The sequence below is a fragment of the Lelliottia jeotgali genome (genome assembly GCF_977070485.1).
Genome location: NZ_CDRVFO010000018.1, coordinates 56,987 through 107,045 on the forward strand (window position 1 = coordinate 56,987; position 50,059 = coordinate 107,045).

40 protein-coding genes, 1 tRNA gene and 1 pseudogene (1 of these 42 only partly in view) are annotated in these 50,059 nt (G+C 62.0%); 20 read left to right on the forward strand and 22 right to left on the reverse strand.

From position 1 onward, the window contains the following. From ACW4TB_RS22530 to ACW4TB_RS22545, 4 genes are all read right to left on the reverse strand, one after another. A protein-coding gene (locus tag ACW4TB_RS22530; RefSeq protein ID WP_012313517.1) for a bifunctional protein-serine/threonine kinase/phosphatase crosses the window boundary here: on the reverse strand, positions 1 to 1,376 show its 5' portion. 292 nt of this gene lie to the left of the window's left edge; only the first 1,376 of its 1,668 coding nucleotides appear in the window; its start codon is at positions 1,374 to 1,376; its stop codon lies off the left edge, out of view. A 9-nt stretch (positions 1,377 to 1,385) separates the two neighbouring features. Beyond that, positions 1,386 to 2,597, reverse strand: a complete 1,212-nt coding sequence (locus ACW4TB_RS22535; RefSeq protein WP_279930454.1) for a nitrate/nitrite transporter — start codon at positions 2,595 to 2,597, stop codon at positions 1,386 to 1,388. A gap of 165 nt (positions 2,598 to 2,762) precedes the next feature. Continuing rightward, positions 2,763 to 3,338 carry an ANTAR domain-containing response regulator gene (locus ACW4TB_RS22540; protein ID WP_012313519.1) on the reverse strand — a complete coding sequence of 192 codons (576 nt, stop codon included), beginning with the start codon at positions 3,336 to 3,338 and terminating at the stop codon, positions 2,763 to 2,765. Positions 3,339 to 3,349: 11 nt separating this feature from the next. Continuing rightward, positions 3,350 to 4,552, reverse strand: a complete 1,203-nt coding sequence (locus ACW4TB_RS22545) for a CmpA/NrtA family ABC transporter substrate-binding protein (RefSeq protein WP_012313520.1) — start codon at positions 4,550 to 4,552, stop codon at positions 3,350 to 3,352. 127 nt (positions 4,553 to 4,679) lie between these two features. Between ACW4TB_RS22545 and ACW4TB_RS22550 the strand changes: the two genes are divergently transcribed. After that, complete coding sequence (locus ACW4TB_RS22550; protein WP_254467402.1) at positions 4,680 to 5,705, forward strand: quinone-dependent dihydroorotate dehydrogenase; 1,026 nt, start codon at positions 4,680 to 4,682, stop codon at positions 5,703 to 5,705. A 162-nt stretch (positions 5,706 to 5,867) separates the two neighbouring features. On the opposite strand, the pseudogene rmf reads toward ACW4TB_RS22550, so the two are convergent. Beyond that, positions 5,868 to 6,017, reverse strand: a pseudogene (gene rmf, locus ACW4TB_RS22555) (ribosome modulation factor); the annotation flags it as partial. 562 nt (positions 6,018 to 6,579) lie between these two features. On the opposite strand from rmf, the gene rlmKL reads away from it, so the two are divergent. Together rlmKL and ACW4TB_RS22565 are read left to right on the forward strand one after the other, a co-directional pair. Continuing rightward, positions 6,580 to 8,772, forward strand: coding sequence for a bifunctional 23S rRNA (guanine(2069)-N(7))-methyltransferase RlmK/23S rRNA (guanine(2445)-N(2))-methyltransferase RlmL (gene rlmKL, locus ACW4TB_RS22560; RefSeq protein WP_279930458.1), 2,193 nt, complete (start codon positions 6,580 to 6,582; stop codon positions 8,770 to 8,772). A gap of 94 nt (positions 8,773 to 8,866) precedes the next feature. Then, positions 8,867 to 11,257 carry a sensor domain-containing diguanylate cyclase gene (locus ACW4TB_RS22565; RefSeq protein ID WP_279930460.1) on the forward strand — a complete coding sequence of 797 codons (2,391 nt, stop codon included), beginning with the start codon at positions 8,867 to 8,869 and terminating at the stop codon, positions 11,255 to 11,257. 107 nt (positions 11,258 to 11,364) lie between these two features. Here ACW4TB_RS22565 and dacB read toward each other — a convergent pair whose 3' ends face one another. Next, a complete protein-coding gene (gene dacB, locus ACW4TB_RS22570) occupies positions 11,365 to 12,828 on the reverse strand; it encodes a D-alanyl-D-alanine carboxypeptidase/D-alanyl-D-alanine endopeptidase (RefSeq protein ID WP_254467404.1) in 1,464 nt (487 codons plus the stop codon). Positions 12,829 to 13,015: 187 nt separating this feature from the next. Here dacB and ACW4TB_RS22575 point away from each other — a divergent pair, with 187 nt between their 5' ends. Continuing rightward, positions 13,016 to 13,360: a YggL family protein gene (locus tag ACW4TB_RS22575; protein ID WP_012313525.1), complete on the forward strand. Its 345-nt coding sequence runs from the start codon at positions 13,016 to 13,018 to the stop codon at positions 13,358 to 13,360. Positions 13,361 to 13,396: 36 nt separating this feature from the next. Here the strand turns inward: ACW4TB_RS22575 and ACW4TB_RS22580 are convergent, their stop codons facing one another. The 6 genes from ACW4TB_RS22580 to ACW4TB_RS22605 all read right to left on the reverse strand — a co-directional run bounded on the left by ACW4TB_RS22580 (position 13,397) and on the right by ACW4TB_RS22605 (position 20,429). Further along, positions 13,397 to 17,002, reverse strand: a complete 3,606-nt coding sequence (locus tag ACW4TB_RS22580; protein ID WP_455828427.1) for a transporter substrate-binding domain-containing protein — start codon at positions 17,000 to 17,002, stop codon at positions 13,397 to 13,399. Positions 17,003 to 17,010: 8 nt separating this feature from the next. Next, positions 17,011 to 17,631: a response regulator transcription factor gene (locus tag ACW4TB_RS22585; protein WP_012313527.1), complete on the reverse strand. Its 621-nt coding sequence runs from the start codon at positions 17,629 to 17,631 to the stop codon at positions 17,011 to 17,013. A gap of 278 nt (positions 17,632 to 17,909) precedes the next feature. Next, on the reverse strand, positions 17,910 to 19,241 hold the full coding sequence (locus ACW4TB_RS22590) for a deoxyguanosinetriphosphate triphosphohydrolase (RefSeq protein WP_279930466.1): 1,332 nt from the start codon (positions 19,239 to 19,241) through the stop codon (positions 17,910 to 17,912). Positions 19,242 to 19,404: 163 nt separating this feature from the next. Next, the gene (locus ACW4TB_RS22595) at positions 19,405 to 19,734 is read right to left on the reverse strand and encodes a hypothetical protein (protein WP_012313529.1); all 330 of its coding nucleotides are present in this window, start codon (positions 19,732 to 19,734) and stop codon (positions 19,405 to 19,407) included. After that, on the reverse strand, positions 19,731 to 20,105 hold the full coding sequence (locus ACW4TB_RS22600) for a phage holin family protein (protein WP_012313530.1): 375 nt from the start codon (positions 20,103 to 20,105) through the stop codon (positions 19,731 to 19,733). The genes ACW4TB_RS22595 and ACW4TB_RS22600 overlap by 4 nt, the downstream gene beginning before the upstream one ends. Positions 20,106 to 20,114: 9 nt before the next feature. Next, the gene (locus tag ACW4TB_RS22605; protein WP_012313531.1) at positions 20,115 to 20,429 is read right to left on the reverse strand and encodes a DUF883 family protein; all 315 of its coding nucleotides are present in this window, start codon (positions 20,427 to 20,429) and stop codon (positions 20,115 to 20,117) included. Between the two features lie 312 nt (positions 20,430 to 20,741). On the opposite strand from ACW4TB_RS22605, the gene ACW4TB_RS22610 reads away from it, so the two are divergent. The 5 genes from ACW4TB_RS22610 to ACW4TB_RS22630 all read left to right on the forward strand — a co-directional run bounded on the left by ACW4TB_RS22610 (position 20,742) and on the right by ACW4TB_RS22630 (position 24,117). Further along, on the forward strand, positions 20,742 to 21,950 hold the full coding sequence (locus tag ACW4TB_RS22610) for an ammonium transporter (RefSeq protein WP_279930470.1): 1,209 nt from the start codon (positions 20,742 to 20,744) through the stop codon (positions 21,948 to 21,950). A 75-nt stretch (positions 21,951 to 22,025) separates the two neighbouring features. After that, positions 22,026 to 22,265, forward strand: coding sequence for a glutaredoxin family protein (locus tag ACW4TB_RS22615; RefSeq protein ID WP_279930472.1), 240 nt, complete (start codon positions 22,026 to 22,028; stop codon positions 22,263 to 22,265). Between the two features lie 104 nt (positions 22,266 to 22,369). After that, complete coding sequence (locus tag ACW4TB_RS22620; protein ID WP_012313534.1) at positions 22,370 to 22,801, forward strand: D-Ala-D-Ala carboxypeptidase family metallohydrolase; 432 nt, start codon at positions 22,370 to 22,372, stop codon at positions 22,799 to 22,801. Positions 22,802 to 22,872: 71 nt separating this feature from the next. After that, positions 22,873 to 23,181 (forward strand): hypothetical protein, encoded by a 309-nt coding sequence (locus tag ACW4TB_RS22625; RefSeq protein WP_012313535.1) that lies wholly within the window; start codon positions 22,873 to 22,875, stop codon positions 23,179 to 23,181. Between the two features lie 51 nt (positions 23,182 to 23,232). Then, positions 23,233 to 24,117, forward strand: a complete 885-nt coding sequence (locus tag ACW4TB_RS22630) for a pseudouridine synthase (protein ID WP_012313536.1) — start codon at positions 23,233 to 23,235, stop codon at positions 24,115 to 24,117. Positions 24,118 to 24,157: 40 nt separating this feature from the next. Here ACW4TB_RS22630 and ACW4TB_RS22635 read toward each other — a convergent pair whose 3' ends face one another. Both ACW4TB_RS22635 and acnA read right to left on the reverse strand, forming a co-directional pair. Next, positions 24,158 to 25,723: a methyl-accepting chemotaxis protein gene (locus ACW4TB_RS22635; RefSeq protein WP_012313537.1), complete on the reverse strand. Its 1,566-nt coding sequence runs from the start codon at positions 25,721 to 25,723 to the stop codon at positions 24,158 to 24,160. Positions 25,724 to 25,983: 260 nt separating this feature from the next. After that, on the reverse strand, positions 25,984 to 28,725 hold the full coding sequence (acnA, locus tag ACW4TB_RS22640) for an aconitate hydratase AcnA (RefSeq protein ID WP_279930477.1): 2,742 nt from the start codon (positions 28,723 to 28,725) through the stop codon (positions 25,984 to 25,986). A gap of 223 nt (positions 28,726 to 28,948) precedes the next feature. On the opposite strand from acnA, the gene rlmM reads away from it, so the two are divergent. From rlmM to pdxB, 3 genes are all read left to right on the forward strand, one after another. After that, complete coding sequence (gene rlmM, locus ACW4TB_RS22645) at positions 28,949 to 30,016, forward strand: 23S rRNA (cytidine(2498)-2'-O)-methyltransferase RlmM (RefSeq protein WP_279930479.1); 1,068 nt, start codon at positions 28,949 to 28,951, stop codon at positions 30,014 to 30,016. A gap of 876 nt (positions 30,017 to 30,892) precedes the next feature. Further along, a complete protein-coding gene (tusA, locus tag ACW4TB_RS22650) occupies positions 30,893 to 31,135 on the forward strand; it encodes a sulfurtransferase TusA (RefSeq protein WP_012313540.1) in 243 nt (80 codons plus the stop codon). 60 nt (positions 31,136 to 31,195) lie between these two features. Beyond that, positions 31,196 to 32,338 (forward strand): 4-phosphoerythronate dehydrogenase PdxB, encoded by a 1,143-nt coding sequence (pdxB, locus tag ACW4TB_RS22655; protein WP_012313541.1) that lies wholly within the window; start codon positions 31,196 to 31,198, stop codon positions 32,336 to 32,338. 69 nt (positions 32,339 to 32,407) lie between these two features. On the opposite strand, the gene ACW4TB_RS22660 is transcribed toward pdxB, so the two are convergent. After that, entirely contained in the window at positions 32,408 to 32,581 is a 174-nt protein-coding gene (locus ACW4TB_RS22660) for a PA1571 family protein (protein WP_012313542.1), read from the reverse strand. A 203-nt stretch (positions 32,582 to 32,784) separates the two neighbouring features. Between ACW4TB_RS22660 and ACW4TB_RS22665 the strand changes: the two genes are divergently transcribed. Both ACW4TB_RS22665 and ACW4TB_RS22670 read left to right on the forward strand, forming a co-directional pair. After that, positions 32,785 to 34,548: an ABC transporter transmembrane domain-containing protein gene (locus ACW4TB_RS22665; RefSeq protein WP_279930483.1), complete on the forward strand. Its 1,764-nt coding sequence runs from the start codon at positions 32,785 to 32,787 to the stop codon at positions 34,546 to 34,548. Between the two features lie 190 nt (positions 34,549 to 34,738). Next, positions 34,739 to 36,355: a methyl-accepting chemotaxis protein gene (locus ACW4TB_RS22670; RefSeq protein ID WP_012313544.1), complete on the forward strand. Its 1,617-nt coding sequence runs from the start codon at positions 34,739 to 34,741 to the stop codon at positions 36,353 to 36,355. A 53-nt stretch (positions 36,356 to 36,408) separates the two neighbouring features. Here the strand turns inward: ACW4TB_RS22670 and ACW4TB_RS22675 are convergent. Next, a tRNA-Pro gene (locus tag ACW4TB_RS22675) sits at positions 36,409 to 36,485 on the reverse strand. An 82-nt stretch (positions 36,486 to 36,567) separates the two neighbouring features. Further along, positions 36,568 to 36,789 (reverse strand): YgdI/YgdR family lipoprotein, encoded by a 222-nt coding sequence (locus ACW4TB_RS22680; RefSeq protein ID WP_012313545.1) that lies wholly within the window; start codon positions 36,787 to 36,789, stop codon positions 36,568 to 36,570. 177 nt (positions 36,790 to 36,966) lie between these two features. Here ACW4TB_RS22680 and moaB point away from each other — a divergent pair, with 177 nt between their 5' ends. Further along, the gene (gene moaB, locus ACW4TB_RS22685; RefSeq protein ID WP_012313546.1) at positions 36,967 to 37,506 is read left to right on the forward strand and encodes a molybdenum cofactor biosynthesis protein B; all 540 of its coding nucleotides are present in this window, start codon (positions 36,967 to 36,969) and stop codon (positions 37,504 to 37,506) included. Beyond that, positions 37,490 to 38,716 (forward strand): molybdopterin molybdotransferase MoeA, encoded by a 1,227-nt coding sequence (locus ACW4TB_RS22690; RefSeq protein ID WP_042111284.1) that lies wholly within the window; start codon positions 37,490 to 37,492, stop codon positions 38,714 to 38,716. The genes moaB and ACW4TB_RS22690 overlap by 17 nt, the downstream gene beginning before the upstream one ends. On the opposite strand, the gene ACW4TB_RS22695 is transcribed toward ACW4TB_RS22690, so the two are convergent. Then, entirely contained in the window at positions 38,705 to 39,952 is a 1,248-nt protein-coding gene (locus tag ACW4TB_RS22695) for a glycosyltransferase family 4 protein (RefSeq protein WP_279930487.1), read from the reverse strand. The genes ACW4TB_RS22690 and ACW4TB_RS22695 overlap by 12 nt on opposite strands. Before the next feature lie 458 nt (positions 39,953 to 40,410). On the opposite strand from ACW4TB_RS22695, the gene yegS reads away from it, so the two are divergent. Then, positions 40,411 to 41,292, forward strand: coding sequence for a lipid kinase YegS (gene yegS, locus ACW4TB_RS22700; RefSeq protein WP_012313549.1), 882 nt, complete (start codon positions 40,411 to 40,413; stop codon positions 41,290 to 41,292). Here the strand turns inward: yegS and ACW4TB_RS22705 are convergent. The 3 genes from ACW4TB_RS22705 to ACW4TB_RS22715 form a co-directional block, all read right to left on the reverse strand. After that, positions 41,276 to 41,935, reverse strand: a complete 660-nt coding sequence (locus ACW4TB_RS22705) for a response regulator (RefSeq protein WP_012313550.1) — start codon at positions 41,933 to 41,935, stop codon at positions 41,276 to 41,278. The two genes, yegS and ACW4TB_RS22705, sit on opposite strands and share 17 nt — an antisense overlap. Further along, complete coding sequence (locus tag ACW4TB_RS22710) at positions 41,932 to 42,822, reverse strand: sensor histidine kinase (protein ID WP_012313551.1); 891 nt, start codon at positions 42,820 to 42,822, stop codon at positions 41,932 to 41,934. Before ACW4TB_RS22710 ends, ACW4TB_RS22705 begins: the two co-directional genes overlap by 4 nt. Positions 42,823 to 43,199: 377 nt before the next feature. Beyond that, on the reverse strand, positions 43,200 to 43,718 hold the full coding sequence (locus ACW4TB_RS22715; RefSeq protein WP_042111287.1) for a hypothetical protein: 519 nt from the start codon (positions 43,716 to 43,718) through the stop codon (positions 43,200 to 43,202). Between the two features lie 349 nt (positions 43,719 to 44,067). Between ACW4TB_RS22715 and ACW4TB_RS22720 the strand changes: the two genes are divergently transcribed. Both ACW4TB_RS22720 and ACW4TB_RS22725 read left to right on the forward strand, forming a co-directional pair. After that, on the forward strand, positions 44,068 to 45,003 hold the full coding sequence (locus ACW4TB_RS22720; RefSeq protein WP_279930493.1) for a chemotaxis protein CheV: 936 nt from the start codon (positions 44,068 to 44,070) through the stop codon (positions 45,001 to 45,003). Positions 45,004 to 45,058: 55 nt separating this feature from the next. Then, positions 45,059 to 45,862 carry an MOSC domain-containing protein gene (locus ACW4TB_RS22725; RefSeq protein ID WP_279930495.1) on the forward strand — a complete coding sequence of 268 codons (804 nt, stop codon included), beginning with the start codon at positions 45,059 to 45,061 and terminating at the stop codon, positions 45,860 to 45,862. A gap of 53 nt (positions 45,863 to 45,915) precedes the next feature. Here the strand turns inward: ACW4TB_RS22725 and ACW4TB_RS22730 are convergent, their stop codons facing one another. Continuing rightward, positions 45,916 to 47,844, reverse strand: a complete 1,929-nt coding sequence (locus ACW4TB_RS22730; protein ID WP_279930497.1) for a transglycosylase SLT domain-containing protein — start codon at positions 47,842 to 47,844, stop codon at positions 45,916 to 45,918. 221 nt (positions 47,845 to 48,065) lie between these two features. Here ACW4TB_RS22730 and ACW4TB_RS22735 point away from each other — a divergent pair, with 221 nt between their 5' ends. Then, positions 48,066 to 49,994 (forward strand): ATP-binding cassette domain-containing protein, encoded by a 1,929-nt coding sequence (locus ACW4TB_RS22735; RefSeq protein ID WP_039603388.1) that lies wholly within the window; start codon positions 48,066 to 48,068, stop codon positions 49,992 to 49,994. The last annotated feature ends 65 nt before the right edge of the window (positions 49,995 to 50,059 follow it).

A 50,059-nucleotide genomic window follows, 5' to 3' on the forward strand; every position in this document is an offset into this window, starting at 1 on the left:
ACCTCGCCATAGGGGTAATGCCCGGTCAACAGGTGGTAGAGCGTCACACCCACTGCGTAGAGGTCTTGGCGCGGGCTCGGTGGCTGGCCTTCGAAGGCTTCCGGGGCGATGTACGAAGGCGTGCCTGGCAGCTCGTGGCGCGGGTCCTCGGACAGCCCTGGGCAGTACGCCAGGCCGAAGTCCAGCAGGCGCAGTTGGCCGTCTTCGCCCAGGTGCAGATTGTCGGGCTTGATGTCACGGTGCAGCAGGTTGCGTCGGTGCAGCACACCAACGGCCTGCAGTAACTGGCGGGCCACTTCCAGCCATTGGGCCAGCGGCAACGGGCCCTGCTCGGCTAGCTGCGCGGCCAGGGTTCGGCCGCTGTGCTCGCGCATCACGTAATACAGGTGCTGGCGCTGACTGGCGGCGTGCAGTTCGGGGAAATGGCGGCCGGCTACGCGGCGCAGGAACCATTCCTCAAGCAACAGCGCCTGGGCAGCACCCGGCTCTTGTTCGCGTTCCGCGGGCAAGGTTTTCAGTAGCCACGGCTGGCCCTGGCTGTCGCGAACGCGGTACAACAGCGATTGGCGGCTTTGTGCCAGGCGCGCCTCGATCTGCCAGCCATCAATTGCCTGGCCTTCGCGCAGTTCGCGGGGTAAGGGCCATTGCTGCAGTTGAACCAGGGTATCGCCAAGGTTGGCCGTGCCCACGCGCTCGACCCGTACCAGCAGGGCGCTGGCATTGTCCTGGCTGCCATTGTGGTGGGCGCTGGCGACCAGTGTATCGGCGGCCAGTTGCAGATCGGGCTGCTCGCGCAGCACGGCCTGGATGTGCTGGTCACCCAGGCTGGCCCAGACTCCGTCACTGAGCAACAGATAGCACTCGCCGGGCTGCAGCTCACCGTCCAGGTAGTCCACCAGCAGGTGTTGGTCCAGGCCCAGTGCGCGTTTGAGCACGTGCTGCATGCCGGGTTGGTCCCACACATGGTCTTCACTCAGGCACTGCAGGCGGCCGTCATGCCAGCGATAGGCGCGGCAGTCGCCGACGTGTGCCAAGGTGAAGCGGCGCCCGCGCAGCACCAGCGCGCTGAGCGTGGTCAGGAGCGGCTGGCTGCCCTGAGCGCGCAGCCAGCGGTTCTGTGCCGACAGCAGGCGGTCCAGTGCCTGCGCCACGCCCCAGGTGGCGGGGGTGGCGTAGTAATCCATGGCCAAGGCCTGCAAGCTGGCACGTGCTGCAAGGCCGCCGTCAGCACATTGGCTGACGCCGTCGGCAAGGGCGAACAGGTAACCCTTGCTGGCGGCAAGCTCCGGCGCCGGGGTGACCAGGCGCAAGGCGTCCTGGTTCTCCTCGCGCGGCCCCGTGGCGCTGGCCTGGGCGAAACTAAGTTGCAGGCTCATCGGTTCGCCTCAGACCCGCGCCGCGGTGACCGCTGCAGAACCCCAGGTGGTGCGCCAGCGCTGCTTGACCCCGTGCAGTCCGAACCAGGCCAGCAGGCCCAGGCTGGCAAACAGCCACAGGCCCATCTGGTAGTCACCGGTGTGCTGCTTGATGGTGCCGAGCCCGGCTGCCAGCAGGAAGCCGCCGATGCCGCCGGCCATGCCGATCAGTCCGGTCATCACGCCGATCTCCTGGCGGAAGCGTTGGGGGACCAGCTGGAACACCGCGCCGTTACCCGCGCCCAGGCCGAGCATGGCGCTGACGAACAACGCCAGGGCCGCTGTGGCGCTGGGCAGGTTGAAGCCGACGGCAGCAATGCAGATGGCGGCCACGCTGTACATGCCAAGCAGGGTGCGGATGCCGCCGAAACGGTCGGCCAGGGCGCCGCCCAGCGGGCGCATCAGGCTGCCGGCGAACACGCAGGCGGCGGTGTAGTAGCCTGCCGTGATCGGGCTGAGGCCGTACTGGTCGCTGAAATAGCCGGGCAGGGCGCTCGCCAGGCCGATGAAGCCGCCGAAGGTGACGCTGTAGAAGAACATGAACCACCAGCTGTCGCGATCACCCAGCGCCTTGAGGTAGTCGGCCATGGCCTTTGGCTTGGGCCGTTGTGGTGCATTGCGCGCGAGCAGGGCGAACACCACGACCGTCACCAGCAGCGGGATCACGGCGAAACCGAACACATTGTTCCAGCCAAAGCCTGCGGCCAGCAGCGGGGCCAGCAACGCTGCGAAGACGGTGCCGGAGTTGCCCGCGCCAGCGATGCCCATCGCCTTGCCCTGGTGTTGCGGCGGGTACCACTGCGAGGCCAGCGGCAGCGACACGGCGAACGAGGCGCCGGCCACGCCGAGGAACACACCGAGCAGCAGGGCTTGCTCGTAGGTGTGCACGCCCAGGTACCAGGCACAGGCCAGGGCGACAATGACGATGACCTGGCCGATCAACCCGGCGGTTTTCGGTGAAAGGCGGTCGACCAGCAGGCCCATGGCAAAACGCAGCACGGCACCGGCGAGGATGGGTGTTGCGACCATCAGGCCCCGTTGCTGTGCACTCAATTGCAGGTCGGCGGCGATCTGTACGGCCAGCGGGCCGAGCAGGTACCACACCATGAAGCTCAGGTCGAAATACAGGAACGCAGCGAACAGCGTGGGCACATGCCCGGATTTCCAGAAGCTGGTACTCATCGAACACCTCACTGGGCAATGCAACGGAAACGAAAAGACGCCGCTACCCGGTCCACTGGCATGGAGGGGTGAGCGACGTCTTTGTCGGGGTTTGTGGGCAACCGCCGTTGGCTACCGGTGCGATATCTTCAGCAAGAGCTGGGCCAACATTGTACGGCCGCCTGCTTACCCCAGCATCTCGTGCATGGCGATGATCTGCTCTGCCACCTGGATCAGCTTCTGCTGGCGGCTCATGGCCTGCCGGCGCATCAGGGTGTAAGCCTGTTCTTCGTTGCAGTCTTTCATTTTCATCAGCAGGCCCTTGGCCTGCTCGATGCGCTTGCGTTCGGCCAGTTGCTGGTCGCGGGCCAGCAGCTGGGCCCTGAGCGCCTGATCGCTCTCGAAGCGGGCCATGGCCACGTCCAGGATTGGCTGCAAGCGGGCGGCGTGGATGCCCTCGACGATGTACGCGCTGACCCCGGCCTGGATCGCCTGGCGCATCACCCCCGGGTCATGCTCGTCGGTGAACAGCACAATCGGCCGCGGCTGGTCGCGGCTCACCATTACTACCTGTTCCATCACGTCGCGGTCGGGTGAATCGGTATCGATCAACACCACGTCCGGGCGCACCATTTCGACGCAGGCGGGCAGGTCGATGGTCAGGTCTGGCGCCTCGATCACCTCGAAGCCGGCTTCGCGCAGTGCAGCCTTGAGGCGGCCGAGCTTGTTCTGGGTATCGTCGATCAGCAGGATGCGCAGCATGTTGGTGACCCTCACAGACCGATACGGGCATCGGGCGTATCGCCCAAGGCGTGCAGGCTGAAGCTGCGGGCATAGCCGTATGGGTCGCTGCCATCCCAGCGGATACCGTCGATCAGCAGGCTGCTGCGCATGGGCGTGCCAGGGCAAGCCACGCCCAGGGCATCGGCGGCTTGCTGGTAAAGCGCCAACTGCTGGACCTGGCGCGCCACGCCGAGGTAGTCGGGATCATCGCGCAGCAGCCCCCAGCGACGGAACTGGGTCATGAACCACATGCCGTCGGACAGGTAAGGCACATTGGCCCGCCCCTGATCGAACAGGCGCAGGGCATGATGGTCCTGCCAGTGGTTGCCAAGGCCGTCGTGATACACCCCGAGCAGCCGCGGTTCGACGTTTTCAATGGGCGTGTCCAGGTAGGCGCTGCCGCTGAGCAGTTGCGCGGTGCCGTGGCGATTTTCCCGGCTTTGTTCGATGAAGCGGCTGGCGGCGAGGATCGCTTTGATCAGCGCCCGGGCGCTGTTTGGGTACTGCTCGGCAAAGGTGCGGGCGCAGGCCAGGACTTTTTCCGGGTGGTCGGGCCAGATCGACTGGCTGGTGGCCAAGGTAAAGCCCTGGCCCTGGGCCACGGCGGCGCCAGCCCAGGGTTCGCCGACGCAGAAGCCATCGATCCGGCCTGCCTGGATGTGCGCCATCATCTGCGCCGGTGGCACTACCACGCTATTGACGTCGTGAAGGGGGTGAATGCCTTGGCTCGCCAGCCAGTAATACAGCCACATGGCATGGGTGCCAGTGGGGAATGTCTGGGCGAAGGTCAGTTTTGCACCCTGCTGGTGCACTTGGCGCGCTAGTGCTTCAGGTGTGGTCACGCCCTTGCGCTGAAGTGCGGGGGAGAGGTTGATGGCCTGGGCATTCTGGTTCAGCCCCATGAGCACCGCCATGTCGCTGGCCGGCACCCCGCCGATGCCCAGGTGCACGGCATAGACCAGGCCATAGAGGCAATGAGCGGCATCCAGTTCACCGCTGGCCAGTTTGTCGCGTAGGCCGGCCCATGAGCCCTGGCGTTTGAGGTTGAGGGTAAGGCCGTGTTGCTGGGCGAAGCCCTGGGTGGCCGCTACCACAACCGAAGCACAATCGGTCAGGGCCATGAAACCGATATCGAGGCTGGGCTTTTCTGGCGCATCGCTGCCGTTGACCCATGCCAGGGGTGATGTATTCACGTAGATCCTCGCCTGCACTGAATAGGCTGTGTGCAGGCGATGTAGCAACGCATGTGCCAAGGCGCTGTCATGCCGGCCGTACGCTGGCTATAATCGCAACCTCACTCACCCCGAGCCTTGCCCGCCCATGTATACCCTGGCCCGCCAGCTGCTGTTCAAGCTTTCCCCGGAAACCTCCCATGACCTGTCCCTGGACCTGATCGGCGCCGGTGGCCGCCTCGGGCTCAACGGCGTGCTGTGCAAGCAGCCGGCGGCATTGCCGGTGTCGGTGATGGGCTTGAACTTCGCCAACCCGGTCGGCCTGGCGGCAGGCCTGGACAAGAATGGCGCGGCCATCGATGGCTTTGCCCAGCTGGGTTTCGGTTTTGTCGAGATCGGCACCGTGACCCCGCGAGCGCAGCCGGGCAACCCGAAGCCGCGCTTGTTCCGCCTGCCAGAGGCCACTGCAATCATCAACCGCATGGGCTTCAACAACCTGGGCGTCGATCACCTGCTCGAGCGGGTACGCGCCGCGCGTTATGACGGTGTGCTGGGTATCAACATTGGCAAGAACTTCGACACCCCGGTAGAGCGCGCGGTCGACGATTACCTGATCTGCCTGAACAAGGTCTATGGCCACGCCAGCTACATCACCGTGAACATCAGCTCGCCCAATACCCCAGGCCTTCGCAGCCTGCAGTTCGGCGATTCGCTCAAGCAGCTGCTCGATGCCCTGGCCGAGCGCCGCGAGCAGCTGGCCGGCGAGCATGGCAAGCGTGTGCCGCTGGCGATCAAGATCGCGCCGGACATGAGTGACGAAGAAACTGCGCTGGTGGCGGCAACGCTGATGGAATCGGGCATGGATGCGGTGATCGCCACCAACACCACCATGGGCCGTGAAGGTGTGGAAAACCTGCCGTATGGGGGGGAGGCGGGCGGCCTTTCCGGTGCACCGGTACTGGAAAAGAGCACCCATATCGTCAAGGTGTTGTCGGCCGAGTTGGGGGGCAAGATGCCGATTATTGCTGCCGGTGGTATCACCGAAGGCCGGCATGCCGCAGAGAAGATTGCCGCTGGCGCGAGCCTGGTGCAGATTTACTCAGGCTTCATCTATAAAGGGCCGGCGCTGATCCGTGAAGCAGTGGATGCGATCGCCGCAATGCCGCGGGCATGATCACGCAGGCATAAAAAAGGGCCCCGAAGGGGCCCCTGGGCCTTAGCCCGCCGCCCGGATGGGGCGTGCATGGTGACTCGAATTCAGTGTCCTCGTTCAGCCAACGGCGTGATTTTCGTTGAGTCTATGGATGCCAGCGGTGCCAGTCATTCCGTCCCAGTTATCACCGCGACCTTCACGCCAGCCGTTAATCCAGGCTTGGCGAACAGAAGGAAGATTGAAGGGGCAAAGTTCGCGGGATTTGCCGGTGACCCCATATTGGTAGCCACGTGAATATGCTCTTTCCAACGGATCACGCTTAAGTCTTCTCATAGGGTGTTGCCCTCACTTGTTGACTGTAATGTCCCGTCGGCCTCTCCGAGGCCGGGCAGAGTCTTTCTGCCGGTTTGCGCCCGCTGCCGGCGTGGCGGGCTGAAAGTGCCACTTCGTTGCGAAGCGGCCTGAGACCAGTTCTAACGAATGCGAGTCACCGAGGGAATGATCGATTTGTCATAAGCACGTAACGTTTCCAAGGGTGAAGGGATAAGTAAATAAATGCGACTCAACCTTGTTTGGCGTTGAGCCCGCTATGATCGGGGTTCGCTGAACCTTGACGTCATTTCGCCAGCGTTACGCTGCGATGAAAGAAATATTTGGTAATGCGACGAAGGGTCGCATCGACCCTGAAGACGACAGAAATTTTTTGTACTGCCTGATGATCTAAGCTGTCTCTGCCACTGGCGAGAGCGGATCGATCAGGCGGCCCGGCCCATAAGCTGCAGCATATAGCGCAGACGAAGGCCACTCGGACGCTTGCTGGAAGGGCGTTCGGGCAAACATCGGCGGGGCGATGCGTCGCTTCGTCACTCAAATAGCCCAAGGCTCTGGAATACACATGTCGGACCGTTTCGAACTTTATCTCACCTGCCCCAAAGGCCTGGAAGGCCTGCTTGCCGAAGAGGCCAAGGGCCTCGGCCTGGACGATGTGCGCGAGCACACCTCGGCCATCCGCGGCGCGGCCGACATGGAAACCGCCTACCGCCTGTGCCTCTGGTCGCGTCTGGCCAACCGCGTGCTGCTGGTGCTCAAGCGCTTCAACATGAAAAATGCCGACGACCTTTACGATGGCGTGAACGCTGTCGACTGGGCTGATCACCTGGCGGCCGACGGTACCCTGGCGGTCGAGTTCAGCGGCCATGGCTCGGGCATCGACAACACCCACTTTGGCGCGCTGAAGGTCAAGGATGCCATCGTCGACAAACTGCGCAATCGTGAAGGTCTGCGCCCATCGGTAGAAAAAGTCGACCCGGACGTGCGTGTTCACCTGCGTCTGGACCGGGGCGAGGCGATTCTTTCACTCGACCTCTCCGGCCACAGCCTGCACCAGCGCGGCTATCGCCTGCAGCAAGGTGCTGCACCGCTCAAGGAAAACCTGGCGGCGGCGGTGTTGATCCGTGCCGGCTGGCCACGTATCGCCGCCGAGGGTGGCGCCCTGGCCGACCCGATGTGCGGTGTAGGCACCTTCCTGGTCGAAGCGGCGATGATCGCCGCCGATATGGCACCTAACCTCAAGCGCGAGCGCTGGGGCTTCAGCGCCTGGCTTGGCCATGTGCCGGCCACCTGGCGCAAGGTTCACGAAGAGGCTCAGGCCCGTGCACAGGCCGGCCTGGCCAAGCCGCCGCTGTGGATTCGCGGCTACGAGGCAGACCCGCGGCTGATCCAGCCGGGGCGCAACAACGTCGAACGCGCGGGCTTGAGTGAATGGGTCAAGATCTACCAGGGAGAAGTCGCCAGCTTCGAACCGCGCCCTGACCAGAACCAGAAGGGTCTGGTCATCAGTAACCCGCCCTACGGCGAGCGCCTGGGTGACGAAGCCAGCTTGCTGTACCTCTACCAGAACCTCGGCGAGCGCCTGCGCCAGGCGTGCATGGGCTGGGAAGCCGCAGTGTTCACCGGTGCGCCGGAGCTGGGCAAGCGCATGGGCATCCGTAGCCACAAGCAATATGCGTTCTGGAACGGCGCGCTGCCGTGCAAGCTGCTGCTGTTCAAGATTCAGCCTGACCAGTTCGTCACCGGCGAACGTCGCGAGGCCCAGGCCGATAGCGGCGATACCCACCGACCGCTGCCGGTAGCCAGTGAGCCTGCACGCCTGTCTGAAGGCGCTCAGATGTTCGCCAACCGCCTGCAGAAGAACCTCAAGCAACTGGGCAAGTGGGCCCGCAAGGAGCAGATCGACTGCTACCGCGTATACGATGCCGACATGCCTGAATATGCCTTGGCGGTCGACCTCTATCAGGATTGGGTACACGTACAGGAATACGCCGCACCGCGCTCGATCGACCCGGAAAAGGCCCAGGCGCGCCTGATCGATGCCTTGTCGGCGATCCCCCAGGCGCTGGGCGTCGACACGCAGCGCGTGGTGCTCAAGCGCCGCGAGCGGCAGAGCGGCACCCGCCAGTACGAGCGCCAAGCCACCGAAGGGCGCTTCCAGGAGGTCAGCGAAGGTGGCGTCAGGCTGCTGGTGAACCTCACCGACTACCTCGACACCGGCCTGTTCCTCGACCACCGTCCGATGCGCATGCGCATCCAGCGCGAGGCCGCTGGCAAACGCTTCCTCAACCTGTTCTGCTACACCGCCACGGCCAGCGTGCATGCCGCCAAGGGCGGTGCGCGCAGCACCACCAGCGTCGACCTGTCCAAGACCTACCTGGACTGGGCGCGGCGTAACCTGTCGCTGAACGGCTTCTCCGAGCGCAATCGCCTGGAGCAGGGTGATGTCATGGCCTGGCTGGAAGCCAATCGCGACACTTACGACCTGATCTTCATCGACCCTCCAACCTTCTCCAACTCCAAACGTATGGAAGGTGTGTTCGACGTGCAGCGTGACCATGTGCAACTGCTCGACCTGGCCATGGCGCGTCTTGCGCCCGGTGGTGTGCTGTACTTCTCCAACAACTTCCGCAAGTTCCAGCTCGACGAGCATCTGGCTGCACGCTACGTGGTTGAGGAAATCACTGCGCAGACACTGGACCCGGACTTCGCCCGCAATAACCGCATCCACCGTGCCTGGCGCCTGCAACTGCGCTAATGCGACAGGCGACATTGCATCGCTAATGGCCAATAGCTATAACACAGCACAGGGGCATGATTTTCGCAGGACGCTGACGTGACGAGACCGATCTATGTCGAAGTATGGCGTGCGTGCGAAGGTGGTGGGCCTGTGCAGCGAGGCGATGGCTGCTTGGGCAGTGGCGTTGGTGGCGTTGGTGGCCGGCAGCTTGCTGTCGATTGCCCTGGCGCTGGCCACGCATGCGTTTTACAAGCAGCAACTGCGCCAGCGCTTCGAGCTGCTGGCCAGCGAGCGCTATAGCCGTATCGCCGAGCGCTTCGATGACCAGGAGCAGCGCCTGGACAGCTTGCGGCGCTTTTTCAACTTTTCCAATGACATCACCCCACGCGAATTCGACGGCTACGCCCGCCCCCTGCTGCGTCGCACCCAGGCTTACTCCTGGGCACCGCGGGTCGAAGGCGCTCAGCGGCGTGACTTCGAGCGCCAGGCCAGTGCCGCCTTGGGGCAGGCCTACCTGATCCGTGACCTGGACGAGCGGGGTAATTGGCATCCGGCGCCGCCGCGTGATCACTACTTTCCCGTGCTTTACACCCAGGCCACCCAGATGCAGGGGCAACCCTACGGGCTGGACCTGCGCGGCCAGGCGGTACGTGACCAGACCCTGATGCGTGCCTTGGAGCCCGGCAGCATGGCAGTGTCGGCGCCGATTGACATGATCAGTGTGGCGCCCGGCTACGCCCGCGGGTTGTTGATGGTGGCGCCGGTGTTCTACACCGCGCAGGCTGATAGCCCCGCAGGGTATGTCATGGCGCTGCTGAACCTGCGGCAACTGATCACCGACGGCCTGCCGGCAATTGCCGAGGACAACCTGGTGGTACGGATCGTCGACCCAAGTGGGCGCGATGGCCATGAACTGTTGTTCGACTCGCAGAACCCGGCCGCGCCGTTGGCGTTGGTCAGCACGCAGCTGTTACATCTGGCCGACCATCATTTCCAGCTTGATATCCGCCCAAGCCAGGTGTTCATGCAGGGCAACCGCTCCTCAGCGGCGCTGGCGGTGGGCTTGCTCGGTGGCCTGCTGAGCCTGTTGCTCAGTGCCTTGCTGTACAGCCTGTTCGGCCAGCGGCAACGTGCGCTCAAGTTGGTAGAGCAGCGCACCGCTGAGTTGCGCGTCAGTGAGCAGTCGTTGCGCGAGACGCATAATCAGCTGCGCAGTGTGCTCGATGCCGCTACCCAGGTCGCTATCATCGCGACCAGCCTGAAGGGTGTGGTCAGCACCTTCAATGCCGGTGCCGAACGCATGCTTGGCTACGCGGCCAGCGACGCGGTCGGGAAACTGCAACTGGAACACCTGGTCCTGCCCGAGGAGCTCAGCCTGCGCGCCCATGCCCTGAGCCTGCGCTACGGGCGTCACATTGACGGTGGCCAGGCGATGTTCGCCGAGACCCTGCAGGAGGGCAGCGCGCAGCCAGGCGAGTGGACCTTGGTGCGCAAGGACGGCAGCCAGCTGTTGGCCAACATGCTGGTGACCGCAGTGCTCGACGAACAGGGGCTATGGGTGGGTTACCTGGCAATTTGCATTGATGTCACCGAGCAGCGTCGCGTGCATGAGGCGCTGGCAATGCGTGATCGGCTGCTGGAGAAGCTCAGTGCCGAGGTGCCGGGCGGCATTTATCAGTATCGCCTCGACGCCAACGGCCATTCCTGTTTCCCCTATGCCAGCCAGGGGCTGTTCGATATCTACGAGATCGACTTGCAGTTGCTGCATGAGGACGCCACGGTGGTGTTCGAGCGTATTCATCCCGATGACCTGGAGCGTGTGCGACGCTCCGTGCACCACTCGGCCGAACACTTGTCTCCTTGGCGTGAAGAGTACCGTGTGTGCCTGCCCAAATCCGGGCTGCGCTGGGTGCGCGGGGAGGCGACGCCAGAGGTTGGTGAAGACGGTTGCACGCTCTGGCATGGTTACCTGACCGACATTTCCGACCTCAAGGGCGTGGAGGAGGATTTGCGTACGCTGTCGGTGACCGATGCCCTGACCGGTATCCACAACCGCCGCTACTTCCAGGAGCGGTTGAAGGCCGAATTGGACCGCGCCCAGCGTGATGATCAGGAACTGGCAGTGATCATGCTCGACATCGATCACTTCAAGAGGATCAACGACCAGTACGGCCATGCCGTAGGGGATCATGTATTGCGCAGCCTCTGCCAGCGTATCGGCCAGCGTCTGCGGCGTACGGACGTATTCTGCCGGCTTGGTGGGGAGGAGTTCATGGTGCTTTGCCCTGGGAGCAATGCTGAACAGGCGCGGCTCCTGGCGATGGAACTATGGCAAGGGGTGCGCAATTTGCCTGTCGACGGGGTTGGCAAAGTGACTGCAAGTTTTGGCGTGGCCGGATGGCGGCCGGGGGAGGGGGCCGATGCCTTGCTGCTGCGGGCTGATGCCGGCGTCTATGCGGCCAAGCAGGCAGGCAGGGACCGTGTCGAGGCAGAGTTGAGCTGAGCGGGCAGTACGGGTCTCATCGCCGGCAAGCCTTCTCCCACTGGGGTTCAGTGGGACCTTGTGGGGCCGGCTTGCCGGCGATGAAGTCGGTATTTGCCCAAGTCAGATCATGGGTTGACGCCTACCGTCCGGTTAGCGGCTTTGGGCTGGCGATACAGGTCCAGCAGTACCTGGTCGAGTACCTGCGATGCCCCCCAGGGTTTCGGGTCGTTGAGAATCGCCGCCACTGCCCAGGTATTGCCGTTGCTGTCACGGCTGAAGCCGGCAATGGCGCGTACGGTATTCAGGGTGCCGGTCTTGATGTGGCCTTCACCGGCCAAGGCGGTACGCTTGAGGCGCTTGCGCATGGTGCCGTCCATGCCCACCAACGGCATTGAACTGATGAATTCGGCGGAGTAGGGGCTATTCCACGCCGCCTGCAGCAGTGCGGCCATTTCGCGCGTGCTTACCCGTTCAGCGCGCGACAGGCCAGAGCCGTTTTCCATCACCAGGTGGGGCGCGGTGATACCTTTCTTGGCCATCCACTGGCGAACCACGCGCTGGGCTGCGCGGGCATCGTCGCCATCGGCGTCGGTACGGAACTGTGCGCCAAGGCTCAGGAACAGCTGTTGGGCCATCGTGTTGTTGCTGTATTTATTGATGTCACGGATCACCTCCACCAGGTCGGGCGAGAAGGCCCGTGCCAGCAGCCGAGCGCCCTTGGGCACGTTCTCGATGCGGTCACGGCCCTGGATGCTGCCCCCCAGTTCGTTCCAGATCGCGCGCACGGCACCGGCGGCGTAGGTTGGGTGATCGAGCAGCGCGAGGTAGGTTTGCGAGTTGCAGCCATCGCCCAGCTGGCCGCTGACCACAACATTCATACCATCGGCTTGAGGCACCGGGTTGTAGCGTACATCGCCAGTGCATTTTCTGGAGGCAACTGCCTTGACCTGATTGTCGATGCGAATGCTCGCAATGGGTGGCTCGACGGCGACGGTCACCTTGCCGCCGTCGTTGCGGGCGACGAAGCGCAGAGCCTTGAGGTTGACCAGCAAGGAGTCGGGCTTGACCAGGAAGGGCTTGTTCACGTCACCGCCGTCATCATTGAAATGAGGCAGATTGGGCTGTACGAAGTGGCTGCGGTCCAGCACCAGGTCGCCGGTAATGGTGCGAACGCCGTTGGCGCGCAGGTCACGCATCAATAGCCACAGCTTCTCCATGTTCAGCTTAGGGTCACCGCCGCCCTTGAGGTACAGGTTGCCGTTGAGCACTCCGTTGCTCAGCGTGCCATCAGTGTAGAACTCGGTCTTCCACTGGAAAGTCGGGCCGAGCAGCTCGAGGGCTGCATAGGTGGTGACCAGCTTCATGGTCGAGGCCGGATTGACCGACACATCGGCGTTGAACACGGTCGGCGTGCCAGGGCCATTGAGCGGCAGCATCACCAGCGACAGTGCTGTGTCCTGCAGTTTGTTGGCTTTGAGCGCCTGCTGAACCTTGGGTGGCAGCGTGGTGTTGACAGCTGCGGCATGGCCGGGCATGGCGAACGGCAGGAGCATGCCGGCGAGAACGAGGGGGCGGAGCGATTTGATCATATGAGATTCATACCCTGCGGACGAGGGAAAAAGACATAGGGGCTGTATGAGATGATCGCCCCTCTACGAAATATAGTGCGCATTATGCCCCAAGCGCATCGCTCATGCGCCACGTTCGACGGAAAAGCGCCGTTGTACTGCGGAAACTGTTAAAGTGCCGCGCGTTATTACTCAAGAGGATTGTTTCATGGCTACCAACCGTTCCCGTCGTCTGCGCAAGAAACTGTGCGTTGATGAATTCCAGGAGCTGGGTTTCGAATTGAACCTGGGTTTCAAGGAAGACCTGTCCGACGAAGCCATCGATGCCTTCCTCGACGCCTTCCTGGCAGAAGCCATGGACGCCAACGGCCTGGACTACGTCGGTGGTGATGATTTCGGCCTGGTTTGCCTGGCAGAGCGTGGCTCGGTCAGCGAAGAGCAACGTGCCACTGTCGAAGCCTGGCTCAAAGGCCGTAGCGAACTGACCTCCATCGAAGTCAGCCCGCTGCTGGACGCCTGGTATCCGGAAAAGCCGATCAACCCGGCTTCCTGATGCATGGCTGAAGCGGCGCCCGCTCGGGCGCCCGCTTCATCGAGGCTTGGTCAGTTCTCTGGCCAAGGCTTTCTCTACGCGGCGCATGTGCCGTGCCAAAGCCTGTCGCCGCTGTTTCAGCTGTGATGCGGGCAACCCGCTTTGTTCCAGGGCCTCACAGGCCGCCATTAAGTGCTGCGCCTCCAGCATCCGCGCCGCGCTGAGGATCTTGTGTGCCTGCTCGCCGACGGCCTCGGGTTCGACTTCAGGGTCCAGGCCCATGAGCGTTGCCAGGTCCTGCTGCAGGCTCAACAGCAAGGCCTCGAGAAACAGTTCACGGTCATTGGGGTTATCGCCAACGATACTGTGCAGGCCTTTGAGATCGAACGGTCTCTCTGTTGCGGCCGGCTCCCGCTGGGGAGCGATATTCGCCAAGCGTTGGCTCAGTGTGCGCAGGCTGATGGGTTTGAGCAGGCAGTCGTCCATACCGACACTGAGGCATTTTTGCCTGACTTCGGGCTGGGCGTTGGCGGTATAGCCCAGGATCACGCAGGGAGCACGCCCGTTCTGGCGTTCTTCGGCGCGCACGGCGGCGGCGAGTTGATAGCCGTTCATATGCGGCATGTTGCAATCGAGGACGATCACGTCGAATTGCCCTTCACGCCATTTTTCCAGGCCTTCGCGGCCATCGCTGGCAGTGGCCTGGCTCAGGCCCAGGTACCCCAGCTGTTGGGCCATCAGCATCAGGTTGGCCGGGTGGTCGTCGATCACCAGCACCTTCAGCCGGGCATCGGGTGCATCCATGTCATCTGCTTCCAGCACCTGCGGCGGCAGTGCGTCGACACGTTGCAGCGGTACGCTGAAGCGAACCTGCGTGCCGAAATCCGGCACGCTCTTGATGCTCAGGCTTGCGCCCATCATTTCGCACAGGCTACGGCAGATGGCCAGGCCCAGGCCCGTGCCGGCGCGAGCGCCCTGGCTATGTGGGTTGGCCTGAACGAATGGGTTGAAAAGGCGTTGCAAGTCATCGTCATGAATGCCAATGCCGGTGTCACGCACCTCCAGCTCCAGGCTCGGGGGTGCTGACGGGGCTTCTTCACGCAGGCTGAGGCTGATGCGCACTTGGCCCTGCCCGGTGAACTTGATGGCATTGCTGATCAGGTTGGACAGGATCTGCTTGAAGCGTAGTGGGTCGAGCAGGACGTGGCAGCGGGCACTGGGGGCGATGACGACGTCGAAGGCCAGGCCTTTTTGCCGTGCCTGGCCATCGAACACGCGACTCACCGATTCGACCAGCGCCGCAAGGTCGACGGGCTCGGGTGCAAGGGACAGGTGGCCTGACTCGATACGCACGATATCCAGGATGTCACCGATCAGGCCCAGCAGGTCCTTGGCCGAATGGTGGGCGACCTCCAGGGAGGTGCGATCGATCTGCCCTTGATGGGCACGCTTGACCGCCAGTTCGAGCATGTCGATGACCGCGTTCATTGGGGTGCGAATCTCGTGGCTGATGGTAGCCAGGAAGGTACTCTTGGCGCGGTTGGCATCATCAGCCAGTTGCTTGGCCTCGCGCAGCTCCTGCACCAGCTTGCGCCGCTCGCTGATGTCGATCCAGCCACCGATGATGCCCTGGACTTCACCGAGTGAATCCCGGTACGGCAGTATCCAGTGGTAGATCGTGATTTCGCGATCCTTGAGCCGCAAGGGGCGGTCGATGATCAGCGGGACTCCGGCGGCCATCACCTGCAGATAGTCGGCATGGATCTGGCGGGTACTTTCCGAACCAGCGAACAGACTGTCTTCCAGGCGCCTGCCTATGACCTCGTCGAGGGTCGCCTGCACCGCTTCCAGATAACTGGCATTGCAGCTTTGCAGGCAGCCCGCCCTGTCCCGCACATACATCGGGTGCGGGGTGCCGTTGAGCAGTGCGCCCATGAACTCCAGCTGATCGTTCAGGGCGCGTTCGGCGTGCTGGCGCTGTTTGATCTGGCGGCGCAACCGGGCGTTCCACAGCAGCGCCCCCAGCAGGAGCAAAGCGGTCCCCAGCAACACTTTCATGGCAAGGCGCCTGAAACCCAGCCAATTGCTGTCATCATGCTGGCTGTAGCCACTCCAGCGGTTGTTGATCACCCCCAGTTCTTCCGGCGAAATGCTCAGCAACGCCTTGTCCAGAATCGATGCCAACTCTGTTGCCGGCGCGGAGGAGGCCATGGCGAAGCTCGCAGGATCGGTACCGACCGTGCTGCGGATGACCAGTTTGGCGTTACCTGCCACGGCATGATTGGCATCGATCAAGGTCGTGATGACGGCATCGACTGCGCCACTGCTCAACAGTGCCATGGAATAGTAGGGGCTCTCGGTCTCGATCCAGCCGGTCTGCGGGTACCGGGTTGCCAGCAGTTCGGACATCTCGCTGTAGCGGGTAATGGCGATGCGGCGGCCCTGCAATTGTTCCAGTGAGGTGTACTGGGGCGTTTCGGTGCGCGTCACCAGCACATAGGTGCTTTCCAGGTAAGGTCGGCTGAGGTGCAAGTGCTCCTCGTTCATGTCATCCACGGCAAGTGCTGCGATCATGTTCACGCGCCCGTCCTCAAGTCGGGCGATCATCTCGGCGATGCCGTTGGTACGCTGCACTTCGAAGCGCAGCCCTGTACGCAGGCGGATCAGGTCCAGCAGGTCGGCGGTGATCCCGCGGAAATGGCCATTGCCGTCGAAATAGGACAGCGGTGCGGCCGTCTCGTCGATGGCCACCTGCATCACAGGATGGCGGCGCAACCACTGCTCCTCTTCGGTCGTGAGCTGTAGCTTACGGTCGCTCAGCAGCAGGTCGCTGCCGGCACTCCAGCGTTTGAAGATGCTCGCGCGCACGGCGGCTGGCTGGCGGTCCAGGGCCAGGTTCACCAGATCCTTGAGATGGGTATCTTGCGCGCGCATTGCAAAACTGAAACCGACGCTTTCATGTTTGCCGAAGCTCGCCATGCGCAGGCGCGGCAGATGACCGCGATTGAGCTGATAGTGAGTGGAGATGGTATCGCCGATGAACACGTCAGCCTGCCCGAACGCTACGGCATTGAGGGCTTGGGAAGACGAACCGAAGGCCAGCAGTTCGGCTTGGGGATATACAGTGCTGACTTCTTCTCGTGGCAGATAGTGATACAACATGCCCAGGCGCATGCCGTCCATGCCGCGGTTGAGCGTGCGGCTTTCGTCTTCGCGGGTCACCAGCACCGGCTGGTCGACGGCATAAGGGTGCGAAAGCGCCAGGCCATCGCTCGCTGCTTCGTAGCCATTGGCGCTGCCAAGCAAGTCGATATCCCCTTTCTTGAGCGCCTCTACTGCGTCTTGCCGGCTGGGATAGCGCAACACTCGAATCGGCACTTGCAGTACCTTGCCGATCAGGCTGGCATATTCGGCGGTGAGGCCCTGATAGTCGCGCCCGCCACTGGTTATGTCGAAGGGCGGATAGTCCGGTGCTGACGTGCCCAGCTTCAGGTATTGGCGGCCCATCAGCCATTCCCTCTGTTGCGCGTTCAGTTGCGGGGTTACCGGTGAGGCAGAGGAGCGGGCAAGAAGGGAATACGGTACCGCCTCAAGCTGAGAAGCCTGCGCTGCGCAGCAGGCCAATGGCAGTGCAAGGGCCAGCCAGGCAATGAGTCGCGCCATTTGACACCTCAGACCAGCGCGTTACGTTTGGCCATTTCAATAAGGTCGACCAAGGTGTCGACCTGGAGCTTCTGCATCAGGCGCTTCTTGTAAGTGCTGACGGTCTTGTTGCTGAGAAACATGCCTTTGGCAATTTCCTTGTTGCTGCGCCCTTGGGCGAAAAGTTGCAGCACCATCAGTTCGCGATCATTGACCTGGCGGAAAAGCGTGAGATCAGTGCCTGCTGTTTCGTGGCCGGTGTGGATGGCCTGGCTGGGAAAGTAGTTGTATCCGGCAAGTACCGCCTTGATAGCGCTGAGCAGTTCGCTCAGGTCTTCCTGTTTGCATACATAGCCTGCTGCACCTGAGTGCATGCAGCGTACGGCGAACAGCGCGGGCGATTGCGCAGTCAGGATCAGCACCTTCAGCGGCAAGGCCATGGTTTGAAAGCGCGAGAGTACCTCGAGGCCATCAAGCTTGGGGATGCTGATATCGAGAATCACTAGGTCGGGCAGCGTTTCGCGGATCATCTGCATGGCGTCCACGCCATTGTCCGATTCGCCTACGACTTTGTAGTTCTGGTTTTCAAGCAGCATACGGACAGCCAGGCGGATGACGGGATGGTCATCGACAATAAATACGGAGTGCATGTTCAACTTCCCTGCGGCGGATGACGAGGCAGGGGGCACCTTAACCCAGTTGCATCTGACATGGGGTGTGAAGTGTGGCGATTAAACGTATATGGGAAATGGCTTACAGCAGAAGACAATTAGAGCTACGAAGTGTAAGGATTTGATTCGGTGTCAAAGGTCTGTTGGTAACTTTTTATTTGTAGATGCTCTTTCTGTTTCACAGTTGACAGCAGTTGTAGGAAATATCCCTCAACATAATGGGCCGCATGCGCAAATGCATGCGGCAGTACCCAGGTTCAGGTCGGGCCGGACCGCCCGGTCATCTCGCGGGCCATTTCGCTGGCATAGCTGTCGGTCATGCCGGCGATGAAATCGATCATGCGTAGGTAGGCTTTGTGCAGAGAATCTTGCGGGTGTGGGGCGTTGTTACCAATCAGATCGAGTACGCGGCGGCTCTTGAAGGAGGGGGTACGCCCGCCATGCTGCTCGAGGGCCGCAGCACAGAACGTGTTAAGCAGGATTTCGAGGGTAGTGTAGGCACCGATTTCGTGCAGCGTCTTGCGCTTGTCCTGGAATATCTTGTTGCGTGCCATGTCCTTGGCCTGGAGCACGCAGCGCTTGGCCGGGCCGTGCATGTGCTCGACCAGGTCGCCACTCAAATGCCCGGCAAGCAATGCCTGCTGTTGCTCGACGAAGGCGCTCGCAGCGGCGTTGGTCAGGTGCTCGATGGCTTTGCCACGCAAGATGGCCAGCTTGCGTCGCCGCGAATCTGCAGGGCCAAGCTGGCGATACGTTTCTGGCAAGTCATCACCCACCAGGTCGAGCAGCAGCGCCTCCACTTCGGCGTACTGCAGCAACTCCATCTCCAGGCCATCTTCCAGGTCGATCAGGCCGTAGCAAATGTCATCGGCTGCCTCCATCAGGTAGACCAGAGGATGACGCGCCCAGCGCTGCGCCTCCAGTAGCGGCAGGCCGAGCTTCTGGGCGATCTGTTCAAGCAGCGGCAATTCGCTCTGGTAGCAGCCGAACTTATGCTTCTTGTACCCCAGGGCATCGGCATGCCGGGCGGTCCAAGGGTATTTGAGATAAGTACCCAGGGTGGCGTAGGTCAGTCGGGTACCGCCATCGAACTGGTGATACTCAAGCTGGGTGAGTACGCGAAACCCTTGAGCATTGCCTTCGAAGTTGAGGAAGTCGCCGCGCTCGTCATCCGTCATGTCATCCAGCCAGCCGCGCCCTGCAGCCTGCTGGAACCAGTGGCGGATGGCATCTTCACCTGAGTGGCCGAACGGTGGGTTGCCGATGTCGTGGGCCAGGCAGGCGGACTGCACGATCATGCCCAGATCACTGGGCTCGCACCAGTCTGGCAGGCTGTCGCGCAGCGTTTCGCCGACGCGCATGCCCAATGAGCGCCCTACGCAACTTACTTCAAGGGAATGTGTCAGGCGCGTGTGAATATGATCGTTGCTGGAGACGGGATGCACTTGGGTCTTGCGCCCCAGGCGGCGGAACGCGCCTGAGAAGATGATCCGGTCGTGGTCTTTGTGGAAGGGGCTGCGCCCCAGTTCCTCGGGGCTGTACAGGGCTTTGCCCAGGCGCTCGCGGGTGAGCAGTGTATGCCAGTCCAAGGCGCGCTCTCCTGTAGGTCGAATGGCGTAGCTTCCGGTGTCGCGCAGGGCTATGCAAGCGGAAAATCAATATCGGCCTTATCGTCGGCAAGCCGCCTCTCACAGATGCTTGTCACGCTTGAAACGCGTGGGGTCACCTGTGAGTGCCGGCTCTGGAGATGGCTCAGGAGCGCCGCGAGCCTTGCAGATACAGCTTCAGCAGCGGCAGCAGGGTAGTGCCCAGGCGCACCAGCCGAGACAGGTTGCCGCTGCGCACCCCTTTGCCGGTCAGAAAGCCCAGCGCAACCACCGCACCAATGCCCCACAGAGGTGCGTGCTTGATGCCCAGGCCATCTTGCAATGAGCCGCCCATGCCCCGCAGGCGGTGCAGTGGTTGCAGCATTTGCCCGGACTCCTGGCGGATCTGCTGGCGATGCATCTCCATGCGCAGGCGCAGCAGCGCTTTTCGCAGCTCCCGTGGATTACGCGTATTGGGTAGTTCAGGCAAGCTCATGGCAGCAGGCGCTCCCGGTCCTTGGCAAGTTCTTCGAGGGTGGCGCCAAACGGCGAGGACTCGTCGAATACCGCAGCCTTCAGGCGAAGGCCGCAATACAGTGCAGCCACACCATAAAACACACACAGGCCGATGATCCCTGCCAGGCGGTAGCTGTCCCACAGCAACACCAGCAGCAGGCCCGACAAGGCCGTCAGCAGCAGCAGAGCGAACACCAGCGCCAGGCCAGCGAACAGCAGCAGGCTCAGAGTACGTCCTTTCTGCTCCTGCAGTTCGATACCGAACAGTTCGATATGGCTGTGCAGCAGCCCCAGTATCGCGGCGCCCAGGCGCCTGCCTGAAGCGCCGGTACCAATGGCGTCATTCTCCATGGAAGCTCCTTAACGCCGATTGGCCAGCAGCCCGATCAGCAGGCCGACACCTGCGGCAATGCCGATGGCCTGCCAAGGGTTTTCCTGAACGTAATGCTCGGCACTACCCAAGGCCGCCTGGCCACGCTCACGCACCGATTCCTGAGTCAGTTGCAAGGTTTCCCGGGCCTGAGTAAGGCGCTCGTGGATCTGCTCACGCAGCTCATCGGCCTGGTCGCCCGCCAGGTTGGCGGTGTCGGCCAGGAGTTTCTCGGTGTCACGGACCAAAGCCTGGAAGTCCGCCATCAATATTTCTTGTGCAGTCTTTGCCGATTTGCTGGCCATGGTGCTTTCCCTGTGTAGGTGTGTAGGTAATTCGAGTTTCGTTGTGCGCTGAAGGTTCACTTGGTCGCTGGTATGGGCCTTGCTAATGAAGATTGCCACAACGCGGGGCGTAGACCGGAGCGATGCGCCGATACAGGGCGTCGACCCCGGCAGATACCGATAAACCTTAACCCAATCCACGACAAACCCAAGAAAAAACCACGCAGGCTTCGCTCGGTTCACCGTACCCGGGCAGTGGGCTGGCACCGATCCGGTGCATGGATGCAGGTTCTTGAACTGTCCTGGTGCCTTTTTCAGCAGGTCTGCCTTTTCATGGACAACATGCACAGCGCCATGGACTCCCTGGTCCACGGTTCCAATACTCTCTTCATCCTCATGGGCGCCATTCTGGTGCTTGCCATGCACGCGGGCTTCGCGTTTCTCGAAGTGGGCACCGTGCGCCACAAGAACCAGGTCAATGCCTTATCGAAGATACTCAGCGATTTCGCCATCTCGGCGCTGGTGTATTTCTTCATCGGTTACTGGGTTGCCTATGGCGTGAGCTTTCTGCACCCGGCATCCCAGCTGGCCGCCGACCACGGCTATGCTCTGGTCAAATGCTTTTTCCTGCTGACGTTTGCAGCAGCGATACCGGCAATCATCTCCGGGGGCATCGCCGAGCGTGCGCGGTTCGTGCCTCAGCTGTGTGCCACAGCGTTGATCGTAGCCTTCATTTATCCGTTCTTCGAGGGCGTGGTATGGAATGGCAACTTCGGCGCACAGGCATGGCTGCAGGCGCGCTTTGGTGCGCCGTTCCATGACTTTGCAGGGTCTGTGGTGGTGCATGCGATGGGCGGCTGGCTGGCACTGGTGGCAGTGCTGCTGCTGGGTGCACGGCGGGGGCGGTACCGTGATGGTCGGCTGGTGGCCTTCGCTCCGTCGAGCATTCCGTTCCTGGCACTGGGCTCCTGGATCCTTATCATCGGCTGGTTCGGCTTCAACGTCATGAGCGCACAGACCTTGCAAGGCGTCAGTGGCCTGGTGGCGATCAATTCGCTGATGGCCATGGTAGGTGGCACCCTGGCAGCTTTGTTGGCCGGGCGTAACGACCCTGGTTTCCTGCACAACGGGCCGCTGGCTGGTCTGGTGGCGATCTGTGCAGGTTCGGACTTGATGCATCCGATCGGTGCGCTGGCTACTGGCCTTGTGGCCGGTGTGTTGTTCGTGTGGAGCTTCACTGCCGCGCAAAACCGCTGGAAGATCGACGATGTGCTAGGCGTGTGGCCATTGCACGGGCTGTGCGGCGCATGGGGCGGGATAGCCTGTGGCATCTTCGGCCAGGCAGGCCTTGGCGGTATGGGGGGCGTCAGCCTGATCAGCCAGTTGATCGGAAGCCTGGCCGGGGTACTGATTGCGCTGCTTGGGGGCTTTGTTGTGTACGGCTTGATACGCGCAGTACTAGGCCTGCGCCTGAGCCATGAGCAGGAGTTCCAGGGCGCCGACTTGTCGCTGCACCGCATCGGTGCCACCAGCCAGGATTGAGCGAGGTCAGGTGCACATGGGGCGGTAGCGACCTAGAATAGGCTTCTCATCCATGCCAAACCGGGTCCTGCCCCCATGCTGCCTGAATGCCAACTCTTCGGCACCGTCGGGTGCCACTTGTGCGAAGTGGCCGAAGCCGTTCTCATGCCTTTGGTCGATCATGGTCTGCTGGTCGAGCTGGTCGATATCGCCGAGAGCGAGGCGCTGTTCGAGCGCTACGGGCTTATCATTCCCGTGCTGCGTCGTTGCGATACCTCGGCGGAACTGCACTGGCCGTTCGATTCTGAACAGGTTGTTGCCTTTGTCGCGCAATGAGAGCGGCAGGGGAAGCATCGCCTGCCTGCATGAGTTGAGCTGTTGCTCGAAGATGCCGTGCCGGCGACAGACGCCGGTACCTCATCATCGTCGAGAATGCAGTCATGTTCATCACACCAAATTTTACCCTTGAAGAGATGATTGTCTCGCAAGTCGCCTCTCGGGAAGGGCTGGACAATACGCCATCGCAGCAAGTCATCAGCAACCTGCATCTGCTCTGTGACGCCCTTGAGCAGGTGCGGGCTTTGTTTGGTCTGCCGGTGATCATCAGCAGTGGCTACCGGTCCCCCGCGTTGAACAAGCGTATAGGCGGCTCCCCGCGTAGCCAGCACCTGCGCGGGTTGGCCGCTGACTTCGAGATATTCGGCATCAGTAATCGAGAAGTGGTCCGCCAAGTGAGTGCAAGCGCGGTGAGTTTCGACCAGATAATCCTCGAGTTCGACAGTTGGGTCCACCTGTCGGTAACGCCGGGCGTGCCGCGTCGTGAAGTGCTGACCATCCGCAGGGGCACAGGCTACCTGCCAGGTTTGCAGTGAGGAGGGGATGAATTGACGGCGGGGTATGCAAGTTCGTATGCTGTATATAAATACAGTGTCGAGGTAAGCCCATGCTCAATGTCGAGCAACTCAAGTACAGCGTTAACCGCATGCCGGTGGAGCGGGTATGTGACGCCGTGCTGGAACTGCGCCTCGAAGGCCTGGTCACCGATGACCGTACGCCGTTCGGCAAGGTTCATTTCAATACCTGCTTCGCTGAGATCGAGGCTCTGTTTCAGCGGGCCGGCTACCATCGAGGGTTGGATGTGGTGGGTTACCAGGGCTTGCTGTATGCGCTCTATGATCCCGGTCGCTGGGAGCCCGTGCAGGTTCTGCGCTGGCTGAAAGCGCGCAGCGAGGCCACAGTCCAGGCTGGTTGAGCTGGCGGGGTTGGGGGATAATGCCCGACCCTGCCCGTTCCGAGTCTCGCCATGACCACGCCTTTCGACCCCGCCCGCCAGCAAGCCAGCACGGTTTGCCTGCCACCTGGCAACTGGGCGACGGTACTTGATTGCCTGTGCGATCATTTCAAGGCAATCGAGCGTGCGCAATGGCTTGACCGCTTTGCTCGTGGCCGGGTGCTCAACGCCGAAGGCCAGGCGATTGCTGCCGACCTGCCTTACCGCCGCGGCATGCGTTTGCACTACTTTCGTGAGGTGCCCAACGAGCGGCCGATCCCGGTAGAGGAAGCCATCCTGCATGTGGATGAGCATCTGGTGGTGGCCGACAAACCGCATTTTCTGCCGGTTACGCCCACTGGCGAGTATGTCGAACAGACTCTGCTGCGCCGTTTGATCCGGCGCCTGGATAACCCTCACCTGGTGCCGTTGCACCGCATCGACCGGCATACCGCAGGGCTGGTGTTGTTCTCGGCCAACCCGCAAACCCGCAGCGCATACCAAAGGCTGTTCCCCGAGCGTCGCATCGACAAACGCTACCACGCCATCGCCCCGGCCTTGCCCCAGCGTGATTTTCCGCTGGTGCATAAAAGCCGTCTGGTACATGGCGAGCCGTTTTTCCGCATGCATGAGGTACAGGGCGACGATAACAGCGAAACCCTGGCCGAGGTGCTGGAGAAGCAGGGTGAGTTATGGCGCTACGGCCTTTCGCCGGTGACCGGCAAAACGCATCAACTGCGGGTGCACATGGCGGCACTGGGGGCAGCGATCTGTAACGACCCGTTCTATCCTGAGTTGCTCAAGGTAGAAGACGATTACCAGCGGCCATTGAAGCTGTTGGCACACAGCTTGCGCTTTGCCGACCCGTTGACGGGGGAGGAGCGCTATTTCGAGAGTCGTCTGACCCTCGGTTGGTAGTACCCCTTCGCGGGTAAGGTCGCGAAGGGGCGCTGTGTTGTCAGCGGTTGAACCGCTCCACCAGTGAGTACTGGCCACCGGCGGTGGTGGTCAATGCTTCGCTGAGCAGCGCCGAATGCTGCGCTTGCTCGGCTGTCTGGTCGGCCAGTTCGGCGATCGTGCTGATGTTGCGGCTGATCTCGTCAGCCACGGCAGTCTGCTCTTCAGTGGCGGCAGCGATCTGTGTCGCCATATCGGTAATGTTGGCCACCGCATCGCTGATCCCCGCCAAAGCCTGGTCAGCCTGCATCACTCGCTCTACACCTTCCTGAGCCTGGCGATGGCCAGATTCCATGGTGAGCACGGCGTTGTTGGCTGTCTGTTGCAGCTTGGCAATCAGGCCATGGATCTGCCCTGTGGACTCAGCGGTGCGCTGGGCCAGCTGGCGCACTTCGTCGGCCACCACGGCAAAGCCACGGCCCATCTCGCCAGCGCGGGCCGCTTCGATGGCTGCGTTCAGTGCCAGCAGGTTGGTTTGGTCGGCAATGCCCTTGATCACATCGACCACGCCACCGATTTCGTCGCTGTCCTTGGCCAGTTGCGTCACGGTCTCGCCGGTTTCACCCACGGCCGCCGACAGACGCTCGATGGCGTCGCGGGTTTCGCCGGCGATCTGCCGGCCCTGGCTGGTCAGGCGATTGGCTTCCTGTGTGGCATCGGCGGTGCGCTGTACATGGTTGGCCACTTCCTGGGTCGTGGCGGCCATCTGGTTGACGGCGGCGGCAACCTGCTCGGTCTCGACCCGTTGGCGCTCCAGCCCCGAAGAGCTCTTGTGGGCCAGAACGTCTGACTGGCGCGCCTGATCGCTGAGGTGTTCGGCGCTGTCCTGCAGGCGGGTCAGGCAGGTTTTCATGCGCGCATCCTGGCTGAGCAGGGCCATTTCCAGGCGCGCTTGGACGCCACGGCTGTCGGTGTACATCTGCGCGATCAGCGGGTCGGAAGTGGTCTGTTCGGCCAGGCGCAGCAGGCGTTTGAGGCCGCGTTGTTGCCAGCCCAGGCCGAGCAGGCCGAGCGGCACCGACAGGCCGGCGGCCAGGGCGAAGCCCCAGGAATGCCCGAGCCAGTTGCCGATCAAAAAGCCAATCTGGCTGACCAGGATGAAGGGTAGCCAGTCTTGAAGTACTGGCAGCCATTTGTCACGGCGCGGAACGGCGGGCTTGCCCTGGTTGAGACGCTGGTAAAGTGCTTCGGCGCGGCGGATCTGCTCGGCGGTGGGCTTGACCCGCACCGACTCGAAACCGGTCACCTGGTTGTTGTCGAAGATCGGCGTGACGTAGGCGTTGACCCAGTAATGGTCACCCGACTTGCAGCGGTTCTTGACGATGCCCATCCAGGGCTGGCCTTGCTTGAGGGTCTGCCACATGTGGGCGAACACTGCAGGGGGCACATCCGGGTGGCGTACCAGGTTGTGCGGTGCGCCGATCAGCTCCTCGCGCGTGAAGCCGCTGATCTCGACGAACGCATCGTTGCAATAGGTGATCACACCCTTGGCATTGGTGGTCGAGATCAAGCGTTGTTGGGCAGGGAAAGTCCTTTCCCGTTGAGTGATCGGCTGGTTGTTACGCATGGGCTGAGTAATCCGCAAGGCTTTCGACAGATATCGGCAAGCCGGTACTTTTATTGAATGGATATTTAACTTCGTTGATCTGGCGCAGGAGCAGGCGGCTGTGAATGCGCTAGCAGCCCGACACGTTCGCGAAAGATGGCGTCACTATTGCGGGTTTATTGCAGGGAATGACGTGCAGGTCAAATCATGACTCATTGGCTGGCCAAGAGCCAGCCTCCGACGCAAAAAAGGGGGCGCATTTGCGCCCCGGTCACTTGGCTTCAGCTGGCGATCAACTGCCTCAACACATAGTGCAAAATCCCGCCGGCTTTGAAGTACTCCACTTCGTTGACCGTATCGATCCGGCACAGTACCTCTAGGTCTTGCTGCTGCCCGTCTTCACGGGTGATGCGCAGTTGCAGACTCATGCCGGGCTTCAACTGAATTCCGGCCAACCCCAGGATGTCGATTCGCTCTTTGCCGGTGAGCCCCAGTTGCTTGCGATCGTGCCCGGCTTTGAACTGCAACGGCAGTACGCCCATGCCGACCAGGTTGGAGCGGTGGATGCGCTCGAAACTCTCCGCCAGTACCGCCTTGACCCCCAGCAGGTTGGTGCCTTTGGCTGCCCAGTCGCGGCTGGAGCCGGTGCCATATTCCTGGCCGGCGATCACCACCAGCGGCGTGCCTTCAGCCTGGTAGCGCATGGCCGCGTCGTAGATCGAGAGCTTTTCTCCGGTGGGTACGTACAACGTATTGCCGCCTTCTTCACCGGCGAGCATCTCGTTGCGGATGCGGATGTTGGCGAAGGTGCCACGCATCATCACCTCATGGTTGCCCCGCCGTGAACCGTATGAGTTGAAGTCGTGAGGTTCGACGCCTTTTTCGCGCAGGTAGCGCCCGGCCGGGCTGTCGGCCTTGATGTTGCCGGCCGGGGAAATGTGGTCGGTAGTCACCGAATCGCCAAGCAGGGCGAGAATGCGCGCACCCTGGATGTTCTCGATCACGGGCAGTGGTCCGCTGATGCCGTCGAAGAACGGAGGGTGCTGAATGTAGGTGGAGTCGTCCTGCCATACGTATGTGGCCGCTTGCGGTACTTCGATGGCTTGCCACTGGGCGTCACCGGCGAATACCTCGGCGTACTCCTTATGAAACATCGCCGTGTCGACCTTGGCCACGGCGTCGGCGATTTCCTGCTGGGTGGGCCAGATGTCGCGCAGGTACACCGGTTGCCCGTCCTTGCCGGTGCCCAGCGGATCACGGGTAAGGTCCAGTCGAACGCTGCCGGCCAAGGCGTATGCCACTACCAGTGGTGGCGAGGCCAGCCAGTTGGTCTTGACCAGCGGGTGCACGCGGCCTTCGAAGTTGCGGTTGCCTGACAGCACCGAGGCTACGGTCAGGTCGGCGCTGCCGATGGCGTTCTCGATGGCCTCGTCCAGTGGACCGGAGTTGCCGATACAGGTGGTACAGCCGTAGCCGACCAGGTCGAAACCGAGTTGATCGAGGTAGGGCGTGAGCCCGGCGGCATTGTAATAATCGGTAACCACCTTGGAGCCGGGCGCCAGCGAGCTCTTGACCCACGGCTTGCGTTGCAGACCCTTTTCCAGGGCTTTCTTCGCGACAAGGCCGGCCGCCATCATTACGCTGGGGTTTGACGTGTTGGTGCAGGAGGTGATCGCGGCGATGACAACGGCGCCGTCACGTAGGGTGTAGGTCTGGCCTTGGTGGCTGTAGTCGATCTCCCCGGCCTGATCGGCATTGCCTACCGCCACACCGCCACCGCCTTCGCTTTCCAGGCGGCCGACCTCCTTGGCCAGTGGTTTGGGCTGCAGTTCGATGAAGTGGTCGAATGCCTGACTGACCTGGCCGAGCGCCACGCGGTCCTGAGGGCGTTTGGGCCCTGCCAGGCTGGCCTCGACCTCTCCCATGTCCAGGGCCAAGGTATCGCTGAACAGCGGTTCCTGCCCCGGCAGGCGCCACAGGCCCTGTGCCTTGCAGTACTGTTCGACCAGTTGCACCGTCTGCTGCGGTCTGCCCGAAAGGCGCAAGTAGTTCAAGGTGACCTCATCGACAGGGAAGAAGCCACAGGTCGCGCCGTATTCCGGGGCCATGTTGGCGATGGTGGCGCGGTCGGCCAAGGGCAGGTCGGCCAGGCCGTCACCGTAGAACTCGACGAACTTGCCGACCACGCCTTTCTTGCGCAGCATCTGTGTCACGGTGAGTACGAGGTCGGTGGCGGTGATGCCTTCGCGCAGCTTGCCGGTAAGCTTGAAACCGATCACTTCCGGGATCAGCATCGACACCGGCTGGCCGAGCATGGCAGCTTCCGCTTCGATCCCGCCAACGCCCCAGCCGAGCACGCCCAGGCCGTTGATCATGGTGGTGTGCGAATCGGTGCCGACCAAGGTGTCGGGGAACGCATAGGTGCGCCCATCGGCCTCGCGGGTCCATACCGTACGGCCCAGATATTCCAGGTTCACCTGGTGGCAGATGCCGGTGCCCGGCGGCACCACGCGGAAGTTGTCGAACGCGCTCTGGCCCCAGCGCAGGAAGGCGTACCGTTCACCGTTGCGCTGCATCTCGATGTCGACGTTTTCACCGAACGCCTGGGGGGTGGCATAGCGGTCGACCATCACCGAGTGGTCGATCACAAGGTCCACTGGCGACAACGGGTTGATCCGCTGCGGGTCGCCCCCGGCCTTGGCCATGGCGGCGCGCATGGCCGCCAGGTCAACCACCGCTGGAACGCCGGTGAAGTCCTGCATCAGTACCCGCGCCGGGCGGTATTGGATTTCGCGATCGGAGCGGCGTTCCTGCAACCAGCCGGCGAGGGCGCGCAGGTCGTCGCTGCTGACTGTCTCGCCGTCTTCACAGCGCAGCAGGTTTTCCAGCAGTACCTTGAGCGACATGGGCAGGCGCTGCAGGTCTCCGAGCTGCTGTGCCGCTTGGGCAAGGCTGTAGTAGTGGTAGGTCTGATCGGCCACTTTGAGGGTCTTTAGGGTTTTCAGGCTATCGAGCGAGGGCATTGCCAACTCCTTATGCACCGGTGCCCGGCATTGGCTGGATGATGCCGGTGTCACCGCGGTGTTTCGGCCCGCACGGTACGGACCTGGCTGAAGAGTCAGGTTAGACCGGTTTGTCTGCCCTGACCCTATTCTGGACCGGCGGGGCATGTCGCAGGTTCCGATCTTCCTTTATCATCGCCGCCCTGCCGGCGCCTGTGGTGCGCCAGCCGTAGTGGAGTGAGAGATGAATACCCTGTTCATGCATTGCCGGCCCGGGTTCGAGGGCGAGGTTTGCGCCGAGATCAGCGAGCACGCTGCCCGCCTGGGGGTTGCCGGTTATGCCAAAGGCAAGCCGCAGAGCGCCTGCGCCGAGTTTGTCTGCGCCGAAGCCGAAGGTGCCGAACGGTTGATGGCGCAGCTGCGCTTTGCCCAACTGATCTTCCCGCGCCAGTGGGCGCGTGGCAGCTACATCGAACTGCCTGAGACCGACCGGATCAGCGTGTTGCTCGAGCATCTGGCGGCATTGCCGGTGTTTGGCAGCCTGTGGCTGGAGGTGCTCGACAGCAACGACGGCAAGGAGCTGTCGACGTTCTGTCGCAAGTTTGAGGTGCCGCTGCGCAAGGCTTTGGAAAAAGCCGGTCGCTTGGTCGACAACGCCAGCCTGCCTCGCCTGTTGCTGACCTTCATCAGTGGTCGCCGGGTATTCGTTGGCGTTGCCGAGGCGAACAACAGTGCGCTGTGGCCGATGGGAATTCCTCGCTTGAAATTCCCGCGGGAGGCGCCGAGCCGCTCGACGTTGAAGCTTGAAGAGGCGTGGCACCAGTTCATTCCGCGCGAGCAGTGGGAGCAGCGGCTTGGCGATGACATGACCGGGGTAGATCTTGGGGCATCGCCGGGTGGCTGGACTTACCAACTGGTACGCCGGGGCATGCTGGTCACTGCGATCGACAACGGGCCCATGGCCGAGAGTTTGATGGACACTGGCCTGGTCCAGCACCTGATGGCCGACGGCTTCACCTGGCAGCCCAAGCAACCGGTGGACTGGATGGTCTGCGATATCGTCGAGAAGCCTGCGCGCACCACCTCGTTGATCGAGACGTGGTTGGGGGAGGGCTTGTGCCGGGAGGCGGTGGTCAATCTGAAATTGCCAATGAAGCAGCGATATGCCGAGGTGCGTCGCTTGCTGGACCGCATGGAGGCGACCTTCAAGGCCCGCAAGATCAAGGTGTCGATTGCCTGCAAGCAGCTGTATCACGACCGTGAGGAAGTGACGTGCCATCTGCGCAGGCTGGACCTGAAACCGCGAAAGTAAGCCGTTGCCTTGCTTTTGCCTTGCTTTTGCTTTTGCTTTTGCTTTTAAGCGCGCGATAGTTCAGACGCCGCAGATTGCGACTTCAGGAGGCCGAACGCAGGTCTTGCGGAGGGAGGTGACGGGCATGGATGCCCGTCAAGCGCTTCGGCCCATGGATGGGCCGTGAGCGCGGTCCTCCCGGGAGCAAGGCCGGAGTGAGGGAACCCCGGAGCGTAGCGTAGGGGCCGGATGATGGGAGCGGGCGGTTTTTGGTTCCTTTTTGCCAAGACAAAAAGGGACCCGCCGTAAGGGCGGAAAGGTGATTCAGCGCCGCCACGGCCAATGGATATTCACGCTAGCCCCTAGCCGCAAGCCGCAAGCCGCAAGCCGCAAGCCAAAGCTCATGCGGGTGTTTTCATTCATACGGGCATATCCATTTGCTGTAGCGACGCTCACTCACCTTTCCGCCCTTACGGCGGGTCACTTTTTGGCAAACGCCCCAAAAAGTAACCAAAAAAGGCTGGCTCCCATCATCCGGCCCCTACGCTACGCTTCGGGGTTCCCTCGCTCCGGCCTTGCTCCCGGGAGGACCGCGCTCACGGCCCATCCATGGGCCGAAGCGCTTGACGGGCATCCATGCCCGTCACCTCCCTCCGCAAGACCTGCGCTCGGCCTCCTGAAGTCGCAATCTGTGGTGATTGAGCTACCGCGCGCTGAAAAGCGAAAAGCGAAAAGTGAAAAGTGAAAAGCAAAGGCAAAGGCAAAGGCAAAGGCAAAGGCAAAGGCAAAGGCAAAGGCAAAGGCAGAGCAAGCTGTGCTTGCGGCGCAGGGCGTGCAGGTGACTATTGGTCCGCGCCACGCTATGCGCCACAATAGCGATCATTTGCGGAGCACCCCATGACTGACTTCACCCCCGACGCCATTCTTGATGCCACCGGCCTGAACTGCCCAGAACCGGTGATGATGCTGCACACCCACGTGCGCAATCTGGCCGCCGGCGGCCTGCTCAAGGTCATCGCCACGGATCCCTCGACCCGGCGCGACATTCCCAAGTTCTGCAACTTCCTCGGCCATGAACTGCTGCAGCAGCAGGAAGAGGCCGGTACCTACCTGTACTGGATTCGCAAGAAAGCCGACTGATCCACGCTGGATCGTGCCGGGCATAGCACCTACACTGCGTTCCCCAGACAGGAGAGCGCCATGCTGATAGTTGCCGACGAGAATATCCCGCTGCTCGATGCCTTCTTCGAAGGTTTCGGCGAGATCCGCCGTTACCCTGGCCGGAGCATGGACGCCGCCAGCGTCAAAGAGGCCGATGTGCTGCTGGTGCGCTCGGTGACCAAGGTCGACCGGCAACTGCTAGAAGGCAGCAGAGTGCGCTTTGTCGGCACCTGCACAATCGGCACCGATCACCTGGACCTGGATTACTTTGCCGAAGCGGGCATCCACTGGAGCAGCGCGCCGGGCTGCAACGCCCGTGGTGTTGTCGACTATGTGCTGGGCAGCCTGCTGACCCTGGCCGACCTGGACGGTGCAGCGCTGCCCCAGCGCACCTATGGCGTGGTTGGCGCGGGGGAGGTTGGTGGCCGGCTGGTGCGGGTGTTGCACGGCATGGGCTGGAAGGTGCTGGTCTGCGATCCGTTGCGCCAGGCGGCTGAGGGGGGCGATTTCGTCAGCCTGCAAACTGTGCTTGAACAATGCGATGTGATCAGCCTGCATACCCCGTTGCAGCAGGGCGGCGAGCACCCGACCTGGCACCTGCTGGGCCAAGCGCAGCTCGCGCAGCTGCGCCCTGGCGCATGGCTGATCAACGCCAGCCGTGGACCGGTGGTGGATAACCTTGCACTGCGAGAGTTGCTGTTGGATCGCGAAGACGTGCACGCTGTGCTCGATGTATGGGAGGGCGAACCGCAGGTCGACCTGCAACTGGCCGACCTCTGCACCCTGGCTACGCCGCACATCGCCGGCTACAGCCTGGATGGCCGCCAGCGCGGTACGGCGCAGATCTATCAAGCATTGTGCCGCTTTCTGGGTGAGGCCGAGCGCGTGCAGCTGCAGGATCTGCTGCCCAAACCGCCACTGGCGCAGATCGAGTTCGATGGCGAAGCGGACCTTGGCTGGGCCTTGGCGACGTTATGCCGGGCGGTGTACGACCCGCGCCGCGACGATGCCGATTTCCGTCGCAGCCTGAGCGACGATGCGGCCGAGCAACGCGCGGCGTTCGACCTGTTGCGCAAACAGTATCCGCCACGCCGTGAAATCGAAGGGTTAGCGGTGCGGTTGCGGGGCGAGGCGCCGCAGCTGGTGCAGATGGTCAATGCCTTGGGTGCAGTGGTCGTTTGACGGGCAGGCAGAACATCCTGGGCAAATAAAAAACCCGGCGACAGCGCCGGGTTTCAATCAATTCTTCTCTCAGCCCTTGCGCACCTTCTTCACCCGGCTGTCCTCGAGGTCCTTGCAGGCCTGCTGGATCATTTGCTCGGTGATGGGTACTTCACGGCCTTGGGCATCGATGATCGAGCCGCAGACCTTCGGTTGCGGGGTGTTCTGGGGCTTCTGGGCGTCGCTGCCGTTTTGCAAACTCATCTGCTCTCTCCTCGTCAGGTCCAATATCAAGGTAAACCTGTGCCGTGACTGGCCTGTGACAGCGGCTCTTGGAGGTCACGACAGTTACAGTGCACCAGAAAGTGCGATAAACCTCCAGAGATGTTTTAGAACGATGGGCTATAGCCACTGCCAGGCGGGATGAATGGTAGGCTGCTGTTTCACTGTCATTGTGGTCCATCGCCATGCTCGAACCGGTTTCTTCACGTCAGCGTCGCGCCTTGTTTCTCTGCTGGCATTTCATGCGCCCATACCGTCGCCAAGCGCTGTTGGCGTTGCTGGCTCTGGTAGTGACCGCCGGCATTACCCTGTCCATGGGTCAAGGCATCCGCCTGTTGGTGGACCAGGGGTTCATGACCCGTTCGGCGCAACAGCTCAATCAGACCATCGGCCTGTTCCTGCTGTTGGTGCTGGCGTTGGCGGCAGGGACATTCAGCCGCTTCTATCTGGTTTCCTGGATCGGTGAGCGGTGCGTGGCCGATATTCGCCGCGCCGTGTTCGATCACCTTGTAGGCCTGCACCCTGGCTTTTTCGAAGACAACCGCAGCTCGGAAATCCAGTCCCGACTGACCGCCGATACCACATTGCTGCAGGCGGTCATCGGCTCGTCACTGTCGATGTTCCTGCGCAACGCCCTGATGGTGATCGGCGGCGTTGTGCTGCTTTTCATCACCAACCCCAAACTCACCAGTATCGTCGTGGTGGCCCTGCCGCTGGTGCTCGCGCCGATCCTGCTGTTTGGCCGGCGCGTGCGCAGCCTGTCGCGGCAGAGCCAGGACCGTGTGGCGGATGTGGGCAGCTATGTGGCCGAGACGCTGGGGCAGATCAAGACCGTGCAGGCCTACAACCACCAGGCACTCGACCGCCAGTTGTTCGCTGGAACGGTCGAGGCGGCCTTCGCCGTGGCGCGCCAGCGGATCGCACAACGGGCCTGGTTGATCACCCTGGTCATCGTGCTGGTGCTGGGCGCGGTGGGGGTGATGTTGTGGGTCGGCGGCATGGATGTAATCGCCGGGCGCATCTCCGCAGGCGAATTGGCAGCCTTCGTGTTCTACAGCCTGATCGTCGGTAGTGCCTTCGGTACTCTGAGCGAAGTCATCGGCGAACTGCAGCGCGCCGCCGGTGCAGCCGAGCGTATCGCCGAACTGCTGGCAGCGCGCAGCAGCATTCTAGAGACCGAGCAGCCGTTTGTGCTGGATCGGCAGCGCGCTGGTGGGCGTATCGAGCTGAAGAACCTGGTATTTGCTTACCCTTCCAGGCCATCGGTTGCCGCCATCGACAACCTGAACCTGGTCATCGAGCCAAGCCAGACCGTGGCGCTGGTGGGGCCATCCGGCGCGGGCAAATCGACATTGTTCGACTTGCTGTTGCGCTTCTACGACCCCCAGCAGGGGGGCATCCTTCTGGATAATCAGCCAATCACCAGCCTGGCGTTGGGCGAACTACGCCGCCAGTTCGCCCTGGTGGCGCAGAACCCCTCGCTGTTTCGCGGTACCGTCGAGGCCAACATCCGCTATGGGCGCCCCGAGGCCAGCTTGGCCGAGGTTGAGGCGGCCGCGCGTGGCGCACATGCCGATGAGTTCATCCGGCAACTGCCGCAGGGATACCAGACACCGCTGGGCGAGGGTGGTATTGGCCTGTCGGGCGGGCAGCGGCAGCGTCTGGCGATTGCGCGGGCGTTGCTGGTGGATGCGCCGATCCTGCTGCTCGACGAAGCTACCAGCGCCCTCGATGCGCAGAGCGAGCACTTGATCCAGCAGGCGCTTGCGAGCCTGATGGCGGGCCGCACTACGCTGGTCATCGCCCATCGCTTGGCCACAGTGCAGCATGCTGATCGCATCGCGGTCATCGACAAGGGGCGTCTGGTGGCAGTGGGGACCCACCGTGAACTGATCGAAAAGAGCCCGCTGTACGCCAGGCTGGCCTCGCTGCAGTTCAACGCAGGTTGACGCATCGAAGGCTTGTAACATTTTTGTAGCAATTGCTTGAGACTATCCCTTCAACTGTTGCGTAAGTGCTCGACCTGGCTGCTATCGATTGATGGCAGCTTTTTTTTGGCCTGCGAACGAGGACATGGATGTCTGTGGCGGCGCTGCCAGCGGCACGCTGTTTCCTCATTCCTTGTTCCCGAGATCTGCGATGTTGCGTAAATCCCTCAGAGTACAAATTCTTACCCTGCTTGGCGGTAGCCTGGCGGCGATGCTGCTGATTGCTTTGGTGTGCTTCCAGTTTCTGTCCTCCAGTGTGCGCAGCTATGCCACGTTGGTCGATGGACCGCTGCAGGCCTCGCAATCGATCGATGAAGCCAACCTGCAGTTCAAGATCCAGGTGCAGGAGTGGAAGAACGTGCTGCTGCGCGGCCGTCAGCCGGCCGAGCTGGAGAAATACTGGCAGCAGTTCCAGGCCCGTGAGCAGCAGGTTCAGCAGTTGCTTGGGCAACTGATCGACAGCAGTGATCAGAAGCTCAAGGAGCCTTTGCAGCAACTGCGTGACAGCCATCGGCAATTGGGTGTGGCCTACGCGCAGGGGCGCCAGGCGTTTCTGGCCGCAGGTGGTGACCCGGTCGCTGGCGATCTGGCGGTCAAAGGTGTCGACCGTGCTGCCAGCGAGCAAATGAGCGCGTTGGTCGAGCAATTGCGCGCCGACGCCCGTGAGCGCGCCGCCAGCATCAATGTCAGTGCCGAGCGCACGGTATGGCTGGGTATGCTGGTGATGCTCGGTTCGGCACTGCTGGTCGGTTTGCTCAGCCTGTGGCGGGTCAACCGCAGCCTGATCGAGCCGATCAGCCAGTTGATCGAGTACGTAGCGCAATTGAGCCAGGGCCGCTTTGGCGCCCGGGTCGACAGCCGTCGCGAGGATGAACTGGGCCGCCTTGCGCGTGCGGCCAATACCTTGCGTGATTTCCTTGCCGAAACCGTTGGCCGCCTTAAGGACAATGCCCAAGAGTTGGAAGGCGCCAGTGGCCAACTGCGCAGCATCGCCGGTGACATGGCGCGCGGTACCCATGACCAGTTCCAGCGTACCGATCAGGTGGCCACGGCGATGCACGAGATGTCCGCCACTGCCCAGGAGGTTGCCCGTCACGCCGCCGAAGCCGCACGTGCGGCCGATGAAGCCGACCACAGTGCCCAGGCTGGCGAGCAGGTCATGCAGCGGACCATCGACATCATCGGCGTGGTCAACCGGGAGATCGCAGGTACTGCGGCGGTAATCCGCGATCTTGAGAATGACAGTTCGCGCATCGGCAAGGTGCTGGAAGTGATCCGCGGTATCGCCGAGCAGACTAACCTGCTGGCGCTCAATGCGGCCATCGAGGCGGCACGTGCGGGTGAGGCCGGGCGCGGCTTTGCGGTGGTCGCCGACGAGGTGCGTAGCCTGGCTCAGCGCACGGCGGCGTCGATCGCCGAAATCCATCAGATCATCGAGGCCGTACAGTCTGGCGCGGTTGAGGCGGTCAAGGCCATCGAAAGCGGGCAGCAGCGCAGCGAGGAGGGGGCCGAGCAGGTGCAGCAGGCTGGGCAGATGCTGCAGCGCATCACCACGGCAGTTGAGGCCATCCGTGACATGAACCGGCAGATCGCCACGGCAGCTGAAGAGCAGACCAGCGTGGCCGAGGATATTTCGCGCAACCTGATCGAGATTACCCGCATCGCCACGGCCAACCAGCAGGCGGTGCAGCACACCGAGCAGGCGGGCCAGCGCCTGCATGGGCTGTCGGGGCAGTTGGGTGAGGTCACTTCGCGGCTTACCGCGTAGTGCTTATCACGAATGACAAAAAGCCCGCACAATGGCGGGCTTTTTGAAGGATTTGGTCGGAGAGACAGGATTCGAACCTGCGGCCTTCTCGTCCCGAACGAGACGCGCTACCTGGCTGCGCTACACTCCGATGAACGAAATCCTACTGCATGGTTTTTTTGAACGCAAGCCCTTGTTGTTAAAAGGGCTTAGGCTCAAAACAGGGCGCTCGATCAGAGCTCCTTGACGGTACGAACCTGGTCTTTGTTCAGGCGCGTACGCTTGCCGTCAAGTTGCTCGAACTCGTAGAAGCCAGAGTCCTCATCAAAGGACGGAGTGTCCACAGCCTGGATCTCACGGCCGTCGTTCAGGGTGATCACGGTCGGCGAGGCACAGCCAGCGAGGGCGCCCAGGCCCAGGGCGAGCATAAAGGCGGGAAGGGTCCGTTTAATCATCGTGTTTCTCCAGTGCGATGGTGCTAGATGACGTTAAGACGCAAGGCGTCTGCGCAAGTTCCTTCTACAGTGCAGCATAGCGCCAATCCCTGGGTATTGACCTGGGTCTGTCAAGGTTGCCGCAGGGCAGCCTGTGATATAAATGCGGCCATCCCTTCCCCCCTGCGATGGACACTCATGAAAGCCAAGGCAGATACCCCCTTCGTGGCCCTGAATATTGCCGTGCTGACGGTAAGCGATACCCGAACCTTTGAAACCGATACCTCCGGGCAGATGTTCGTCGACCGCCTGACTGCGGCGGGCCACCAGCTGGCTGAGCGTAAGCTGCTCAAGGACGATCTCTACAAGATCCGCGCCCAGGTGGCCACCTGGATCGCCGATGACCGCGTGCAGGTCGTGCTGATCACCGGTGGCACCGGCTTCACGGGGCGCGACAGCACGCCTGAGGCTGTGGCCTGCCTGCTGGACAAGCAGGTGGAAGGCTTCGGCGAGCTGTTCCGGCAGATCTCCGTTGCCGACATCGGCACGTCCACCGTTCAGTCGCGCGCTTTGGCCGGCCTGGCCAACGGCACGCTGGTATGCTGCCTGCCGGGCTCCACCAATGCCGTACGCACTGGCTGGGACGGCATCCTTGCCGAGCAGCTCGATGCCCGCCATCGCCCGTGCAATTTCGTTGCACACCTGAAGCAGGCAGGGGCCTGTGAAAGCCGTGGCTGAGGCGCCGCAGGCCCGGCCATTGATGCCGGTGGAAGAAGCGCTGGAGCGCCTGCTGGCCTTGGCCGAAGCCGCGCCGATCAAGGACACCGAAACCGTCTTGCTGGCGGAGGCCGAGGGCCGGGTGCTGGCGACCGACCTGGTTGCCTCGCTCGACCTGCCGCCCTGGCCCAACAGTGCCATGGATGGCTACGCACTGCGCCTGGCCGATTACCAAGGCCAGCCGTTGTACGTCAGCCAGCGCATTTTTGCTGGGCACGCGCCCGAGCCGTTGCAGGCCGGCACATGCGCGCGGATCTTCACCGGTGCCCCGCTGCCGGCCGGTGCCGACTGCGTCGAGATGCAGGAAAACACCGAGGTGCTGGAGGATGGGCGGGTGCGTTTCCTCGAGCTGATGAGGCCTGAGCAGAATGTCCGCCCCCAAGGCCAGGAAACACGTCAGGGCGAACAGGTGATGGTCGCAGGAACGCGCCTGGGCCCAATCGAGCTGGGGTTGGCCGCAACCCTGGGCCATGCTCAACTGCAGGTGGTGCGTCGGGTACGGGTGGCAGTGTTGTCTACCGGCGACGAGCTGGTCGAGCCAGGTTTGCCACTGGGCCCAGGGCAGATCTACAACAGCAACCGCCGCCTGCTGGTCAGCTGGTTGCAACGCCTGGGCTGTGAAGTGCGCGACATGGGCATCCTGCCTGATGACCTGGTGCGGACTCGCCAGTGCCTGGCCAGCCTGGGTGATGTCGACCTGATCCTGTCCACCGGCGGTGTTTCCGTGGGCGAGGCCGATTACCTGGGCGCGGCGCTGCGTGAGGCGGGCGAGTTGGCCCTGTGGAAGCTGGCGATCAAACCGGGCAAGCCGCTGACGTTCGGTCATTTTCAAGGTGTGCCGGTGATCGGGCTGCCAGGCAATCCGGCGTCGACCCTGGTCACTTTCAGCCTGCTCACGCGCCCGTACTTGCTTCGCCGTCAAGGGGTGGCCGATGTCACTCCGCTACGTTTCGATGTGCCTGCCGGTTTCGATTGGCCCAAGGCCGGAACCCGGCGCGAATACCTGCGGGCGCGTATCGACAACGGCCGGGTGCGCATCTACAAGAACCAGAGCTCTGGCGTGCTGCGCAGCGCCGCCTGGGCTGAGGGCTTGGTGGAGGTTCGCGAAGGCAGTACGCTGCAGCAGGGTGACAGTGTACAGTTCATACCGTTGAGCGAACTACTTGGTTGATCGCCCTAGCCAGGGATCTATAGGTTGCGGGGCGGTGGCAGGCGCTGACTGCGTCAGGCGCATGTGTACGTTCTCCAGTTGCTGCGCCGCCACGCTCCAGTCATGACGGTGCCGGGCAAACTGGCGGCCGGCTTCGCTCAGTTGGCGCATGCGCCAGGGTTGGTTGAGCAATTGGGTAATCAGCAGTGCCAACTGGTCACCGTCATCGCTGCCCAGGTAATGCTCGCCGTTGTCCACGGCAAGGCCTGAAACGCCCTTGCTGGTGGTGATCACCGGCAGCCCGGCAGCCATGGCTTCGAGAATCTTGACTTTGGAGCCGCCGGCGTAGCGCAGGGGGGCGAAGAACAACGCCGAGCGCCGCTGCAGTTCGCGAAGGTCAGGGCGATAACCTAGCCATTCGATACGTGGATCATTCCAGTGCAGCTTCCATGAGGCCGGCATGGCATGCCCGGCTATGGCCAGGCGCACCGCAGGGTTGCTCATCCACACCTGCGGCAGTATTTCTTCCAGCGCCCATTCGATGGCCTCAAGGTTCGCACCGTATTCGAAGTTGCCAACGAACAGAAGTCGCTGACTGTGCAGTGCGGGACATACCTGTTTGTAATACTCGCAATCCACACCGTTGACCACTACGTTCACTGGGCGCCCGCTGATCTGGCTGATCAGTTCGGCATCATGGGCGCTCACTGCCACCACTTCGGTGGGCTGGCAAAGTACGCGTTGCTCCCAGCGACGATAGCGCCAGCGGTCGAACGCGTTGAGCGGGCGTAGCCAAAGCGGCAAGCGGTCATGGCAGGCAGCGCCCATCACCGATTCGAGTGTGTGTTCGCTGAGCATGTAGGGTAGTGCGCGGGCCTGCAGGGCTTTTTCAAAAGGTTGGAAGCCGTAACTGTGCTCTATCTGGATGACGTCCCAGGGCTCGTCCAGCAACTGCTCGAAACGGTGGCGCAGGCAGGGCGCCAAGCCATTGATGATTGCCCGCATGGGGTAGTCGATGATCGGTGAGGCCAGCAGGTTGAGCGGGCTGTGCAGTGCTCGGCGTGGAAGTACGATCAGCCGTTCGACCAGTGGCTCCAGCGCTTCGCGGGTGGCATCGTTGAGCGGGATTTTTGACTGCACCAGCAAGGTGATCCGGTGCCCGTGCTGCGCAAGGGCGCGCAGCAGATGGTATTGCCGGGTCTTGCTGCCGCTGGTGGTTGGCCAGGGCAGGTAGGGCAGCGTCCAGAGTATGCGCATGAACCACAATCCTCGCTAAAGGCTGCAGACAAAAAACGCGCCCGTTGGCAGTCAGCCGATGGCTGCAACCGGGACGCGTCCATACATTTCAGTAAAGCCCACGCTATCGTCTTCGCTCAGGTATTCGTTTCTGTCGATCATGCAGGGGATCAGTACGCTCATTTCACAATCTCAACTCGGCGCTGCACGTAGCGCTAAGGGGGCAACTTGTGAGCTGCCAGCGTTCCGGCGGCAAAAAAGTCAAAAAACCGACTTTTTTATTATTTCATGCCAGTGTTGGCCAAATATTTGTCGATCATGCGCCTGATGGCCGAAGCTTTCAATCCTGTTGATGTGGGCCTGACTGGTTTTTGTTCAAATACTTGTCTGGCGTTGGCGCCTGGTCAGCTAGTGCATGCAGCAATCTGCCGACGCCTGTGGTCGAGATCTGCAATGAGCGGTCCCTTGGGAGAAGCGTGATGGGTAAGGCAATGGTGATCCTGCACGGCAAGCAGGCGATGAACGAAGATGTGCGCGAGGCCGTACTCGCCCAGCGTGAGCGGGGCTGGACGCTGGACGTGCGGGTGACCTGGGAAGCGGGTGATGCCCAGCGGCTGGTTGCCGAGGCGCTGGCGGCTGGCTACACCCATGTGGTCGCAGGAGGCGGCGACGGTACTTTGCGCGATGTGGCCGAAGCCATGGGGCAGGCACAAACGCAGGCCAGCCTGGCATTGCTGCCTTTGGGCACCGCCAATGATTTCGCCAAGGCTGCTGGCGTGTCATTGCAGCCGGCTGAGGCACTGGCGCTGCTGGATATGCCGGCCCGGCCAATCGACCTGGGCAAGGTTGGCGACCAGATGTTTCTGAACATGGCCACGGGCGGGTTCGGCAGTCAGGTCACGGCCAACACCTCCGAGGACCTGAAGAAGGTGCTGGGCGCAGCGGCTTACCTGTTCACCGGGCTGTCGCGCTTCAGTGAGTTGCAGGCCGCGTCGGTGGAGCTGACAGGCCCGGACTTTCACTGGCAGGGTGACTTGCTGGCGCTAGGCATCGGCAACGGCCGCCAGGCAGGTGGCGGTCAGGTTCTGTGCGCCGATGCCCTGGTGGATGACGGCCTGCTCGACATCGCTATCCTGCCGGCACCGCAAGAAGTGGTGGGGGCGCTGCGTGAGCTGCTGGCCGGCGAAGGGCTGTTCGTTCGGGCGCGCTTGCCCTGGGTCGAGATCAAGAGCTCCCAAGGCCTGGACATCAACCTCGATGGTGAGCCGTTACAGGCTGACAGCCTGCGCTTCGAGGCCCTGCCTGCGGCGCTGCGCCTGCACCTGCCGCCAAATTCGCCGCTGCTCAGTCATCCAGGCTGATGATTTTCTCGCGTACGGCGAACAGTACCAGGCCGGCGACATCGTAGATCTGCAGGCGTTTCATGATCTGCGAGCGATGGGTTTCCACCGTTTTGATCGAAAGGGCAAGCCCGGCAGCGATTTCGCGAGTGGATTTGCCCCGTACGATCAGGCGCAGAATTTCCAGTTGCCGTGCAGTTAGGTTATGGCGGTCGATGTTTGCCTGCTTGCCATGCTGCGCACGCATGAGTGCCTGGTTGATCACCGTGTGGGCTATGGCTGGGCTGAGGTAGCGCTCGCCACTGCGTAGCGCGGCCAGTGCCTGCTCCAGCTCCTTTGCGGTTGCATCTTTGAGCAGGTAGCCGTGGGCGCCGCTTTCCAGGGCGCGCATGATCAGGTCCGGGTCGGTGTGCATGGACAGGATCAGTACTTTGCAGGTACTGCCAGAGGCGCGCAGCAGGGTGAGGGCATCAAGGCCGCTGGTCGAGCGCATGGAAATGTCGAGCAGTATGATGTCCGGCGCCAGCTGCTGGGCTTGCTCTAGCAGTTGGCCGCCATCGTCGGCTTCCCCGACCACGGTGTAGCCTGGTATGTCAGACACCAGAGCACGTACCCCGGCTCGAATCAGCGAGTGGTCATCGACCAGCAGCAGTCTACAGGTCATCGGATAGCAGGTGTCCTGGCGCGTTCATGGGTACGTGGTGTCCATGGGAACAAGACCTCGATCCGGGTACCGAGGCCCAGCTGGCTGGTAATTTTCAGTGTGCCCTGGAGCGCTGTGGCACGCTCCTGCATGCCGGCCATCCCGCGCTGGCCTGCCTCAGCCGGATTGGCGGCGGGGATGAAGCCCTGGCCATCGTCCTCTATCGACAAGGTCAGGCCGGCGGGGCTGCGCTGCAGGCGGATGGTCAGGTTGCGCGCCTTGGCATGGCGCAATATGTTGGTGACCGCTTCTTGCGCGATGCGAAAAGCAGCCATGGTCACCTCCTCGCAAATGCCACCCAGCCTTTGATGACACTCCAGGCTCCAATGCATGTCGGTGCTTCCTAGCGTGCGCACCAGATGTGCACGCAAGCTGGCTTCCAAGCCAAGACTTGCCAACTGCCGTGGATTGAGGAGTGCAGAGACATCACGCACCTTGCTCAGAGTGTCATCGAGTGTGCTGCACAGGGTGCCGCATTGGGCCTGCACATCGCTTGGCAGCCGCCGCTGCAACCACTCCAGCTGCAATTTGGCAGCGGTCAGCAGTTGGCCTATGTCGTCATGCAGTTCGCGGCTCAGGTGCTGGCGTTCGCTTTCCTGGACTTTGAGCATGCGATCGGCCAGTTCTGCCGGGCGCAAGCTTATAGACCTGGCACCCTGGCTCAGGTGCCAGCCGACCCCGAACATTGCCATCAGCTGTAACAGCATCAGGCTGGCCGGTATGGCATGCCCGCCAGTGAACAGCAGCAGGTTGGCAAAAAGTGACGCCACGCACAGTAATGCGGTCGCCCAGCGCAGCACAGTGGGGAGGGAGCGGCAACGCAGAGCATTCTTCAAGCGTGGGAGCATAGATGGGAAGCCACTGAAACCTTGCTGATGGAGGCCTTGCGCATGTCTTGCCGGAGGCTTTGGCGTAGTGCTTTCAATAATCGCCAAGTGCGCGTTGAGGCGATCCATATACGGGTGACCGGTACTTGTTAGTGTGCATGGTATCACTTCAGGCCTGTTTGGTCGCGAGTGGGTAATGCTTTGAAACCTCAAGGTTTGCGGGGCGATCAAGGGGAGGCAATGCCTGATTCGAGCAGCAAATAGCCACCATTGATTGGCCTGGATGGCCTGCTCAGATCAACTTGCGCGAAGTCCGGTATTGCAGGGTGTAGCAACTTTCAGCCGTTCACAAGTTGGATCCTGATTCGGTATTACAGCGTCACCTTAGTTGCAGGTTGTCAATGACTGCTAGTGCGTTTGTTTGAGCAAGTTGGGCGATTGGCCATGAGGCCGGCCTGGTGCGTGTCAGCACAATCGCTGCGCGTTTCCTGGCAAGGCGCACACGTTTGCGGCAATGGCTGGTCCAGTGCGTTCGCCAGTTCGGCCAGCAAGGTGGTTTGTTCACTGGCATCAAGGGCGAGTCGCCCTGTGTGCGCATCGACAAGCTCCAGTTGCCAGGCCAGCAGGGTCAGGCAGGCCGCCAATGCAGGCAAGGCTTGATTGTGCAGGTGCAGCTGCATGCAGGCCGGAGCGAGCAGTTGCTGCAAGGCAGAGGCGTAGTTGGCGACTTCAAGCAGGCCCAGGCCGCTGGCGCGCCGGGCAAGAGTATCGAGGGTGTTGATGAGGCAATGGCAGGCGTCGGGGTCATTGGCGATCAGTTCCAGGTGCTGCAGGCACTCCTGGGACTGGGTCAGCAACACTTGCGCATCCAGCAGAAAGTCCTGCAGAGCGCTGCTGTCGAAAGCTGAACTGTCCATCATGAGGTCCCGGCCCGCAACGCGGGAGCGGGGGATGGCCAAGCCGTGTCGTTCGCTAGCAAAAGCCTGACTCCATTCATGCAGTGAGAATGGCGTCACATTAATGGCTAAAGGATAGCGCGAACATCAGGTTGTACCCGGTTGACGCTAAGGGTTTCCCTGATGTTGCTCTAGGGGTGGATAGCTTGTCTAAGGAATGGATCCAAGGCTGGCTGCAGTAAAGCATGATGTTAATGTGATATCAATTGGCCCGCGAAGCATTTTCGTTCAAGGGTCAAGCTGCGCACGCAGCCGCCGATACAAGGTGGATGAACTCACATTATTCCGAATTGAGCCTGGGGGTTTTCCAATGGCTGGCATTCTCGACACGGTAGACCAACGAACGCAACTGGTGGGTGAGAACCGCCTGGAAATCCTGATGTTCCGCCTGGCCGGGCGCCAGCTGTTCGCCATCAACGTGTTCAAGGTGCAGGAAGTGCTGCAATTGCCCAAATTGACCTTGATGCCACAGCGCCACGCGTTTGTCTGTGGCGTGGTCAACCTGCGTGGGCAAACCTTGCCGGTCATCGACCTGTCTCAGGCAATCGGCATGCGCCCGCTGCAGCCGGGGCCAGACAGCACCATCATCGTTACCGAGTACAATCGCTCGGTGCAGGCGTTCCTGGTGGGTGGGGTCGATCGCATCGTCAACATGAACTGGGAAGCCATCATGCCGCCGCCTTCCAGTGCGGGCCGTCAGCATTACCTTACGGCCATCACCAAAGTGGACGAAAAGCTGGTGGAGGTCATTGATGTCGAGAAGGTGCTGGCCGAGATCGTGCCTTACAACGCGAAGGTCTCCAACGACAAGCTCGCTGAACCGATACTGGCTCGCGCTCGTGGCCGTGAAGTGCTACTGGTGGACGATTCCAGCGTGGCGCTGGCGCAGCTGCGTGACACCCTGTCGCAACTGGGGATGAAACTGCATGTTGCCAGCGACGGCCTGAAGGCCTTGCGCATGCTCAAGGGCTGGGCCGATGCGGGTGAGGATATGTGCGAAAAACTGCTGATGGTGTTCACTGACGCGGAAATGCCTGAAATGGACGGTTATCGGCTGACCACAGAAATCCGCAGCGATGCGCGCCTGCGCAAGCTGTACGTGGTGTTGCACACCTCGCTGTCGGGCAGCTTCAACGAATCCATGGTCAAGAAAGTCGGCTGCGACAATTTCCTTTCCAAGTTCCAGCCTGATCGCCTGGTCGACGTGGTCAAGCAGCGTTTGCTGCTGGATTCGACTACTGCGTGATCCCTGCGGCTGCCGGGTATAATTCGGCATTTGGCATGGCACGAGGCAGGCAGGGATGTTTCTGAGTGAGCTGTATCGGTATCCGGTGAAATCGGGGCAGGCGCAACGCCTGGAGGCTTCACTGGTCGACAATCTGGGTTTGTCGGGTGACCGGCGCTGGCTGGTGGTCGAGCAAGACAACGGACGCTTTCTGACCCAGCGCGCCTGGCCTCAGCTCAGCCAGCTCAAGGCCGGCGAAGGGGAAGCGGGTACGCTGCTGCTGGAGGCGCCGGGGCTGCCACCTCTGCATGTGGCGGTGCCGCCTGCAGATGATGGCCTGCGCGGGGTGACCATCTGGCGCGACACGCTGCGTGTGCCGGATGCCGGCGATGAAGCAGCAGCCTGGCTGTCGCAAGTGCTCGGCAAGCCAGTGCGACTGGTCCACTGCCCGGAGCATCGGGCGCGATACCTGCCAAGCGGTTATGGCTTGAACAGCGACAGGGCGGCTTTCCCCGATGGGTTTCCGTTACTACTGATTGGCCAGGGTTCGCTGCAAGAGCTGAACCGGCGGATTGGCCGGCCAATGGAGATGCTGCGTTTTCGACCGAACTTGGTGGTGCACGGCGCAGAGCCGTTTGCCGAAGACGGCTGGAAGCGCATTCGTATTGGCGGGCTTGAGTTTCGCGTGCTTAAGCCGAGCGTGCGGTGCATCTTCACCACGCTGGACCCTGAAACCGGAGAGCGCAGCCCGGACCGGGAGCCTTTGACCACCCTCAAGACCTTTCGCGAGCGCGAAGGTGACATCCTGTTCGGGCAGAACCTGGCTGTGGATGGCTGTGGTCGGCTTGAGGTGGGGATGGAGGTCGAAGTACTGGAGTAGTGGTAGCAAGTACTGCCTCTTCGCGAGCTGGCTCGCGAAGAGGCAGCATTGCTTCACATGTCGTCGAAATACCGCTCGTGCCAATCTACCAACGGCTGCGGTGCATTGAGCTTCTGCCCGTAGATCACCGAGTAAGACAGCACGTTCTGCACATACTGACGCGTCTCGTCGAACGGAATCGATTCCACCCACACATCGAAGCTCAGGTGCTTGGCACCCTTGAGCCATTGGCGTACGCGCCCGGGGCCGGCGTTGTACGCTGCCGACGCCAGCACCCGATTGCCGTTGAACTGGCCGTGTACCTGGCTCAGATAAGCTGCGCCCAGCTGAATGTTCGTGTCCGGGTTGAGCACCTGGCGCGGCGACGCCAGCGGAATGCTGAACTTGCGCGCGGTTTCCTTGGCTGTGGCCGGCATCAACTGCATGAGGCCGCTGGCACCTACACTGGAGCGCGCATCCTCCATGAAAGCGCTTTCCTGGCGTGTGATCGCGAACACCCAGCTTGAGTGCAACCCACGCACCTTGGCTTCGCGTACCAGCGTGTCGCGGTGGGCCATCGGGAAGCGGATATCGAGGTCGTCCCAGTACTTGGCCTGGCTAATGGTGCGAATGGCCGGGAAATACCAGCGTAGGTCATAGGCCAGGCGCGCCTGGGCAACCATTTCGTCGCGGCTGAAGTGGCGGCTAACGTGATACCACTCGCGGCGACCGTCGACGATCTGGCCGCGGGCGTGGAACTCCAGGGCGCGCTGGATGCCCGGAGTATTGCGTACTTTGCTGACCAGTTGCGGGCTCAGTACCAGTGGTCTGTTGTTGAGCTGGTAGGGCGTTTGCGCCCGGTCGGCCGCGAGGAATCCGTAAAAATCCCGTTCGCGCGCCACGCTCTTGTACAGCAACAGGCTTTGCGGGTTGTTTGGCTGGGCCAGTTCCAGGCTGCGCGCTTGCCAGTATTGCCAGCGGCTGCTGCTGGCCAGGTCCTGCGGCAAGCGCTTGGTCAGTTCGTAGGCATCTTCCCAGCGGCCCAGGCGCAGCAGCAGGCGAAGACGCCATTCGCTGACCGTGTTGTCCCGCAGCTCAGGGTCGTAGCGCGTCATCAGGTCAAGAGCGCGTGGGTCATAGCGGCGTGCCAGGGTCAGGCCGATTTCACGAGCGATAGCCACTTTTTCATCGCGGGAGAAGTGCATGCGCTGGGCGTAGTCGTCAAGCAGGGCCATGGCGCGTTCAGGGTCTTGGCGAGCCAGGCGGCGCAGGCCCAGGCTGACGACATCGGACATGGCCTCGTTGACCGGTGTGAAGCGCGACGGCTGGTTGAGCAGTTCTGGCTTTTGCGCGACATCGACCAGCAGGCGGCCTTGCGGGCCAAGCGTGGTCAGCGATTTGACCAGGCTGTTGGCCAGGGAGTAGTTACGCGCCTGGGCTGCCAACTTGGCACGGTTCCAGCGCTTGGCCTCAGTCAGCTGACCTTCGGCGGCCCACATACCGAACAGGGTGTCGCAGGCGGCCGGTTGCGACTTGCCCACGTTCCACAGTTTTTCGGCGCTGGCATAACCTTCGGCGCGCAGGCCATGGCTCAGCTGGTACTGGCCGTTGAGGCAGTCCAGTTCGGTGAAGTTGAGCTTGGGGTCATAGTATTTGACGAAGGTGTTCCACTCGCTGCGTTCGGCCAGCCAGCGCAACCAGCGCAGTTTCATCCAGTTGGCCTGGGGAAGGTCGCCATGTTTGGCCAGGAACGCTTCGATTTCCTGGTTGCTGGCGCTTTTCAGCCGAGCGGTCAGTTCGTCGTAGGCCAGATAGGGCGTCAGCGGATAGTCGCGCAGGGCCTGGGCGTAGCGAAGGTAAGGGCCCTTGTCGCCCTTGGCCAATGCACGCTTGGCCTCGTCGTAGTACTGACGTTGCTGAGAGAGGTCTATGGCCTGCGCCGCGCTGGCGGTGGCGGCGGTAAGCAGCAGGCAGGAAGCAATCTGTAACAGGCGGCTGCGCATGATACGTCCGGGCAGTTGAACCATGGGAAAGTGACGGCGGAGCCAGCACTGTTGGAAGCTATTGTTCTAGCTTAGCTGTTTGCCGGCAGCGGGTGAAAGCACTGTGCTTGTATCAAGGCATTAAGTTCGACCGGATGTCGCAATGCCCTGGCAGCGCGGTCAACTTAATGCCGGAACGGGCCAACTCAGGTAGAATGCGCGCCCGCTTTCTGGAGACGAACATGACCCTGCTCAAATTCAGCGATGTGTCCCTCGCATTCGGCGCGATGCCGCTGCTGGACAAAGTGTCCTGGCAGATCGCCCGTGGCGAGCGGGTGTGCATCATCGGCCGCAATGGCACCGGCAAGTCGAGCATGTTGCGCCTGGTCAAGGGCGAGCAGAAGGGCGACGACGGAGAGATCTGGCGCGCACCCGGCTTGAAGATTGGCGAACTGCCACAAGAATTGCCAGTGGCTGACGAGCGGACAGTGTTCGACGTGGTGGCCGCAGGCCTGGACGGCGTTGGCGAACTGCTTGCCCAATTCCACCACCTCAGCCAGAACATCCAGGGCGACGATGACCTGGACAAACTCATGCATGTTCAGCACGAACTGGAAGCCCGTGACGGCTGGCGCCTGCAGCAGGTGGTGGAAAGCACCTTGAGCCGTCTGCAGCTGCCTGCCGACAAAACCCTGGCCGAGCTGTCCGGTGGCTGGCGCCGCCGCGTGCTGCTGGCTCAGGCGCTGGTGTCCGAACCCGACCTGCTGCTGCTCGACGAGCCGACCAACCACCTGGACATCGGTGCCATCGCCTGGCTCGAAGAGGCCCTGCGCGGTTTCAACGGCGCGGTGCTGTTCATTACCCACGACCGTTCCTTCCTGCAGAACCTGGCAACCCGCATCCTCGAACTGGATCGCGGCGGGCTGATCGACTGGAACGGTGACTACGCCAGTTTCCTGGTACACAAGGAAGCTGCGCTGGCCGCCGAAGAGACGGCCAACGCCCTGTTTGACAAGCGTCTTGCCCAGGAAGAAGTGTGGATCCGGCAGGGTATCAAGGCCCGCCGTACCCGTAACGAAGGCCGGGTGCGCGCACTCAAGGCCTTGCGTGTCGAGCGCAGCGAGCGGCGGGATCGTCAGGGCAAGGCGAATATCCAGATCGAGGCCGCAGAGAAATCCGGCAAGCAGGTGATGGTGCTGGAGAATGTCAGCTTCCATCACGCTGGAGGGCCGATGCTGGTCAAGGACTTCTCCATGGTCCTGCAGCGTCAGGACCGCATTGGCCTGCTGGGCGCCAACGGTACCGGCAAGACCACGCTGCTCAAGCTGATGCTCGGTGATCTTGAGCCTACCTCGGGCAAGGTCGAGCGCGGCACCAAACTGGAAGTCGCCTACTTCGATCAGATGCGCCACCAGCTCGATCTGGAAAAAACCGTGATCGATAACCTGGCCGAGGGTCGCGATTTCATTGAAATCGACGGCCAGAACCGTCACGTGCTCAGCTACCTGGGCGATTTCCTGTTCAGCCCCCAGCGTGCCCGCACGCCGGTCAAGGCGCTGTCTGGCGGTGAGCGGGCGCGCCTGCTGCTGGCCAAATTGTTCAGCAAACCGGCCAACCTGCTGGTACTGGACGAACCGACCAACGACCTGGACGTGGAAACCCTCGAGCTGCTTGAAGAGGTGCTGTGCAATTACAAGGGCACCGTGCTGATGGTCAGCCACGACCGGGCCTTCCTCGACAACGTCGTCACCAGCACGCTGGTGTTCGAGGGCGAGGGCAAGGTACGTGAATATGTTGGCGGCTATGAGGACTGGATTCGCCAGGGCGGTTCGCCGAAGCTGTTGGGCGTGACCGAGAGCAAGGGTGGCAAATCCGAGCTCAACAGTGCAGTGGTCGAGAAGCAGGACGAGCAGGTGGCTCCGGCGCCAGCCCCAGCCGCAGCGGATGCCTCGAAGAAGAAGCTCAGCTACAAACTGCAGCGGGAACTGGAGATGCTGCCTGGGCAGATCGATGCGGTCGAGCAGCGTATGGCGGTGGCCCAGGAAGAAGTCAACGCGCCGGGCTTCTATCAGCGGCCGATCGAGGAGACCTCGGCGGTGCTGGCGAAGCTGGAGCAGATGCAGGGCGAGCTGGATGCCTTGGTAGAGCGCTGGGCCGAGCTGGAGGGCTAAGCCAGTCCCGGCCTCATCGCCGGCAAGCCGGCTCCTACAGGATCTCTGTGGGAGCCGGCTTGCCG

Coding starts and splice junctions, on each gene's coding strand:
- ACW4TB_RS22535 (WP_279930454.1), bottom strand. CDS start 2,597: ATGAGTACCAGCTTCTGGAAATCCGGGCATGTGCCCACGCTGTTCGCT.
- ACW4TB_RS22540 (WP_012313519.1), bottom strand. CDS start 3,338: ATGCTGCGCATCCTGCTGATCGACGATACCCAGAACAAGCTCGGCCGC.
- ACW4TB_RS22550 (WP_254467402.1), top strand. CDS start 4,680: ATGTATACCCTGGCCCGCCAGCTGCTGTTCAAGCTTTCCCCGGAAACC.
- rlmKL (WP_279930458.1), top strand. CDS start 6,580: ATGTCGGACCGTTTCGAACTTTATCTCACCTGCCCCAAAGGCCTGGAA.
- ACW4TB_RS22565 (WP_279930460.1), top strand. CDS start 8,867: ATGTCGAAGTATGGCGTGCGTGCGAAGGTGGTGGGCCTGTGCAGCGAG.
- dacB (WP_254467404.1), bottom strand. CDS start 12,828: ATGATCAAATCGCTCCGCCCCCTCGTTCTCGCCGGCATGCTCCTGCCG.
- ACW4TB_RS22575 (WP_012313525.1), top strand. CDS start 13,016: ATGGCTACCAACCGTTCCCGTCGTCTGCGCAAGAAACTGTGCGTTGAT.
- ACW4TB_RS22580 (WP_455828427.1), bottom strand. CDS start 17,002: ATGGCGCGACTCATTGCCTGGCTGGCCCTTGCACTGCCATTGGCCTGC.
- ACW4TB_RS22585 (WP_012313527.1), bottom strand. CDS start 17,631: ATGCACTCCGTATTTATTGTCGATGACCATCCCGTCATCCGCCTGGCT.
- ACW4TB_RS22595 (WP_012313529.1), bottom strand. CDS start 19,734: ATGAGCTTGCCTGAACTACCCAATACGCGTAATCCACGGGAGCTGCGA.
- ACW4TB_RS22600 (WP_012313530.1), bottom strand. CDS start 20,105: ATGGAGAATGACGCCATTGGTACCGGCGCTTCAGGCAGGCGCCTGGGC.
- ACW4TB_RS22605 (WP_012313531.1), bottom strand. CDS start 20,429: ATGGCCAGCAAATCGGCAAAGACTGCACAAGAAATATTGATGGCGGAC.
- ACW4TB_RS22610 (WP_279930470.1), top strand. CDS start 20,742: ATGGACAACATGCACAGCGCCATGGACTCCCTGGTCCACGGTTCCAAT.
- ACW4TB_RS22615 (WP_279930472.1), top strand. CDS start 22,026: ATGCTGCCTGAATGCCAACTCTTCGGCACCGTCGGGTGCCACTTGTGC.
- ACW4TB_RS22620 (WP_012313534.1), top strand. CDS start 22,370: ATGTTCATCACACCAAATTTTACCCTTGAAGAGATGATTGTCTCGCAA.
- ACW4TB_RS22625 (WP_012313535.1), top strand. CDS start 22,873: ATGCTCAATGTCGAGCAACTCAAGTACAGCGTTAACCGCATGCCGGTG.
- ACW4TB_RS22630 (WP_012313536.1), top strand. CDS start 23,233: ATGACCACGCCTTTCGACCCCGCCCGCCAGCAAGCCAGCACGGTTTGC.
- ACW4TB_RS22635 (WP_012313537.1), bottom strand. CDS start 25,723: ATGCGTAACAACCAGCCGATCACTCAACGGGAAAGGACTTTCCCTGCC.
- acnA (WP_279930477.1), bottom strand. CDS start 28,725: ATGCCCTCGCTCGATAGCCTGAAAACCCTAAAGACCCTCAAAGTGGCC.
- rlmM (WP_279930479.1), top strand. CDS start 28,949: ATGAATACCCTGTTCATGCATTGCCGGCCCGGGTTCGAGGGCGAGGTT.
- tusA (WP_012313540.1), top strand. CDS start 30,893: ATGACTGACTTCACCCCCGACGCCATTCTTGATGCCACCGGCCTGAAC.
- pdxB (WP_012313541.1), top strand. CDS start 31,196: ATGCTGATAGTTGCCGACGAGAATATCCCGCTGCTCGATGCCTTCTTC.
- ACW4TB_RS22660 (WP_012313542.1), bottom strand. CDS start 32,581: ATGAGTTTGCAAAACGGCAGCGACGCCCAGAAGCCCCAGAACACCCCG.
- ACW4TB_RS22665 (WP_279930483.1), top strand. CDS start 32,785: ATGCTCGAACCGGTTTCTTCACGTCAGCGTCGCGCCTTGTTTCTCTGC.
- ACW4TB_RS22670 (WP_012313544.1), top strand. CDS start 34,739: ATGTTGCGTAAATCCCTCAGAGTACAAATTCTTACCCTGCTTGGCGGT.
- ACW4TB_RS22680 (WP_012313545.1), bottom strand. CDS start 36,789: ATGATTAAACGGACCCTTCCCGCCTTTATGCTCGCCCTGGGCCTGGGC.
- moaB (WP_012313546.1), top strand. CDS start 36,967: ATGAAAGCCAAGGCAGATACCCCCTTCGTGGCCCTGAATATTGCCGTG.
- ACW4TB_RS22695 (WP_279930487.1), bottom strand. CDS start 39,952: ATGCGCATACTCTGGACGCTGCCCTACCTGCCCTGGCCAACCACCAGC.
- yegS (WP_012313549.1), top strand. CDS start 40,411: ATGGGTAAGGCAATGGTGATCCTGCACGGCAAGCAGGCGATGAACGAA.
- ACW4TB_RS22705 (WP_012313550.1), bottom strand. CDS start 41,935: ATGACCTGTAGACTGCTGCTGGTCGATGACCACTCGCTGATTCGAGCC.
- ACW4TB_RS22710 (WP_012313551.1), bottom strand. CDS start 42,822: ATGCTCCCACGCTTGAAGAATGCTCTGCGTTGCCGCTCCCTCCCCACT.
- ACW4TB_RS22715 (WP_042111287.1), bottom strand. CDS start 43,718: ATGGACAGTTCAGCTTTCGACAGCAGCGCTCTGCAGGACTTTCTGCTG.
- ACW4TB_RS22720 (WP_279930493.1), top strand. CDS start 44,068: ATGGCTGGCATTCTCGACACGGTAGACCAACGAACGCAACTGGTGGGT.
- ACW4TB_RS22725 (WP_279930495.1), top strand. CDS start 45,059: ATGTTTCTGAGTGAGCTGTATCGGTATCCGGTGAAATCGGGGCAGGCG.
- ACW4TB_RS22730 (WP_279930497.1), bottom strand. CDS start 47,844: ATGCGCAGCCGCCTGTTACAGATTGCTTCCTGCCTGCTGCTTACCGCC.
- ACW4TB_RS22735 (WP_039603388.1), top strand. CDS start 48,066: ATGACCCTGCTCAAATTCAGCGATGTGTCCCTCGCATTCGGCGCGATG.